The sequence below is a fragment of the Bradyrhizobium sp. AZCC 1721 genome (assembly GCF_036924715.1).
Taxonomy (GTDB): Bacteria; Pseudomonadota; Alphaproteobacteria; order Rhizobiales; family Xanthobacteraceae; genus Bradyrhizobium.
Window position 1 is genome coordinate 2237405 of record NZ_JAZHSB010000001.1, and the last position, 57671, is coordinate 2295075.

Consider the following 57671-nt stretch of genomic DNA (forward strand, 5'->3'; position numbering starts at 1 on the left):
CTGATTGGGTGGGCGCAGAGCGCCGTGTCCGAAATCGCCGCGGCGAACGTCAACTTCGGCACCAATGGTCCCGGTACGGTGGCCTATGTGCTGACTACGTCGGCCGGCGCCGCATTTGCCGGAGTCGATACCGGATTGAAAGCGACCGCAACCGGGAATGAGATCTTCCTGTTCACGGAAGGAAATCTCATTGTTGCGCGTGAAGGGAACGGCACGACCCCCAACGCCGGCGGCGCAATCGCTTTTGCGCTCTATCTGGATCCCGTCTCCCTCAAGCTGAGCGTCGCACAATATGAGGCCGTTCAGCACAGCAACACGCTCGATCCGAATGATCGGATCGAACTCGCGGACGTTGTTTTCGTTCAGCAAGTCGTCACCGATGCGCTCGGCGTGGTCGTTACGCACGTATCGACAGATTCCATCGGCGTCGCATTCGACGATGACGGTCCGGCCATTTCCGTATCGGTGGTCGAGCCGGTAGAAGGTTCTGCGCAACTGGCGACTTTATCGCTCGATGAATCGATCGGCTTTGATCCCAATCCCGACGGCTTCGCGGGACCGCTTGATGATACCGGCTCGACAATGCCGGATCCGACCGGCTCCGTTCCGATCGGCGAAGTGAAGACGGCCGTTGGCGGCGAAGAGCAGGGACAGGGCGCCCTGCAGGCGCTGTTCAACGTGGTCAAGGATCCCGGAACTGACGGCGAGAAGTCGACCACCTATCAGTACAGCTTCTCGCTAACGGGGGGCTCCGGTCCGTCTGGCAGCGTCGCCAGCACACTGAAGGTGACCGATCCCAGCGGCCTGTACGGTGACGACACCATCTATCTGTTCAAGGTCAGTGACACAGAGATCGTGGGTCGTGTCGGCAACGATCCCAATGGTCCGATCGCGATCCGCATCACGCTCGTCGACGCAGGCAGCCTGTCGGGCGGTCAACTCGTGATCGACCAATACATGGCAATCGACCATGGCCAGGACGGCAACAATTTCGATTCCAGCAAGGCGCTCACGCTGCTCAGTTCCAACCAGGATGAGGGCGAGGTTGTATTTGCAAGCCTTGGCATTACGCTGACGGCGACTATCACCGACGTCGACAACGACACCGCGACATCTTCCGCGACGATCCAGATCGCCGGCGGTGAAACGTCCAGCATCGTCTTCCAGGACGATGGTCCGGTGCTGATCGGCGAGGACGCAGTAATTGCACGTGTCGACGAGGACGGGTTGGTCGGTCACAATGCCGACGCTGCCCGCACGGGCGAGGTCACCGGAACGGGCTCTGCCGTTGCCACCGGTTCGCTCACCTCCCTGGTCGATTTCGGAACCGATGGCGCTGGTGCGAACGCATTCCATCTGGCCACGCAGGCTACGCCGGTCAACTCGGGTCTAACGTCGCAAGGCGCCCAGGTCCTGATCGTGTCTGACGGGACCGCGCTGCATGGCTATGTCGAGACCGGCGCTGCCGGATCGGGCTTTGGGAACGGCGACCGCGAAGTCTTTACCCTGACGGTCGGGGCAGATGGCTCCTACACGTTCACGCTGAAGGATCAAATCGATCATCCATCGCTGAATGGCACGGCCGGTGACAATAGCGAAAACGCGCTGACGACAGCGCTGGACCTATCGGCCTTTGTCATTGCCACCGACGGTGACGGCGACAGCATCACGCTTGGTGCTGGAACGTTCAAGATGGAGGTGCAGGATGACATTCCCGTTCTGACGGGCGCCTCCATTGCCCGCACGGTCGATGAGGACGACATCCTGACGCCGTGGTCGCAGGGCACCAGCCCGTATGACGGCGGCAATGTCGACGGCTCGACCACCGAGATCTTTACCGGTGCCGCGTTCGTGTCGGGCACGCTGGCTGGCCTGGTTTCGGTCGGTGCTGACGAGACGGGGACATTCGGCTTCTCGTCGGACGCCATTGCGAAACTGAGCGCGCTTGGCTTGTACTCAAAGCAATCCGCCCAGGGCGACGGCGAGAACGGCAAGCTGCTGACCTATGTGATTTCGAACGGCCCCGTTGGCTCCCACGAAATCATCATCACGGGCAACGAGCCCAATCCCAATGGCAACCCGGTTTTCTCGCTCACCCTGAACACCGAGACCGGCGCGTACGAATTCCGCCTCTATGACGAACTGATTCATACGGAGGGTAGCGGCCAGAACAGCGATCTGCGCTCCGGCCCGCTCGACAATGGCGTCCAGCATTCGATTCCCAACATCGACCTTGGCTCCATCGTCACCTTCACTGACAAGGATGGCGATACCATCTCCTTGACCGGCAAGTTCACGATCAACGTGACCGATGACGTTCCGCATGCCGATATCGATCTCGGTTGGGGTTCGGTCACCGTCGACGAAACTCCAGGCAACCAGGCGGACGATACGACGGCAAGCAGCGTCAGGAATCTGTTCGCCAAGCTCGAAGCGACGGGTGTCGTCGGCGATGATCCGGACGTGCCGGGCGACAACAATGGTGGCAATTCGGGCAACGGCGCAATCGCCTACGCGCGGTCGGATTTCGCTGTTGTTATTGACGATTCGACTATCGGCGCGGACTATCCGCCTTATCCGCACAGGTTCTCATTGAGTGTGGCAGGCGGCAACGGAACGGATTCCGGCCTGTTCGTGACCGACGGTGGCAAGATCGTCCTTTCCGTCAATGCCGACGGCCTGATCCTCGGTACTGTTTCCGACGTCAACAGCGCCTTCAACGGCAATGTCGCGTTCGCGATTGCCATCGATTCAGACGGCAAGGTCAGCGTCGCTCAATATCTCTCGATCAAGCATGACGACCGCGGCGATTTCAACGAAACCAACGACAACGGCACCAACGCCAATGACGCGTCGCCCGACGACCCGCTGACGGTCCAGCAGAATCTCGACGGCAAGATCATTGCCACGCTTACCGTCACCGATTCCGACGGCGACAAGTCGTCCGACTCGGTCAATATCGGCAAGCTGATCACCTTCCTCGATGACGGTCCGTCGGTCGAAGCAAATGCCGCGAGCGGCTTCTCCGTTGTTCATGACGAGACGCCGGACGTTCAGTCATCCGACGACGATACGACGGTGCAGGCGGTCAGGGATTTGTTCGCCAATGTTCACCACAAGGGCTCGGATCCGCATCTTACGAGCGCCCAAAAGGTCGATGGCGCGATCGGATTTGCGCAGAGTGAGGGCGCGGCGCTGACGGTTTCGACCAATTTCGGCGCCGACGGTGCGGCGAGCTCCAATTCCAAGGTGTTTTCGCTCACCTTAAACGGCGGAAACGGCACCAATTCCGGCCTCGAAACGGCCGATGGCAAGGACATCTACCTGTTCAAGGAAGGCGATCTGATCGTCGGCCGCTATGACGGTCTAGACTCTGGATCGAGCACGACCAATACCGGAAGCGACTCGGCGGCGTTTGCGATCGCGATCGATCCGGTCACCGGCAAGGTTTCAGTAGTCCAGTACGTCTCGCTGGAACACAATAATACGGGCGACGCGGACGAGTATGTTGCGATCGCAAGCAATAAGGTTTTTGCCACGGTTACGGTCACCGATGGTGACGGCGACCCCGCGAGGGCTTCGGCGGATATTTCCGGCAAGATCCGTTTTGAGGATGACGGCCCGACGATCACCGGGGCCACGATCTCGGTTGCCGTGGATGAAGACGGATTGCCCGCGGGCAATCTCGATGCAAATCGTACTGGCGAAACCACCGGCACGGGTTCGGCCATTGCCGTGGGCGCGCTGAATGCGCTGGTCAATTTCGGTGCGGATGGTCCGGCTTCAACGGCATTCGATCTCGTCGTTCAGAACAGCCCGATCAACACCGGCCTGGAGTCCAAGGGCGGCGACATATTGATCGTATCCGACGGCAATACGCTGCGCGGTTACGTCAATCAGGGCGGGAATTCCGGTTACCAGGCCGGCACCGATCGCGAGGTCTTCACGCTCACGGTCGGGTCCAACGGTTCCTATGTCTTCACGCTCAAGGACCAGATCGATCATCCGTCGCTGAACGGCCAAAACGGTGACAACACCGAAAACCTGCTGACGACAGCGCTTGATCTGTCCGAATACATCATCGTTACCGACGGCGATGGCGACACGGTCAAGCTGCCGACCGGTGCGTTTACGATCCAGATCCGGGACGATATTCCCGTTGCGAAATCGAACGCGATAGTATCGGTCGACGAAGACGACCTGACCGCGGGTAACCACGATACGATTGCTGCGGGCGATGATGCCGCATCGCTCTCCCCCGTTACCGGTACCTTGAATTTCTCGGTCGGGGCGGATGAGCCAGCCTCGGTTGGATTCGCTTCGCTGCATGGAGCTGCGGTGGTCGATACGGCTGCCAACGCCGTCACGGCTGGCAATGCGGCGCTTCACTATTATTGGGATAGCGCCTCCAACACGCTCTATGCATCGACGTTGGCAGATACGCTCGCGCACGCGACCGCTACGGCAGCGTTCAAGATCCAGGTTACCAATGCCGCCACTGGCGCCTATAGCTTCTCGCTGCTTGGCCAGGTCGATCATCCCGTCCACGATGATCCCAACGTTGCCGGATCGCAGACGGCTTATGAAGATAACATAAACATCGATCTGACCTACACGGTCACCGATCGGGACGGGGACTCGGCGACAGGCACGCTGGCGATCTCGATCGACGACGATATGCCGATCATCGAGTCGGCGGTCGCGCCAAACAACCTGGTAGTCAACGGGAGCTTCGAGCATGGCCACGATCTCGGCAATAATCAATGGTCGATCTACCATAGTGTTGACGGCTGGAAGTCCGTGGACATCGGCACCTCGGGCCCACACGGTGATGTGCCGTTCGAAGTGCAGACCGGCAATGTCGGCGGCGTGTTCGCACAGGACGGCAACGCGCTGATCGAGCTCGATTCCGATCTCGGCAGCGGGAATCTGTCCGGTGGCGACCACTACAACGACTCCGGCCACACCAACACGATCATTCAGCAAGTGATTGCCGGTACGCATGCCGGCGAGGCCTATGAACTGACGTTCTACTATTCGCCGCGTCCCAACGAGGGTAACGCCGACAGCGGTAGCCTGAACGTGTTGTGGAACGGGCAGGTGGTGAAATCCATCGACTCGACGGGCATGACGGCGGGTGTCTGGCAACTGATCACCGTCAGCGTGATCGGGACCGGCGCGGGCGATGTGCTCGGCTTCCAAGGGGCCGGGCAGGAGAATTCGCTCGGCGCCTATATCGACAATGTCAGCCTCGTTCCCGTGACCTTCGTCGACGAGGACGGTCTGACTGGACCGCTCGCGTTCGGTAGCCACGACACTCAAGCGGGCGACAACTACGTTGCCGACACGGATGGCGACGCCAATGAGACGACGTCAACAGGCTACCTCAACATCAAGTGGGGTGCCGATAACCTCGATAGCGGCGTGGACATCACTTCGGGTTCGTTCGGCACGCTGACCCAGGATCATCCGGATGGTGTCGGCGATCGCAGCCTGACGTTCGCCAATGCGAGCGTCGGCGTGTCGGGCGTGTCCGCGCTCACCTCGAAGGGCGAGGCGGTGGTGTTCTCGACCAATGCCGATGGCACCATCCTGACTGGCGTCGCCGGTGGACGCACCGTCATTGAAGTATCGTTGTCCGATGAAGGCGCCGGCGCATTCCGCGTCGTGCTGAAGGATCAACTCGACCACGCTGCGGGCAACAACGAGAACGACATCCGCCTGACGTTCAACTATACCGCCACCGATTCCGACGGTGACGCGGTGAACGGTAGCTTCACGATCGGCGTCGACGACGACATGCCGGTGGCGAATGCGGATACCGACTCCGTTTCAAGTGCCGTGCAAACCCTGAATTTCGATGACGTCGTGCTTGCCGAGAATGGCGAGACGCCGATTGCGTCGCCCTATCACGGTTTCAATTTCATTCAGGCGGGTATTTACAATCCTCCGGGCTCCGGACCTTTCGCGAACTATGCGCCTCACTCGGGCAGCAACCTTGTCTTCATTGGGGAAAGGGATGGCTTGGAGAGAGAGGGCTACGCCGGAACGGCGGGCGACCCGATTACCATCACGCATACCGATGGCAGCAAGTTCACGGCGCTTGGAGCATGGTTCTCCGCGAACGGTTCCGAACCGATGACCATTACGGTCTATGGTTATGTGAATGGCGTTCAAGTCAGCAGCTTTTCGCAGGAGATCCATCAGGGCGCAGCCGGTGGGCCGACATATGTGAGTCTCTCCGTTCTGGGCAGCGTCGACAAGATCGTTGTCGACGGCCCCGGTTACTTTGGCTTCGACGATTTTGCATTCGCCGACAATTCAAGTGCTACGGGCAACGTCATAACCGGGGTAGGCACGACCAATTTCGGCGCAGACGTGCTTGGCGCAGACGGCGCGAAAGTTACGGGCGTCGTCGGCGTCACCACTGTCACGACGCCGGACGGCTCGCAAAACTTCCAGGTCATCGGCCAGTACGGCACGCTCGTTCTCAACGAGAACGGCGACTACACCTATACCCGTTTCGACGGGTCGCCGGTTGTTGCGAACGACGTCTTTACGTATGCGCTGACCGACGGCGACGGGGATGTCTCGACCGCGACGTTGACGATCGGCATTTCCGATCACGGCGTCACGATTTCGGGGATCAACAGCGAAGACGGCGATATCACCGTCCAAGAAAACGATCTGCTGGCGAGCCGTGGCGTAGGCGAGTCGGCCGGCTCGAGCCCGGACACCGGAAACCTCTCGCAGAACGGAACATTTACTATTGCGGCGGCCGACGGGCTCAACAGCCTGATGATTGACGGTCACGCCATCGTCACGAACGGAGTTTTTACCGCCACTTCGTTTGCGACGGCAACCGGGAATATTTTTGCAGTAACCGCGTTCAACGGCACCACCGTAAGCTACAGCTACACGCTCGTTGACAACGAGCAGCATGCTTCGCTGCAGGGTAACAACGGCCTGCCCGAAAACCTGAGCGTCGTAGCTACGGACAACGACGGCGAAACTGCTACGTCGACGATCAAAATCAATATCGTCGACGACGCCCCAACAGCGGTGAACGACATCTGGGCAGCGACCATCACCGATGCGACGCTTTTGACCGGCTTGTTGGCCAACGACAAGTTCGGCGCCGATGGTGTCGATACGGATAATTCGCCGCTCATCGGCCAAGTTAGCGTCACCAACGGCGCGCACGGCACCGTCGTGTACAACAACAACGGCACCTTCACCTATACGCCGGACGCTGGCTACACGGGTGCTGACAGCTTCACCTACACGATCAAGGACGGCGACGGCGATACTTCAACGGCAACCGTCACGCTTAGCAGCGTCCAGACGAACTCGTTGCCGACCGCAGGAAACATCTCGGCTTCGGTGGACGACGAAGGTCTTCCGAACGGTATTGCGGGCAGTGCCTTCGCTGACGACCTGTCCGGGCAGGCCATCAGCGCCAGCGGCACCTTGCCGCACAACTACAACACGGACGGCAAAGCGGCCTCGGATCCGATCAACTTCGCGCCGATGGACGGCACGACAGGTCTGGTTGGTTCCGAGAGCGTTACGTATAGCTGGAACGCCACCAACAATACCCTGATCGCATCGTCCGCCGCGCGCGGCGCGATCTTCACGGTCGTCGTGGATGGCGGGTCGGACAATGGCAACGGCAACTATGTGTTCACGCTGCTGAAGCCGGTTCTCCATGATGCGGGCAACAACGAGAACGACGCGACCGTCAACCTGACCTACCAGGTCAAGGACGCCACGCTGCCTATCGCCGACAAGGCTACCGGCACGTTGGCCATCACCATCGATGACGACATTCCGGTCGCCGCGCCGATCGTCAAGACCGTGACCGAGGGATCCTCGGACACCAACATCCTGCTGATCCTCGATCGTTCCGGAAGTATGGACTTCAGTTCAGGCGTCTCCGGTTACGCAACGCGCCTCGACCTGCTCAAGGCGGCTGCCAAGGAATTGCTCGATCAGTATGACGCCGTTGGCGACGTCAAGGTCCAGATCATCAAGTTCAACGACTCCGCGCAGAAGCAGGGCAGCGTGTGGCTGTCGGTCGCGGATGCAAAGACCTACATTGATGGCCTGACGGCGAATGATGGCACCGACTACGACGATGCCACGTCGCTTGCGCCTGACGCCTTCGATGATGCGGGCAAGCTGACGACGGCCGGTGTGCGCAATGTTTCCTACTTCATTTCGGACGGGCAACCAGATCCGACCAGCGAACAAGTGTCCGGCGACGAACTCACGGATTGGGTCAACTTCGTCAACGCCAACGACGTCGTATCTTATGCAATCGGACTGGGCTCCTCGGCGCCCAGCACCTACCTCGATCCGCTGGCCTATGACGGCACCGGCGCCGGCACCGATACGGATGCCCTGATCGTCACCGACCTCAACCAGCTCCAGTCGAGCCTGGCGGGGACGATAAGTCCGTCGATTTCGGGCTCGGTGATCGACGGCAGCATTCCGACTTCGTTCGGTGCTGACGGCGGATATGTGAAGTCGATCGAAATCGGCGGCAAGACCTACACTTACAACCCTGCGACTGACGCGATCACCACGTCGGGTTCGGGGTCGAACACCGCCACTTTCAATGCTACCACCAACCAGTTGACGATCACGTTCACCGGCAGCGCCGGCGAGAGTTTCGTCATTGATCTGGATGACGGCGCCTATGCCTACACGCCGCCGTCCACGATCACGTCCAATTTCGGCCGTCCCTTCACCTACACTTTGACGGACAATGACGGCGATACCGGCAGCTCGACGCTGACGATCAACGTCAACAATGTAAACGAAGCGCCGGTTCTCGACGCCACGGATTCACCGGTCATTGCGGCCGTCAATGAAGATGCGCCTGCGCCGTCCGGCGCCGTAGGCACGCTTGTCTCCGCACTGGTCGATACGGCCGGCGGCGGCTTTGATAACGTGACGGATGCAGATGGTCCTGGCCTGGGCATTGCCATCACGGCTACCAACAGCGCGAACGGCACCTGGCACTACTCGACCAACAATGGAGTCACTTGGGCTGCGGTGGGAGCGGTCAGCAGCACCGGCGCGCTGCTGCTTGCAGCAGATGCCGGTACCCGGCTGTATTTCAAGCCGTCAGCCGATTACAACGGCACGGTGACAGACGGCATCACGTTCCGCGCTTGGGATGAGAGCACCGGCACCGCCGGCACCAAGGTGGACGCCTCGTCCAACGGCGGCAGCTCTGCGTTCTCGAGCGCCACCGATACGGCATCGGTCACTGTCAATTCGGTGAACGACGCGCCGACGGCGACGATTACGCTGGCTTCCTACAGCGCAACAGAGCAAACGAACCTGAACCTCCACAACACCGGCCTTTCGGTGGGCGACATCGATGCGGGCAGCAATGTCATCTCCATGACTTTGTCGGTCGGAACTGGAGTCCTGACCGTGGGGGCCGGTAACAGTGGCGTCGACAGCATCACCGGCAATGGGACTTCCTCAGTCACGATCACCGGCACACTCGCGGAGCTCAACAATCTGCTGGCCGGCACCGACACAAATGGGGGAGGGGTCGGAAGTGGCGGCACGATCGTCTACAACGCCAATGTGAATGCGCCGCCGGCGAATACGACGCTAACTCTGCTGGTCAATGACACAGGCGACACCGGCAGCGGTGGCTCGCTGAACGCCGCCGATACCGCGACGATCAACGTCACCGCGGTGAACGATGCGCCGGTCAATGTTCTGCCTGATTTGATTGCGATCGCCGAGGATACGGCTGCGCGGCTTACTACCATCCAGATTTCCGATGCTGATGCGGGCACTGGTAACGTCACCGTTACGCTTTCGATCGGCAGCGGTGCGCTATCGGCGATCTCTGCCGGCGGCGTTACGGTCGGCGGCTCGGCCACGGCGCTGACCCTCACGGGAACGGTGGATAATATCAACGCGTTCTTGTCGAACGCGGCGCAGAGCGTAACCTACACTCCGGTTGCCAATTCCAGCACCGACGTGACGCTTACCGTTACAACTAACGACGGTGGTAATCTCGGTACCGGCGGTGCAAAATCCGATACGGATACGCTTACGCTCGATCTACAGGCGGCGAACGACGCGCCGACGGCGACGATTACGCCGGCGTCCTACAGCGCAACCGAGCAGACGAACCTGAACCTCCACAACACCGGTATGTCGATTGCCGACATCGATGCGGGCAGCAACGTCATCTCCATGACATTGTCGGTCGGAACTGGAACGCTGACCGTTACGGCCGGCAACAGCGGTATCAATAGTATCACCGGCAGCGGGACCTCCTCTGTCACGGTCACCGGGACGCTCGAGGAGCTCAACAATCTGCTGGCCGGCACCGATACCAATGGGGGTTGGTTCGGAAGTGGCGGTACGATCGTCTATAACGCCAATGTGGATGCACCGCCGGCGAATACGACGCTGACGCTGCTGGTCAACGACACCGGCGACACCGGCAGCGGTGGCTCGCTGACCGCCACCGATACCGCGACGATCAACATCACCGCGGTGAACGATGCGCCGACTGCTGCCGCAGATACGGTCATTACCAATATCGGCAACAATGCAGCCGTTGTGATCCCGGAATGGGCGCTGGTAGGCAACGATACCGACCTGGACAACGTACTGGATGTCACTGCGGTCAGCGCAGGCACCAGCGGTATGACCTCGCATGCGGCCGGGACAGGCAACGGCGGGTCCGTCACGTTTACGGATGACGGGAGCAACTTGAACGGCGGTAACAACGGCTCGTTCACCTATAAGGCCACTGATGGATCTGCCACGGCGGCGGCTGTCACAGTGACGATCGACAACAGATCGACGAGCACAACGACCCTGACCGGTGGTAGCTCCAACGAAATTCTGATCGGTAGGTCTGGGGCTTCCAACGCGCTTAACGGCGATAATGGAAATGACGTTCTGATCGGCAACGATCTCGCCGATACACTTAACGGTGGCGACGGGCGCGACATCATGTTTGGTGGTGCTAGCGGGGATACGTTTAGCATCTTTAGTGGCGAATCTGCAGTTACTATCGGAGGCAGCGGAGACGGCGGAACGATTGCCGGCTACGATATTATCAAGGACTTCAATGTTACTGCTGACAAGCTAACGCTCAGTGGCACGCCTTTTGCTGCGTCGAATACGGTGGGTACGAACGGATCCAACTCGGACCTGACGATCGGTGGAAATCAGGTAAGATCGCACGCCATTTCGAACGGCATTATCACGTTTGATGATGCGGACACCTTCAGTAGCGCGCTCACGCTTGATTCAATCCAGGATGTCGCTGCTGTAGTCGATTATCTACAGCAAAACGATTTGGGCAGCGGCGGCGCTACGGTAGCTTTCACGGCCACGATCGACGGTGTCAACCACACCTATGTTTACGAGCAGGTGGCCAATAGCCAGAGCGACAATAACGATATCCTTGTCGATCTGGAGAATGTTACCCTGACGAGTGGCGGGACCAGCCTCGCGACGTTGGTCGGGAACGGGCGCGTCGATCCTATCGTTCTTGATCTCGGAGCTCACGGCATTTCGTTCAGCTCCATCAGCGACGGGGTCCAGTTCGACATCAATGGCGATGGTGCACAAGACCAGACTGCCTGGACCGCCGATGGCCAGGACGGCATTCTTGCGCTGGATCTCGACGGCTCCGGCAAGATCGAAAGTGGCAACGAGCTGTTCACGCCGAACTTTAATGGCGGCCACTTCGCCGACGGTATCGCCGCGCTGGCGAGCCTCGACGGCAACGATGATGGCGTGATCGACGCTAAGGATCAGGCGTTTGGCGATCTCGTGATGTGGCAGGACGCCAATCACAACGGCGTCAGCGAGGACGGCGAACTGATCAAGCTCAGCGATCTCGGCATCAAGAGCATCGATCTTGCGACGACGGCTGGTACTCCCATCGACGGACAGACGATTGCGGGGGTCGGTTCGTTTACTTATGCCGACGGCACCATCGGCACCTTCGTCGAGGTCGATCTCGATGCGTCGCTCGGGGCATCTGCTCCGGCCGATACGGCCTACCACGAGCTGCCGCATGGGTTCGACCAGATCCTCGACTTCGGACCGGGCCATGGCGAGCTGAGCTTCCCGCCGGGGGGACTGGGCTCCCAAGGCGAAGGCGAGCTGACGCATTTCGCTACCGCCGACCAGCCGCTCACGCACGACGCCTTCGGCGACACCTCGGCAGCGGCTGCGAAGATGGCTCTTGCCGTCATCCAGGCCGGCGGTACGGTGGATACGGCTCATCTGCAGCCGGGTCTCTGAGCTGACGCACCGAATTGAAGAAGCCCGCCGGATCGGTCCGGCGGGCTTTTGTCTTGCCGCTCCGATGGGCGCGGAGCGTATGCGCTACATCAGCAGGGGCAGGGTGTTCAGCCCGGATGCGCTATCTGCTGGCGCACCGACGCCAATAGCCTTGCCGCTGACGTCCGCAGCCGGCGCCGCCTCGAGTTCACCGCCTACAAGCGGGCGGTTCGCATAGGGCGTGGCGAAGAGGTGAACGCCCTGATGATCGATCGCGAACAGCGGCGTGAAGCGCGTGGCTTCGGAATCCGCTATCAACGTCGAGAACCGGTTGTCCAGCAACAGCCAGTGGCCGTCCACACGCGCCGCCAATACCGCGTGGTCCTGACGGACCATACGGTCGCGGACCAGCACGAGCTGCAGGTCGTTGCGGGGAAAGCCCGCGGCGCTCAGCGCGACATATTTGGCGACCGCATAATCTTCGCAGTCGCCTTTCGCCGACGCGAACGTCGCAAGCGGCGTGCTCCATCGATCGGGCTCGCCGTGCTGGGAGAGGTCGCTGACGTAGCGGACGGCCGCGTTGACGCCCCGGTTGGCCTCATCAAGCTTGTCGCGTCCCAACTTCGCCCCGACCGCGTTGACGAGCCGCAGGAATTGGGCGGCGTGGGCGGGACAATTGTCGGCGTCCGCCCGGCAATGATCGAGGATAGCCTGCTCCTTCACCAAGGCGGCTTCGACACCGCGCCATTTGCGCCAGAGGAGGCCGTCGGGCGCGCGGAATGTGAACAATCCGAACGGTTCGGCACCTACCGCGGGCGCTTCCCTAAGCGCAGGCGGCGCATCCGTTGCCGTGTTCGAAGGGGTGAGGGCGGCGAGGCGGACCGCATCGGTGATGCTCCGATCACGCTGACGATCATGCTTGGCAAGGACGGCATTGATGCTGAAGAATTTCGCCGGCGACGCCTGGTCGCCGCCCGGCGCGAGATCTGCCCTGGCCTCTTCCAGCGACGCATCCTCGGCAGCCAATGCTTCGGATGCAGCGCCAACACAGAGCGCGAGAATGATCCCCGCGGCCAACGTATGCAAGCGTGGGCTCCGCAGTTTTACGCGCGGCGTCATGACGTCCCCTTTGTCAGGAGCGTCAGTCAACGTCTTTGCGTCGATCGGCCGCCCCAATCTGTTATCGGGACGGAAACTGCGGCCTTCGCCGCTTATGGTGAGTTAAGGGGAGGCAGGGGTAGAGGAAATGTCGGAAAAGGCTGTCAATTGCCGGTTTTCCGGATGCCTCAAAATCACTTCAAAGTTGAACGGGTCACAGCAACGTTCCGTTAAGCAACATGCTCACCGCTCGCGCATGGCCTCGTCCCGCAGGGTACGGGCCGGCTTGAGAAGGTAATCGAGCACGGATTTCTCGCCTGTCAGGATCTCGACCGTCGCGACCATGCCGGGAATGATCGGCAAAGAGTTTTCGGTCGTGCCGAGATGGTTTTTATCGGTACGAACCATCACGCGATAAAAGGTTTCCTGGCGCTCCGACCGGTCGGCCGCCTTATCATCGACGATAGTATCGGCACTTATCCGCTCCACCTTGCCCTTTAGCGAGCCGTACACCGACGAGTCATAGGCCGAGAGCTTTACCACCGCGTCCTGATTGGGGCGGATGAAGGCGATATCCTGGGGCCGTATGCGGCCTTCCACCAGCAGCGTGTCATCCAGTGGGATGATATCCATCACATTGGCGCCGGGCTGAACCACCGCACCGATCGTCGTCACGTTCAATTTATTAACGATGCCATGCACCGGCGCCTTCAGGTCAGTGCGTCGCACACGATCTTGCGCGGATTTGATGTTTTCATCGAGCACCGCAAGATCTCCCTTTGATTTGGCCAGATCTTCGTCTGCCTGCGATCGAAAGGACGCAAGGGTATTGGCGATCTTCGATTGTGCCTCGGCGAGCTGCCCGCGCATTTCGGTGGCCTGGCGGTCGAGCCGCAGCATCTCGATCTCGGGTACGACCTTCTGCTCATAGAGCCTGCGGGTGAGTTCGAGTTCGCGTTCCAGAAGCTTGAGCGTGCCCGTCAGTCTGGTTACCTGTTGCTTTAGGACGTCCACATCCTGCGCCAACTTTTGTCCACGCATCTTGAAAACGCTGGTCTCGGTAGCGACTGCCGCCGGAACCACTTGGTCGAGTTGTTCGGGGAACGTGATCTCGCTTCGTCCGCGCGCCTCTGCCTCTAGTCGTGCAACGCGCGCCGCCATCGCACCGCGTCGTTCCCTGATCTCACCAAACTCGGACGCGAATTTGGTGTCGTCGATTCGCATCAGCGACTGGCCCTGATTAACGATGGCGCCCTCCTGAACGAGGATGTCACCGACGATACCGCCTTCAAGGGTCTGGACGACCTGGGTCTGGCGGGAAGGCACGACGCGGCCATTGCCCCGTTTGACTTCCTCGAGGACCGCGAAATGCGCCCAGACCAGAAACGTCACGAGCAGGGCGAGGAAAGCCTGCAAGAGCATGCGCGAGGTTCGTGGCGTGCGCATTGCTGCTGCCGCACGGATGTCATTGGCGAAGGCAAAATCAGATGCCGGCATTGGGATTTTGCACCAGGGCTGCTGCGCGAGGCGCGACAGTGGGTTGCGCCACGGTTTCGGGCGGAGCTGCCGCAGGCTTGCCTTGCAGCAGAGCGAGGACCTTGTCCCGTGGTCCGTCTGCAACCAGCCGACCATTGTCAAACAGCAGCAGACGATCGACCATTCCGAGAAGCGAAAGGCGATGGGTGGAGATGATGATGGTCATCTGTTCTCCGCGCATGCCCTTGAGCCGTTCCAGGAATTCAGTTTCGCTGCGCACATCAAAATGCGCGGTGGGTTCGTCCAGGAACAGCACGCGAGGCTTCCTGATGAGCACGCGCGCCAGCCCGATCGCCTGTTTCTGCCCGCCCGAAAGACTGCGGCCACCTTCGGCGATGGGCATGTCGTATCCCATGGGATGGCCGGCGATAAAGCTCTCGACGCCGGACAAACGTGCCGCAGCAAGCACCTCTTCGTCCGTCGCCTCGGGCTTGCCCAGCGCAATGTTGTCGCGCAGCTTCCCGAAGAAGAGGTCGGTGTCCTGCATCGCAAATCCGATGCCGGCGCGCAGGTCCGACGGGTCATATTGCCGGGAGTCCACGCCGTCGATCAGGATGCGTCCTTCTTCCGCCTCGTAGAAACTGAGCAGGAGACGTCCGACCGTTGTCTTGCCGGAGCCGACACGGCCGATAATTCCAATTCGTTCGCCGGCCTCGATCTTGAAGGAAACCTTGTCGAGCGCTTTGCCGGGCGCGTTCGGATACGAGAAGCTGACGTTTTCGAAGCTGATGCGGCCCTGCTCGATTGTGCGGGCGACATAGGCGCGCTGCGGAGACCGCTCGCGTTCCAGCGACATGATACGGTCGATCGACTTGAGCGCAGACAATGTCTGGGTGCCGCGTGTGATGACGGACGCGATCCCGGCAATCGGCGCCAAAACCCTGCCAGCCAGCATATTGGCAGCAACGAGGGCGCCAACGCTGAGCTTGCCGTCGAGAATGAGAAACACGCCGACGATGAGCAGAAGGAGGCTGGTAAGCTGTTGCGCCGCATTCGCGCTCGTCAACGTCAGCGACGACCAGAAATGGACGTCTTCTCCCGACCGCGCGGTTGCTGCGACCGACCGTTCCCAGGCCGTTTGCATTCGGGCCTCGGCGCCTGTTGCACGGACCGTTTCCATCCCCGCGAGGGACTCCACCAGCACGCCATGGCGTGCCGCGGACTCGGCCTGCATTCGTTTTATGGCGCGGTCGAGCGGACGCTGCATGGTAAATCCGAGCGCGATCATGATTGGCAGCATCACGAGCGGAATCCACGCCAGCGGACCGGCAATCGTGAACAGGATGGCGATGAAGAGCACGGCGAAAACGAGGTCCGTTGCAGAGACCACGCTGCCGGACGTGAAGAACTCGCGAACCGAATCGAAGTCACGAAGCTGATTGGCGATGATGCCGACTGAGGTTGGACGCTGCGCCATCTTCACCGCCATCACGTGTTCGAAGATGTTGGCGGCGAGAACGACGTCTGCGGTCTTTCCGGTCATGTCGATGATGCGGCTCCGCACGGTGCGCAGCACGAAGTCGAAAACGATCGCGATACCCATTCCGATCGCCAGCGCGACCAGAGAAGGGAGCGCGCCGTTCGGAATGACTCTATCGTACACGCTCATGGTGAACAGCGGCGTCGCCAGCGCGAGCATGTTTATCAGAAAGGCTGCGAGAGCGACGTGCCCGTAGCTGCGCCAATGCACCTTGACGACCGACCAGAACCAGTGGCTCCGGGGAAGATCTCCTGCGGCAACCGCTCGCGCATTGGCTTCGGCCGCAGCTCTCACCAGGAAGGTGTAGCCCGTGTAATCCGCATGAAGCGCTTTGATGCTCTGAACCTGCGGCGCGGCAGGCTGGTTCGTCGGGTCTAGGATCTTGGCGCTTTGGCTGGCCTGATCGATTCCCAGAAGGATCAGCGCCTTGCCGGTCTTCATGATCAGGACCGCAGGGAGAACGATGGCGGGAATGTCGAGGATGTCCCGCTTGATCGCCTCCGTTTCCAGTCCGGCCCGCCTCGCGGCACGGTCATAGAGGGCGACCGACAGCCGTCCATCAAGGATGGGCAACCCGCCCAGCAACGCCTCGCGACTTACCGCTCGGCCATGATGGGCAGCCAGATAGGTCAGAGATGCTGCGAGGGGGTCCCGACCTGGCCGATGGACGTCGGCGGCGCTAACGACCCCGTCCGCCTCGTCTTTGGCCGGCCGGGCTTGCGCCTGTTTGGAGGTCCGGGAGAACAACCTAGTGCCTCTGATCATCAGTAAAGTAAATAAGACCCGCGCAACCGACGCGGCTAATAAGCCGTCAGAATATAATAAATCGCCGTCCGAAGCATGGGCTGGATTCGGCTATTCTTTCAGACAGTTAATTAGCAGACACTTCCGGCGCCATTAACCGCGCCCTTATATTAACTGCTCACCTCAGATAAACTGTCGTTTACTTCTTCTCGGAGGGGAAGGCCGACAGCAGCCAATACGGCTTGCCCTCATGCGCCGAAGCATATGACATCGATAGCTGCGCCGTCGGGTCGACGTGAGTGACGACCGCTTGGCTTGGGCTACGGCCCTGCTTCTGGGCGAACCATTCCGGCGCTCCGAGCATCCTTGCGGCGACGGCCCCACGCGGCCAGCGATCGGTAAAGCCTTCCCGCGGTTCCGCGGTGGCAAAGGCCAAGGGAGCTGCGGAAGCGTCGATGGCCGCATTTGCGACGCGCAGCGGCTCCGATCCGGATTGCGGCAAGGTCACGCGTGGCGTCGAAAACTTGTAGACGGGCAGGCCAAGCGGCGCCAGATCGACCGGTGCTGCATCTACGGGGGGAGGAGCCTTGAGATATTCAAGCAGAGTCCCCATAGCCGCCAGCATCTGATAGTCGGCGAAGACAATGACGCCACGCGAAGAGGTCAGCGAGACGGCGGCATTGAAGTACTGGTTTTGCGCATTCAGCAAATCGATCAGCGAGCGTTGACCGAGTTCGTATTCCTTGTCGAACGCTGCGATCGTCTTGCGGTCCGCCTGTAATTGACGGGTCAGGGCCGCGACACGTGTCGCTGTTACCGTTCGCGCAGCCCAAGCCTTGTCGATGGATTCCAGCGCATCTCGCTGCAACCGCGCGTGACGCATGGTCGCTTCGGTGTGACGCTCGGCCATCTCGGTACGGCGCCAAGAATCCTGGCCGCCGCGGAAGACGTCCCAGGACATCACGACCTTGCCGCTGTAGTCGTCATGGGTGACGCCCAGATACGGATAGGTATTGTCGCTGTGGGTCGCGCGGCCCTCGAGCGAGAGGTTTGGCACGAAAGCGCCGTCCGTGACCCGGAAAGCGTGCTTGGCCGCGTCCACATCTGCCTGCGCGGCCCTGATGGTTGGATTGAAGCGAACCGCGATCGCCAGCGCTTCATCCCTGGTTGCCGGCAACCCAGCCAGCGGGGCGGGGAAGCGCAGATTATACGCCTCGAGTCCCACGACCTTGCGGTACTTGGCCCGGGCCTCCTCCAGATTCCTTCGAAACTCCGCGAGCGTCGCCCTCGCGTTTTCCACGCGCTCCCGCGCCTGTTCCAAGTCGCCTTCGCCGGCCCGGCCGCCCGAGAAGCGGGATTGCACGTTGGAGAATATCCGCTCGTGGTTGGCAATGTTTTGCTGCCCGAGATCAACCAGCCTCATATACCGGACGACATCGACATAGGCTTCCGCTGCATCCAGCGCGATGAGTTCTGTCCGTTCCCGGACCCGGAAGGCGGCCGCGTTAACCCTGGCGGTTTGCCGCCAGATGTCATGAATGGAAGCAAATCCGTCGAACAGTACCTGTCGTACGACAACCGACCCCTGGGTTCCATTTCGCCAAGTGCCAGTTCCGGGCGCGGGAACCGGCAACGCCGAACCGCTCACGACTGCAGCGCTCTGGTCGAATTTTTCAGGACCGTACCGGGCCTCCACCCGAACCTGTGGCAGCAATGTGCTCTGTGTCTGGCGGAGTTCTGACTCTGTTGCGCGCCGATTTGCAGATGCCTCGCCGACGCCTGGATTGGTCAGGGTAGCCTGCTTCAATGCATCGTTAATGGAAAAGGGTTCCGCTGAAACAGGCGCGGTCGTCGCCAAAAGCACACTGGCGACCGCACAAAACCACGATTTCATTGCCCCCGTCCCCACCAACTAAAAAAACTTGCCGTCAAATGACGCTTCAATTGCGTTAAATTAGACACAAGCTAGCAAACGGAACCGGATTCCCCTATGACATTTCAGCCACAGGTTCGCCCAACTTAAGGCATCCTTAAATAACTGTGAGTTCCGTTAATTAGTAGCTTTTAATTCCGACGAGCCCACGGGTTCGGCGGGAACGGCTCGCAGGCATCTAGCGAAACGGCCCCTGGAAAGAAACTGGGGCCGCCTTCTTCCGGGTTGGGCTTGGGGGTTGGTCCCCGGAAGCTATGCTGGCTCAAAGAGCGGGCTAATAGGCGGTCGATGACCGCGCAGCTTCGTTAGCGGTTTTGGTCATCCTTGCCGTTTGGGCTGTTGTCACCACCACCATTGCCGTGGCCGTTGTTACCCTTCCACAGGCCGTTGCCCGAACCCGCGATTGCGTCGGATGTCAAAGAAGTAGACAGCAATAAGGTAATGGCTGGAGGAGTTACGGCTGCAAACCTGCCTGCCTGCCGAAATGAGAAAGTTCCGGCGGTCGTTGAGCTCTTCTTGTTCGGGGGTATCCATGACGGCCTCCGACCGGTTATTTTGACAAGGATTATCTCATTTAAATTCCGCCAAGTAGCAGTATTTAATTCGTTTTAATCACCATCTGTTGACACGTCTGCCCGGCAGGTGACGCACGCTGCGAAGGGCCTCGGTGTAGGCGTTGTCGTGTACGTGCGCCGCGCTGAATTTTTGAAGGCGCCTTCAGAGATACCAGGCGAGCACGGCCTTGAGCAGGGCGTTTTCGATCACTGGCAGCACAACGATCTGGTTCATGCCGGCTGCGCGCGCCTGCTGCGCCGCGATCGATTCGTCGACCTTCAGATGTTCGTTGATCGCGGGCATGCCTGTCGCCCAAGCGCCGCCGATACTGCCTTCGCCCTTGCGTATCGTCTTTTCGGCATAAAGCGAGGCCAGATCGGCATTCCTGCTACAATCGCCGGACTGAAACACCAATTCCGTTCGCGACGGATCCGGCACCCAGATCTCGAAACGTCTGGCGATCGGCGTTGCCTGCGCGGACAGGAAGGTCATGACCCAGGTTTGATCCGGCGACGTCGTGTAGGGAATGCCGACGCCGCAATTGATTCCGATTTCGCTCGCTTCCTCCCAACGGAGGAAACTCCTGGCATTGTGCAGGTCCTTGATAATGAGCGGCATGCACGCCTTCCACGCACGGCCGGGCAGGCCAAACCCGCGCGGGAACTTTGTGTGCCGTGAATTGAACTCGAACATGTCGGCGGTGCCGTAATAGCCGTCGACCAGTCCCATTTCGTGGGACTTCTCGGGATCGTTGTGCCAGAGCTCGATCGCGCCGACGTGCTTGTCGTCGTCGCCGCAGAACAGCACCATCACAGCCATGAGGAATTCGCCGGCAAAAACCGGCAGCGCCACGCCGCAGGTCAATCCGGCTTCGATCGCCTCATCCGTGCGCTTGAAATAGGAGTTTGCAAATTTCGTGAGGATGACGGGATGGCCGCAAGCCCAGGCCTTGCCAGGCAGCCCTTCGTCATAGGCAAACAGCGCGTTCTCGCTGACAGCCTTGAACTCCGAATACTCGTCGCTGCAAAGACAGCCTCCGAATTCTAGGCGCGTGCGGGTTCGGTCGGGCACCCACAATTCAACGACGCGAATGAATGTCTTCATCGGACGCACCTGTCGCTACGCCTGACGTCAGCATCGGCGATCTGGCGACGATATGTGCGATCAAATTACAGGCAGGCGCCGCCCAAAGATCGTGCGGGGGTCTCGGCCCCTTGTCTGCGATCTCACGTCCGGTGACGACTGCCGAGCGCCGTCGCGATCGATTCCGGATTCCGGATGCGCTCGATCAGCATGTCGATGCGATCGCCGCCCCAGAACAATTCGCCATTGAAGACCATGGTTGGCACGCCGAACACACCGAGCGCTTCCGCCTCGTCGATGATGCGATCGTGTTCTGCCCGCGCGGGGCCGTGGACGTAAGCTTCGAATTCTTCTGACGAGCCGCCGAGCGAGGCGATCACGCCGGAAATATCGGAGAGCTCGTCGATTTCGAGATCATGACTCCAGAACCGGCGAAACACCGTGTCGTGATAGGGGCGGAACAAGCCATGGCGCTGGGCGAACAGCATGCCGGCGCTGGCATAGAAGGCATCATAGATGCGCCGTGGACCCTTCATGACGAGGCCTTGCGCATTGGCGTAGCGGCGCGCGTCCATATAGGCGTAGCGCACCTTGCGCCAGAAATGCGGCGTGCGCTCTTCCACGGTGCCCATGAATTCCGGGATGCGCAGCGTGTAGGGCAGCCATTCGAGTTCGACGCCGTAAATCTCCTCAAGCTCGAACAGCCGCTTGTTGGCGACGAACGCGTAGGGGCTTTTGTAGTCGGTGTAGATGCGGACGCGCGGTCTATTCATGGCGTTTTCCTGTTCCATCGGATCAGTATCTCCGATCCGAACAGAGCATGGAACCATGCGGCGCGGTTTTGAAACGAATAGGCCCGCCAAAACGAATGGGCCCCGGTGCATAAGAGCATCGCGGGGCCCTACATCTTCGTTATAAGCGAAGGATTTCTGGTAGACACCAGTATGTTCTCGGGATCCGGCTTGCGCGTGGCCTTTGCGCTCCAGTCCCGCGGATAGGTTTGGATTGTTGAAGGCGCGATGAGGCTGGCAGCTGCTTATGACCTCAACCGCACCTGGACCTTGCGCTGAGCAAGGTCACCGGTCTGATCCGGTGGCGTCATGCTCCTCTCCAAGAGTTGGCCAACGGACGATACGTCCGCTTCCGCTGCGTGTCGTCTCGATCACCTAACCGAGCCGCCAATGCCTGCGAAACGGGGAGCCCAACGCTCCGCGACTCCTGCAGGTGCAGCGTACGAAATGCTGCGGCAGTTAGAGTCAGGTGTCAAGTAACACATCCATCGGGTTCCCGCGGGCATTGGTAGGTTAGCCCTTCGTGTGGCGGTAATCCTGTAAATCAGGATCGTGAGTCATCGCCCAGTAGTCCACGAAACGCCATGGCATTGCCGAGAAAACCCGACCTTGCTTGTTGCGGTAATAGGTCGTCATTCCGGGATGCGTCCAGATCAGTTGCTCGTGCTCGGCATCAACTTTCTTGATGTACGCATCGTGTGCCTCCGGATGAACGTCGATCGCAGCGATGTCTTGCTCGATCATCTCGACGAGGCAAGCCGAGATGTAGCGGCTCTGGCACTCCGACTGGAAGATCACGCTGCCGCCATGCGCCGGACCTGAATTGGGGCCGAGCATCACGAAAAGATTTGGAAAATCCGGCACGGTGAGCCCGAGATAGGCGGTCGGGTTGTCGTTGGCCCAGGCTGCCTTCAGATTTTTTCCATCGCGCCCCGTGATGTTGAGGCGAGCCGCCATTTCGGTGACCCTGAAGCCGGTGGAGATGACGATGATGTCTGCGGGCCGCAACTTGCCGTTAGAGGCGACGATGCCGTCGCGCGCGAAATGGTCGATCCTGTCGGTGACCAGTTCGACATTCGGCTTCGTCAGCGTCTTGAACCAGTTATTGTCGAGCAGGATGCGCTTGCCATAAGGCGGATAGGTCGGCACGCATTTCTCGATCAGATCGGGGCGGTCCTTCAACTCCGAGAGAATGAAATTGGTCAGCTCTTCGCGATGCCGGTCATTGCCTTTGTTGACGGCGCGCTCGGGATGCGGCCATTCGGGGTCCTTGCGCAGGAACGGCAAGAGGCCGTCGCCGTATCGCCAGAACATGTTGAAGCGATACCACTGCACATAAAACGGCAGGTGCGCGAGCAGCCATCGCGCGCCCTCGGTGATGGGATCGGAATAGCCCGCCACCGGGCGCGCCCATTGCGCGGTACGCTGATAAACGGTGACCGACGCCACACGGTCGGCGATCGACGGCACCAGTTGCATGGCGGTAGCGCCGGTGCCGATGACGGCGACACGCTTGCCGTCGAGCTTGATGTCGTCGGACCACAGGGCGGAGTGCAGCATCACGCCCTTGAAATCTTCCTCGCCCTTGAAGTGCGCCGGGTGGGGGTCGTTGAGTTGACCGATCGCACTGACCAGCGTGGTCGACTCAAATATCTCTTCGCCGTTGGCCGTCTTCAACGTCGATATCCAGCGTCGCTTGCGCTCGTCCCAGCGCGACGATATCAGCTCCGTGTTGAGCCGGAGATGCTTTCGGATGTCGTGTTCCAGCGCCACCTTCCTGAGGTAATCGAGCAGTTCCCGGCGCTGGGCGAAATAGCGCGTCCACGGATTACGCCGGCCGAATGAGAACGAGTACGAGTGGTTGGGCGTATCGACGCCGCAGCCGGGATAGCGATTGACATACCAGGTGCCGCCGAGTTCGTCGTTCTTCTCGACGATGGTGTAGGGGATGCCGAGGCGGCCAAGGGCGACGCCGAGCGCGATGGCGCAGACACCGGCGCCGACGATCAGCACGTGCTGCTGCGCCAGCTTTTCATCCGACCGCGGTTTGGTCCAGCGCGCTTCCCGGGGAATGAAGCCCATTTCCTCGCGCATCAGCGGCGCATATTCAGGTGCCACGTCTTCGCCGAGCGTCGCCCGCATCATCTTCAGCATCAATTCGTTGCCGGGATCGGTGATGACGGGCTTCGGTTCACCATTTGCGAACAGCTTCAAGACGGCCGTGCGGATCTTGGCTTGGATTTCCGGGGGCAGACCGGCTTGCGGATCCGGAATCAGGCGGACGTCACGCTTGGGCCTGCAAGGCGGTTCCAGCCAACGCTCATCGCCGGTCATGTGGACCAGCACCATCAGCAGGACGCGGATATCTCCTTCGGCGATGGCCGATGACAGATCGAGTTTCTTGCGCGGCAGCTCGACATTCATGCTGGAGTCCTCGTTTACGCGCCTGGTGCTTCCGGCAAGCCGCCATAGGCGGCCCAAGTGGTGCCGGCGATATAACCGGCATCGACAGGAAGGTTGATTCCGGTGACGCCGCTGCTCATTGGTGAAAGCAGCCACGCGATTGCCTGCGCGACCTCGACTGGCTCGACCAGCCGGTTCATCGCGGTCGGACTTTCGAGCCACTTTTTGTTCAGCGCGCCCGAAGCGATGCCGGCTTCCAGCGCCGCCGTGCGGGTGAAGCCGGGCGAGACCGCATTGACGCGGACGCCACTGCGTCCCCATTCGGCCGCCAGCGTCTGCGTGATCTGGATGACACCGGCCTTCGCCGCGGTATAGGCGTGGATCGGGCCTGAGGTCATGCCGGCAACGGAGGCGACATTGACGATCGCGCCGCGCCGGCGCTCAGCCATCTTCAAGCCGACGCTGCGGGCCACCAGAAACGTGCCGCGCAGATCGATATTAACCTCGCGGTCCCATTGTTCCATTCGCACGCGTTCGATTTTGTGCATCTTGCCGAACACGCCGGCGGCGTTGACCAGCCCGATGATTGGGCCGTGGGCGGTCTCGATGTCGGCGATGCCGCTGACAACGGCGCTTTCGCTCGCGACATCGAAGGGCGCGGGCCACAGGATGCTTTGCGTGTCCACGAGCGGTTCGGGCGCAATATCGACAATAACGACCTGCTGGCCTTGTCCGGCGAGAAGCGTTGCGGTCGCGGCGCCAATGCCGCGGCTGCCGCCGGTGACGAGAACGATGCCGTCAGCGGTCATGGCTGTTGCCTTTATCCGGCGTGAACAGCCCGCGCGTGACCAGCTTTCGGTAGGCGGAGATGACATGGTCGGGCGCGGCCGTTACCGCGCCGCCGGTGTATGAGTATCGCCGGCTCAGGTAGCCGCGTGCGCCCATGAACATGTGAACGATGGCTTCGAACTCATCGTCGCTGAAGTCAACGATGGCGCCGGCCGTGCGGGCGCGCTTGAGAATGCGTACATAGGCGGTCGCGATATTATCGAGATGCTTCTGGTACCCGACCGGTGCGAAATACTCGGCCTCGTTGAGGATGCGCAGGAACTCCGGCACCTCGCGGATGAAATCGAAGAAGGCGCTGAAGCGCTCGATCTCCTGCCTCGCGGCATCTGCGGTGCCCGTGCGTTCGCGGATGAAGTGAACCATGTCGATGCCGATCTTCGGCAGCAATTGATCGAGCAGTTCCTGGCGGTTTTCGAAATGATTGTAGAACGTGCCTTGGGCCACGCCGGCTGCCTCGGTGATACGGGCGACGGAGGCTTCGGCGTAACCGTACTTGCCGACGATCTTGGTGGCGGCGTCGAATAATCTGCGCTTGGTCCAAGCGTTGCGCTCGACGCGATTCAACTTCGTGACCTTACCGGATGCAGCTTGCGATGATTGCGTCATGCGTGAGGTTCCAGTTCGGCGCGCAGTACGCGCTTGAGCACCTTGCCCGATGGATTGCGCGGTAGATGATCGCGGATGATGAGTTGCTTCGGTACCTTGAAGCTGGCGAGGCGCGTGCGGCAATGTTCGATGAGATCAGGCAATTCCAGCGTGGCGCCATCCGTGAGCACCGCGACCGCAACCGGCTTCTCGCCCCAGCGCTCGTCCGGCATGCCAATCACGGCGACTTCGCGCACCTGCGGCAGATCGTAGATGACGCGCTCCACCTCGGAGGAGGCGATGTTCTCGCCGCCGGAGATGATCATGTCCTTCTTGCGGTCGGTCAGGTAAAGGAAGCCGTCTTCGTCGAGATAGCCGATGTCGCCGGTGCGAAACCAGTCACCGAAGAACGCGGCCGCGGTTTTCTCGGGATCGTTCCAATAGCCCTGCGTGACCTTGGGGCCGCGGAGGCAGATCTCACCGTTCTGGCCTGATGGCAGCCGGTTGCCGGCGTCATCGCGAATTTCGATTTCGACATGGGCAATGGCGCGGCCCGTCGAGCCGATCTTTTCGATCTCGCGGCCGGCTTCCATGAAAGTGTCGCCGCCGCAGGTTTCCGTCAGCCCATAGGCGTCGATGTAGCGGGCATTCTTGAAATAATCGGAGAAGGCGCGAATGCGTGCTTCCGGGGTTTTCTCGCCGCCGCCGATCGCCCATCGCAGGCTGGAGACATCGTAGCGGTCGCGGGTCGGGCAGGTGAGGATCGCCGTCGTCATGACCGGTGCAAACCAGGCGGCGTTGAGCTTCTCAGCTTCGATCGCGGCGAGCGCCTGCTCGGGCTCGAAGTTGCGGTGGATGGAAAGCAGGCCGCCATGCCAGAGCACGGCAATACCCGGCAGGTCGAGCGCGCCGACGTGATAGAGCGGACCGACCACCAGCAGTCGCGTCTCCGCGCTTAATCCCAAGACAAGCGTCTGATCGGCCGATTTCCAATACAGGTTCTCGTAAGTGAGCATCACGCCTTTGGGGCGGTCGGTGGTGCCTGACGTGTACATCAGCCGCATCAGATCGCGCGGCCGCCGGACCTGCATCGGGGCGGGCGCGATGTCGGGCGCAAGCCGTGTGACCGTGGATTGCGCTGACGCATCGAGCAGCACCACCGGTGCGCCGCCAGCGGCAAACCTTGCGAGTTCTTCGTCCGCAATCAGGATGCGCGCACCGGAATTGAGGACGATGTAACCGACTTCATCTGCGGACAGGCGATAGTTGATCGGCAGAAACACCGCGCCGATGTGGCTGGTCGCAAATGCCAGTTCGAGAAAGGCCGTGCTGTTCTGCATCAGCACCGCGACGACGTCGCCGGGGCCGATGCCGCGCGCAGCGAGCCAGCCGCCGACCCGTCGGATGCGGTCATCGAACGCGGCGTAGGAGACATCCTCCCCGCGGTATTTCAGCGCACAGCGTTCCGGCGTCCGCCTGGCGTGAAAAGCGATGAAGCTCGAAAGGTTGATCATTTGCCGCTCGAAACGCCGCTTTCGGTCTGGCTTTCCTGATATATGAATTCTGACTCGTAATTCATCTTTGGCTTGACGTCACCCCCCTTGCTCTGAAATCCTCTGGGCATACGGAGGCGTCACGATCTCCGGCAGGGATTGGGAACGCCAATCCACAGGGAGGAAGCAATGACGAGAACCCGCAAACCGGGCGTGAGCCGACGTGCGACGTTGGCGATGATGGGCGCCGGTGCCGTATCATTCGCGACGCCCTGGGTGGCGCGCGCGCAAGCCAAGTCCATTAAGGTCGGGATGCCGACCATTCTCTCCGGCCGCGTGGCGCAGCTTGGCACCTCATCGCGCAATGGCGTGATGCTGGAAGTCGAGAAGGTCAATGCTGCCGGCGGTCTCGCTGGACGCCAGATCGAGATGGTGATCCGCGATTCAAAGGGGCAGCCGCAGGAAGCCGCCCGCGTCGCACGCGAACTCGTCAACACCGACGGATGCGAAATCCTGATCGACGCGGAAGCGTCATCGGGCGCGTTCGCCGTGCACGAGGTGGCGCGCGATCTGGGCGTGCTCTGCCTTCACACCAATTCGGAAACTTCCGCGCTGACCGCCGATCCCAAGCAGCACATTCCGAACGCCTTCCGTACTGCGCGCCAGGGCGTGCATGACTCGATTGTCGGCGGCAGCTATGCGGCGGCGATTGCGAAAGCCAAGGGCTTGAAGAAATGGGCGACCTGCTCGCCCGATTACGCCTATGGTCGCGACACTACCGGCGAATACGTGACATATCTGAAGCGCTTCGCGCCCGACATCGAGATCATCAGCGAGTCCTGGCCAAAGCTATTCCAGCCCGATTACACCGAGGTCGTGACAAAGATCCTGCAGGCCAAGCCGCAGGCGCTGTATTCCTGCCTGTGGGGCGGCGACCTCACGTCCTACATCGACCAGGCCAACATCTACGCGCTGTTCAGCCAGATGGAAGTGTTCGCAGTCAACATGGCCGACTACACCGCGCTGACTGTCGTGAAGAACCTGCCGAAGGGCATTCACTCCGGTAACCGTTACATCAAGACATATCCTGCAACGGCGGAGAACGCCGCGTGGGGCGACGCCTATAAGGCGAAATACAACGAATATCCGACCAACTGGTCGTGGGAGAATGCGACGGCGATCATGCTGCTCGCGGAAGCGTCCAAGAAGGCGAATTCGGCCGATGGCAAGAAGATCGCGGAGGCGCTCCGCGGCCTGAAGATCAAGTCGCCGTTCGGCGCCGACGGCACCGTCACCATGCGCGCCGAGGACCAGACGCTGGTGGGCTATGCGATCGGTTGGGGAACCACGATTCCGCAGGAGCCCTACGTGCCGCAAGTTCAGGCGGGCGACTGGAAGACGATCTTCGAACTCGAAGCCGAGTGGAAGAAGAGCAAGGGCTACACCTGATTGACCGCGACGGCGGAGGTGGCGCAAGCTGCCGCCCGTCCGCCGCCGAATGACCTTCGCGTGCTGTTCCGGCGCGCTGGAATGGATGTGTTCCCTTGGACCTCGACGCGCTTACCGGCTGTCTCGCCAGCTCCGCCTGTCTGGTGACGCAAACCACCAGCGGCTTCATCATCGGCATGTTGCTGTTTCTCGTCGCCGTCGGGCTGACGCTGATCTTCGGCGTACTCAAGGTCGTCAACTTCAGCCACGGCGCGTTTTATATGTTCGGCGCCTATTTCGCGATGACGGCCTATCAGTTCTCCGGCAGTTTTGCGCTGGCGATGCTGTGTGGTGCGGCGGGTACCGCCATCCTCGGTCTGATCTTCGAACGCGTCTTCATGAGCCGGGTCTACGGCGCTGACGTGTTGATGCAGCTTCTCGTCTGCTATGCCTTCGTGCTGATCTTTGATGACGTGGTGCGGATGATCTGGGGGCCCGAGTTCAAATCGATGGGCATGCCGGCGGCGTTCCAGGTGGTGCCGCTGTTCATCGCCGGCGGCGTGGTGCCACCATATTATCTGCTCCTGATCGGTGTTGCGCTCGCGGCCGCCATGATCCTCGGGCTCGGCCTTGCCCGCACCAGGATCGGCAAGGTAATCCGGGCGGCCGCCCATAACCCTGGCATGGTATCCGCCCTCGGCATCAATACTGGCCTGATCTATGGCGGAGTATTCGCGCTCGGCGGCATGCTGGCCGGCCTTGCCGGCGCACTTGCAGCGCCGGTGCGTTCGCTGACGCCGGGCATGGGATTTTCGGTCCTGATCGAGTCCTTCATCGTCACCGTGATCGGCGGCATGGGCTCGATCCTCGGTGCACTGATCGGTGCGCTCCTGATCGGCATGATCCGCTCGTTCGGCTCGCTCGGCTTTCCGCTGTTTACCGAAGGGCTGATGTACCTGTTCATGGTGATCGTGCTGGTGTCGCGGCCGACCGGCTTGTTCGGCAAGGAGGTCGCATGACCGAATTGCAGGCCGAGCAGGGCGCGCAGGCACTCGACGTTCCCCATGAAGCAAAGACGCGGCGCAATCGGGATGCCCTGATTGCGCTTGCGGTCTTTGTCGTGCTGGCGCTGTTGCCGGCGGTCTTCAGCAGCAAATTGCTGCTCGACTTCGTGATCCGCTGCGCCGCCTACGGGCTGTTCGCGACATCGCTCAACCTTCTGGTCGGTTACACCGGCCTGATTTCGTTTGGCCACGGCATGTTCTTCGGCCTCGGCGCCTACGGCTTCGGGTTGATGATGCAGAAGACCGGCGTTCCCGTCCCCGTGGCTTTCGTTGCAACGCTGGCGATCACGCTTGTCGTCGCCCTCGTCATTGGTGCCATCTGCGTGCGGCTGAAGGAAATCTATTTCGCCTTCGTAACACTGGCGTTCCAGATGCTGATCCACTCGACGATCCTGTCCTGGGTATCGCTGACCGGCGGCGATCAGGGATTGCGCGGCGGCATTCCGCGGCCGCCATTTTTGGGCATTGATCTGTCGAACCAATTGCATCTCTATGTCGCGAGTTGCGCGTTGCTGGTGATCGGGCTGTTCTTGATGCATCGGATCGCGCAGTCGCCGTTCGGCTACACGCTGCGCATGATCCGCGACAATGCAACGCGTGCGAGCTTCATCGGCATCGACGTCTGGCGTGCCAAACTGACGATCTTTGTGCTCGCGGCGCTGTTCGCCTCGACCGGCGGAATCATCATGGCGCTATTCGTCTCCGGGGCCTATCCGGAATTCGCCTATTGGACCATTTCGGGCGAGGGCATCTTCATCAACATGCTCGGCGGCGTGACCACATTCCTCGGGCCCATGGTCGGCACCGTGCTGCTCCTGATCCTCAACGACACCGTCACCCGCCTGACCGATTATCACGGCCTCGTGCTGGGGATCGTGATCCTGTTCTTTGCGATCGGCCTGCGGAAGGGCCTGATGGATTTCGTCGTCGAATGGTACGCGCAACGCCGTAATGGTGCTGGGGAGCGCGGCTAGCCATGCTGGAGATACGTTCGCTTTCGAAGTCGTTCGGCGGCGTCAAGGCGACCGACAATGTCACGCTGGATTTCGCGGACGGTTCGCTCAGCGCCGTGATCGGCCCCAACGGAGCCGGCAAGAGCACGTTCTTCAACCTGATCACCGGCGCGTTGAAGCCGGACGCTGGCCAGATATTGCTCAGCGGCCTCGACTTGGCCGGGCGCACGCCGCCTGAGATCGTTCGCCACGGCATCGGCCGCGCGTTTCAGGTTGCGAGCATCTTCCCATCGCTGACGGTGCAGGAGACGATGCTGGCAGCGGTCTGTGCCGATCAGCGCAAAGCCGGCGTCCTGCACCGTCGCTTCCCGCTGGCGGAGACCCGCGACCGCGCCGAGCATGCGATGGAATTGCTGGGACTGGCCAGCAAGCGAAACCGTACCGCGGCGACGCTGTCGCATGGCGACCAGAAGCTGCTCGATATCGCACTCGCGCTGGTACTCGATCCGAAGGTGCTGCTGCTCGACGAGCCAACCGCCGGCATGGGCACCGAAGAACGCTGGCGCATGATCGAGAAGGTGAGGGAGCTCTGGGAGACGCAGAAGATCACGGTGGTGTTCATCGAGCACGACATGGATATCGTGTTCAAGATCGCGCCCGAGATCGTCGTGCTCTGCTACGGCCGCATTCTTGCAACCGGCAAACCGGATGCGATCCGCCGGAATGAGGCGGTGATCGAGGCCTATCTCGGCACCGAACATCATGCGGGGATCACTGTATGAGGGCGCAGCCGGTCGTGCAGGTCGAGGACCTCGACGTCTATTACGGCACCAGCCAGATATTGTTCGGCGTCGGCCTGTCGGTGCGGCAGGGCGAGACGATGGCGCTGCTCGGCCGCAACGGCGCCGGCAAATCGACCACCATGAAGGCCATCATGGGGCTCGCGCCGGCCCGCCGCGGCACGGTCACCTTGCAAGGCAGGATTGTCTCCGGGTTGAAGCCGCATCACATCGCGCGCGCCGGCCTCGGCTTCGTGCCGGAGGATCGCCAGATCTTTCCCGAACACACGGTCGAGGACAATCTGGTCATCGGGGCCAAGAAGGGTCCCAATGGCGAGGACGAATGGCCGATCCGGCGCATCTATGACGTGTTTCCGCTGCTGGAGCCGCTGCGGCATCGGATCGCGGGAAGGCTGTCCGGTGGCGAGCAGCAGATGCTGGCGATCGCGCGCACGCTGATGGGCAATCCCGCATTGCTGCTGCTGGACGAGCCGAGCGAGGGGCTGGCGCCGATCATCGTGCAGCGGATCGGCGAACTCTTGCGGCAGCTCCGCGGCACCGGAGCCACCGTGCTGATCGCCGAGCAGAACATGCATTTTTGCCTTGGCCTTGCGAGCCACGCGACGGTTATCGACAAGGGCCAGATCGTCTACACATCCGGGATCGAAGAGCTGAAAGCCAACGAAAATATTCGGCAGCGCTATCTCGCGCTGTAGCTTTCGGCCCAGCACTATCGACGATCTGGTCGAGGCCGGCGCGGTGCGCCAGGTCAGGGGAGGCACGGCATGAGTACCGATCTGGTTCGTTATTCCGTATCCAGCAATATTGCCGAGATCATGCTGGATCGCCCGCCGGTCAATGCGCTCAGCATGGACCTGATCGATGCGCTGCTGGCGGCGCTTTCGAAGGCGAGGGACGACGAAGCGGTGCGCGCCGTCATCATCGGCAGTGCGCACAAGGTGTTTTGCGCCGGGCTCGATCTGGATATTGTTCGCGGCAAGCCCGGAATCGAGACCAAGAAGTTTCTCGAACGGCTGTATTTTGCGCTCAACGATATCCAGTATCGCATGGGCAAGCCGACGATTGCTGCAGTCGACGGCGCGGTTCGCGCCGGCGGCATGACGATTGCGATCTCCTGCGACATGATCATCGCCGGCGAAGGCTGTACCTTCGGCTATCCCGAGATCGATGTCGGGCTGATCCCGGCCATTCACTTCGTGCAATTGCCGCGCCTGGTTGGCAAGCACCAGGCTTTTGGGCCGCTGTTCCTCGGCGAGCCTTTCGATGCCGCAACTGCCTTTCGCATGGGGTTGTTGAGTGAGGTCGTTCCGAAGGGAACCGCGCTGGATCGGGCGCGGGGGATCGCGCGCAAGCTTGCTGCCAAATCCCCCATCGTCGTGAAGATCGGGCGCGATGCTTTCATGCGGGCGGTCGACGCCGATTTCCGCCGCTCGGTCGAAAATGCCGCCGAGAGCTTTGCACTCGTTGCAACGACGGAGGACTGCCAGGAAGGCTTGAACGCGTTCGTCGAGAAGCGAACGCCGAACTACAGGGGGCGCTGATGGCTGGATTGTATTTCGAGGAGTTCGAGGTCGGCCGCGAATTTCATCATGAGTTCAGCCGCACGGTGACCGAGATGGACAACACGCTGTTCAGTCTCCTGACCATGAATCCGCAGCCGCTGCACATCGACGCGCATTTCGCCGAGAATACCGAATTCGGCCAGCGGCTGTTCAACAGCCTCTATACGCTCGGCATCATGATCGGCATGAGCGTCTACGATACCACGCTCGGCACCACGATCGGCAATCTCGGCATGACCGACGTCAAATTCCCGAAACCGGTATTCCACGGTGATACGCTCAGGGCGCACACCAAGATCATTTCCAAGCGTGAGAGCAAGTCGCGGCCGAACCAGGGCATTGTGGAATTCGAGCATACCATGACCAATCAGCGCGGCGAGGTGGTGGCGAGCTGTCGCCGGACCGGCCTGATGCATTGCAAACCGAAGGCGTAAACCGATGCGATCGTTCCTGTTCGTTCCTGGTGACAGCCTGCGCAAGTTCGAGAGCGCTAAGAAGACGGCGGCTGACGCGCTGATCCTCGACCTCGAGGATTCGATTGCGCCGGATGAGAAAGTCGGCGCGCGGCGGATCGTGCGTGAGATGCTCGATGCCCGGAATCCGGACCAGAAGATGTATGTCCGCGTCAACGCGCTCGATACCGGCTTGACGCTTGGCGATCTTGCGGCCGTCATGCCGAGCCGACCTGACGGCATCGTGCTGCCGAAATGCGCCGGCGCTGCCGACGTGAACCGTCTGTCGCTGTATCTCGATGCCTTCGAGGCGGCCGCCGGGATTGAACAGGGATCGACGAGGATTGTCACCGTAGCGACGGAGACGGCGAGGGCGGTGCTCAAGTTGCTCGACTTTGAGAACATGAGCCCGCGGCTGTGGGGCATGATGTGGGGCGCCGAGGACCTCGCCGCGTCGCTCGGCGCGTCGCGCAACCGGACCGCCGGCCGCTTTCATGGTCCGTTCCTGCTGGCGCGCGATCTCTGCCTGATCAGCGCGGCTGCGGCCGGTGTCGTCGCCATCGATACCATCGCCACCGACATCAACGATCTCGACGCGCTCCGGGAAGAATCCATTGCCGCGCGACAGGATGGGTTCCTTGCCAAGGCGGTGATCCATCCCAAGCACGTCGATGTCGTCAATGCCGCCTTCATGCCGACGGATGAGGAAATCGCCTGGTCGGAGAAGGTCGTCAAAGCGTTCAACGACAATCCGACGTCAGGTGTCGTGAAGATCGACGGCAAGATGATCGACAAGCCGCATCTGCGCGCCGCGGAGAAGATTTTGGCGTTGCGAGGACGGTAGCGCGCTCATCTGCACCGTCCTTAACAAAGTGTTGCCATCGCGCCCTCAACGCATATCGGCATCCTGTTTTCGGACCTAGTCGCATTGGGCGAATTGGTGTTTTTTACAACCTCGCCCGATTCGAAAAATTGTTGCCTTCGAGATTGCCGTGACACCGCCCCCCGCCGCAGCCGCCAGGCTGGACAGCGCTCCATTACCTTTGCCATCGAAGGAAACCGCCACCGTCCGCAAAGCGCCCGCGCGCGCTGATCGGCCGTTCAAGGGCATCGCGCTGGTGCTGGCCTCGACGGTGTTTCTCGGCGCCTCCGACGTGACGGCGAAATATCTGTCCGCGACCCTGCCTTCGATCGAGATCGCCTGGATCCGCTTCCTGGTGTTCGCGATGATCATGACGCCGGCGATGCTGCCGGGTTCCCCGCTCTATGCGCTGCAGACCAAACGCCGCGGCCTGCATCTGTTGCGCGGCGCGGCGCTGTTGGGCTCGTCACTGTTCTTCATCTCCGGCCTGCGGTTCCTTCCCATTGCGGAGGCCTCCGCCACGGGTTTCGTCGCGCCGCTGTTCGTCACCGCGCTGTCGATCATCTTTCTCGGCGAGAAGGTCGGCCTGCGCCGCTGGATCGCGACCGGCGTCGGCCTCGTCGGCGTGTTGATCATCCTGCGTCCCGGCACCGGCGCGTTTCACCCAGCGGCGTTCTTTCCGCTGGTCTCGGCGCTGGCCTGGGCCTGCACGCTGATCATGACGCGAATGATGAGCGGCACTGAGCGCGCCATCACCACCATGACCTATTCGTCGATCGCGGGCCTGTTCATTCTCTCCGCGCTGGTGCCGTTCGTCTGGGTGACGCCCACTTGGCACGATATCGCCTTCGGCATCCTGATCGGTGTCGCATCGACCGCGGGGCAGTGGATCGTGGTGCTGGCGTTCCGCTATGCCGACGCCTCCGTGCTGGCGCCGTTTTCCTACACGCAATTGCTGTGGGTCAGCGTGCTCGGCTTCCTGATCTTCGGCGAAGTCCCGGATGCCTACACGATCACCGGCGCCGCCTTCATCGTCGCCTCAGGCCTCTACACCGCCCATCGCGAACGGGTCCGCCGCTCGCAGCTTCTGACGGTCTCGGGCGAGTCGTCGCCGAACGCTTGATCCGGGTCACCCGCAAGAAGGCACCAGTTCCTGCGCCGGCAAGGCCGTTGTACGCTATTCGTGGTGATCCTCCTGCTAGCGTTTTCGAGCGAAAGCCTGCCCCGGACTTGATCCGGGGTGGCTCCCGGTTCGCGTGAAGAAAACGCGTCAAACAAAAAACCTAGCGCATCGGTTCTGATTTCAATCAGAACCGATAGTGCTCTAAGGTGAAAGAAAACCACGGGAGAATCCTTCGTGCGCGCAGCCATTTTCCGCAACGGGGAAATTGTCGTCGACGAGATGCCGGAGCCGAAACCCGGTGCCGGGCAGGTGCTGGTGAAGTCTTTGGCCTGCGGCATCTGCGGCTCCGACCTGCATGCGCGCAAGCACGCGCACCGCATGGTGGAGCTCGCCAAGCATTTTCCTGGCCGCAAGCCGATGGACCTTTCGCGCGACGTCGTGTTCGGCCATGAATTCTGCTGCGAGGTGCTGGACTATGGTCCTGGCACCACGGGCAAGTTCAAGGCGGGCACCAGGGTTTGCTCGCTGCCGGCGCTGCTGACCCCGGAAGGCCCGACGGGCATCGGCTATTCCAACGACAATGTCGGCGCTTACGCCGAGCGCCTGCTGCTCAGCGAAGCCTTGCTGCTCGAAGTTCCGAACGGCCTCGCCGCCGAGCACGCCGCGCTCACCGAGCCGCTCGCGGTCGGCGTTCACGCCGTGGCAAAAGCCACCATCAGGGGAGGCGAGGTGCCCTTGGTGATCGGTTGCGGTCCGGTCGGGCTCGCCGTCATCGCGGCGCTGAAGATCAGGGGATTGCACCCGATCGTGGCCGCCGATTATTCGCCGGCACGCCGCGCGCTCGCCGAAAAGCTCGGCGCCGATGTCGTCGTTGATCCCGCACGCTCGCAGCCCTACGCGACCTGGGCCGAGCACGCCCAGATGTCGCCGGAGGAAAAAGCTGCGCGCCCGCCGCTGCAGGCGCTGTTGCCGGCGCTGAAACCCGCGCTGATCTTCGAATGCGTCGGCGTGCCCGGCCTGATCCAGCAGGTGTTCGAGGGCGCGCCGCGCGATGCCCGCATCGTCGTGGTCGGCGTCTGCATGGAGACCGACCGCTCCGAGCCGATGCTCGGCATCATGAAGGAACTCAACGTTCAATACGTGCTCGGCTACACGCCCGAGGAATTCGCCTATTCGCTCCGCCTGATCGCGGAAGGGCAGGTGGACGCCGCCTCGATGGTGACCTCCACCGTCGGCATCGACGGCTCGCCAAGGCGTTCGCCGATCTCGCCAACCCGGAAGTGCATACCAAGATCATAGTCGAGCCGTGGCGGTAAGTGAGACTGAATGTGGGTGATCTACAATGGCGATTGGTTTCAGTGATGAATTTGACTTCCGTCCGATCATTGGATGGGAACTCTATCAGGTAACGATAGATAAATATCACGTGATGTTTTGGTTCGAAGACGAGCATGCGTTGCTGAATATCGCGGACAAGTTCTCGTTCAAATCTTTCGACGGAGCTGTCAATTTTACCTATGAAATCTATGGAAACCAAAAGTCCCTCAATCTTGATCGCATTCTCCGCGTCAAAGTAGCCGCCACCAAAATCGTCGCAATTGATCAACTCGATCTGATCTTTGAGAACGGGGACATTCTGTCAATCCACGATAACCCCGAACTCAGGTCCTGGTGGTTCCTCGGTGGCCGTCAGTCAGACCCTTTAACTCGAAGAACGAACTGGTCGTTCACGATCGGAGATTGTGAGCCGGACGAACTCACCGAAGATGCGTGGCAGAGGCGGCGTACCCAGCTCTCGTAGCAGCGTAGGGTGGGCAAAGGCGCGCGAGCGCCGTGCCCACCATTCATCCGCAATCTCCTTTGATGGTGGGCACGCCATCGGGTGCGCATTCGCGCGACCCGTTGGCTTTGCCCACCCTACGGCATTTGATGCTTCGGATACTCCAACTGCATGGCGACGAAGTCGGCGGTATCTGTTCCGTAGCGCGCGGCAATGCCCGCAAGCGCGTGGTCCAGCGCTTCCGCCGGTTTCGTGCCATCGTTCGCCGGCAGTAATCGCGCGGCGGGCCAGTTCGCCGCGACCTGGTCGGGAAGTATCCGCAAGCCGCCGCGACTCTGCTGCGCGCCGGCAGAGCTGGCGAACGTCACCGCCTGTGAGCGATAGGTCCGCGACCAGGCATCGGTGACGAGCGCCAGCGAGACCTCGTCGACGCCGCCCTTGAGTTCGATGCCGAGCTGCTCGTGCGCCCAGAACGCGGCCGTGTTGCGGATAGCCGTCAGCGCAAATGGGCGCGTGAACTTGAATGCGTCGCTATTGTGGCGCACATCCCACTCGGCGAGGCCGATCTCGCGGCCGACGTCGCGCGCCTTGTCGGGGCCGGCAATCGCCTCGATCAAGGTGAGCGACATCGGCATCGACGCCGTGATTCCGGTGGTCGTCGCCACGCCCTTGTCGACCACCAGCCGCCGGTCCCTGACATAGTGCATGGTGGGATGCTTGCCGCGCAACTCCTTGACGGAATACCAGTGCGTCGTGGCCTGCTTGTCGTGCAGCAGCCCGGCATCGCCGACCACTTTGGCGCCGACGCAGACGCCGATCACGATTGCACCCTTGGCCGACTGGCTTCGGATCCATTGCAGCGCTTCGGGATCGTCGTCGCGGCTCATGGCGGGGACGATGACATAGTCGGCGCCGTCGGAATGCTGCGCATCGAATTCCGCGATGGTCGCCTGCGGTTCGACCTTGAGCGTCGGATAGAGCGTCACCGGCCCCGGTTTCGTCGCCAGCGTGACGACATCGGCGACGTCGGCGCGCTTGAGAATGCCATAGGGCATGAGATAGTCGGTGGTCTCGGTGGCGTCGTTGATCCCGATGATGGCGATCAACGGCCGCTGCCGCTTCGGCGGCTTCAGCGCCGCGACCGTCGCATCGCGCTCGTCTGGCGCAATCGCCGGCGGGGCTGCGGCCGAAGGCGCCGGTGGTAACGAGAAAATCCAGGCTCCGCCGACCACGGCGACAAGCGCGACTGCGCCGAGCGCGCTCCACAATACACGTCGCGAATTCATCGGTTTGCCGGCACGCGCCTCACTCATATCGACCAACCGCACTCTACAGCCGCCGCGATCCGCCTGAAATGACGCAAATCCGGCGAAAACGGCCATGCGGAGAGATGTACAATTTCGTGTCCCGGACGCGGTGCAGCGTGAAACGCTGCTCCGCAGAGCTGGGACCCATTGTGCCCGTGAGATGGACCCCGGACGCTGCGCAGCGCTGACGCGCTGCGCAGCGTCCGGGGAACGAGTTGTTGCCGGGATCCTCCCGGTTTTCGGGAATGTCCATCCGGAGTGGCAGTCATTGTCTCATGCCGTGCGACGCCGCAGCTTTGCGAGTAAGCATCACGGCCTCTGGACAAGGAGGGCTTCATGCCGTCGGACAGACGTATGTTCTTGGGCGCGGGCCTCGGCGTCACCGCCGCGCTCGCTTCGCACGCCAGCGGGTTGGCAGCATCGGCACAGGCGGTGTCGGCAGACGGTCCGCATCTGCCTGCCAACATCCGCCTTGAGCCGGAGGTTCGCGCCGCCGCAGCCCATGATTTTGGCCGCCTCATTCACAAGCAACCGCGCGGCGTGCTCAAGCCCGCATCGAGCGCTGACATTGCGGGCCTGATGCGCTGGGCCGGAGGCGCTGATGTCAAGGTGGCGGCGCGCGGGCAGGGCCACTCGATCTTTGGCCGCTCGCTGTCCGAGGACGGCGTCGTGGTCGATATGAGCGCGATGAATGCAATTCGCGAGATCCAGCACGATCGCGTCGTGGTCGATGCCGGAGCGACGTGGAAAGATCTGCTCGACGCGACCCTGGCGCAGGGACTCACGCCGCCAGTGCTGACCAACTATCTCGGTCTATCGGTCGGAGGAACGATCGCGGTGGGCGGCATCGGCGCGACGTCATCCCGGCATGGCATGCAAACTGATAACGTCATCGCGCTGGACGTGGTGACGGGCGATGGCAATGAGCTGAGTTGCTCGGCGGACACTAACGCCGATCTCTTCGACGGCGTCCGCGCCGGCCTGGGCCAATGCGGCATTGTTACGCGGGCAACGCTGCGCCTGGTGCGCGCTCCCGAGCGTATCAGGCGCTTTCAGCTCTTCTACCGCGATTTGTCATCGCTAATGGCGGACCAGCGGCGCGTGCTGACGGAAGGGCGCTTCGACCAGTTGCAGGGGGCCATTCTTCCCGATGGCAGCGGCGGTTGGCGGTACCAGCTCGACGGCGCGATACCCTATAACAGCGGCTCGGCTCCCGATGACAAGGCGGTACTTTCCGGATTGTCGGATGAGCGCGGCGCCGCCGTCATCGCCGACCTGAGTTATCGCGAGGATGCCCTGGCGTTTGGAAAATTCGAAAGTCTGCTGCGCTCCAAAGGCCAGTGGTCCAATCCGCAGCCCTGGTTTTTGACGTTCCTGCGCGGCAGCAACGCCGAACGGGTCGCCGGCGATATTCTGGCTGGCCTGAAGGGCGATGCTGTTGGTCCGTTCGGGCGGATAACTCTCTACCCTTTGCTCACGCGGGCGTTTCATACGCCGCTGGTTCGCCTGCCGAAGGAAGATATGGTCTTCGTCTTCAATCTCATTCGCATCCCCGCATCAAACGATGCGGCGGCGGCGGAACGGATGGTTGCGGCAAATCGTACGCTCTACGATCGCATTCGCGAAGCCGGCGGCGTTCAGTATCCGGTCGGTGCCTTCGCCATGTCGCCTGGCGATTGGGAGGTTCACTTTGGATCAAGCTGGCCGCAGCTTCGCGAAGCCAAGCGGCGCTACGATCCAAAACATCTGCTGGCGCCCGGATATAATGTATTCTGACGTGCGGATTAGTCCCTCATGGTGAGGAGCGCCAACGGGTCGCGCGAATGCGCGCCCGATGACAGGCTCCGCGCGTCTCGAACCATGAGGCCCGGCTGGTGGCCTACATCCTTCGAGACGCCGCTTCGCGGCTCCTCAGGATGAGGGATTGAGAGCTAAAGCAGATCGGTCTTCAGGCTGCTCGCTAGAAAATCCGAGAAACGCCGGACGCGCTCCAGCGGCGCCCGTGTCGGCGGCCAGACCAACTGGATCTGCATTCCCTCGGTTTCGAATTCCGGCAGTACGATCGTGAGCGCGCCCTGCGCGACGAGATCGCTGATCTGCCACAGCGGCAGCCGGGCGAGGCCGGTGCCTTCGCGCGCGGCAGCGCGGATCGAAGCGGCGCTGTTCGAACGAAGGCGGCCGTGCACCCTGATCGACTGCAGCCGGCCGTCGATCCGAAACGGCCATTTGTCGATCACCTCGGCGCCGGCCCGCAAAATGCACGCGTGCCGCTCGAGATCGACTGGATGCTGCGGCCGGCCATGTTCGGCGAAATAGGACGGCGCGCCGACAACGACCACGCGCAGCGTATGCAATCGGCGGGCGATCAGGGATTCGTCGGCGGAATCGCCGATCCGGACGGCAATATCGAGGCCATCAGCAACGAGATCGACCTGCTCGTCGGAGGCGCGAAGCTCGACATCCACGTTGGGATAGAGTTTCAGAAAACGGCTGACGATCGGCGCCACGTAGGATGACGCAAACAGAATGGGCGCACCGATTTTCAACGGCCCCAGAATTTCGCCGCGCAGGTTGGCTGCCTCGGCCCGCGCCTCGATGATTTCTGCAACCGCCGGCTTGATGCGTTCGTAAAATACCCGCCCCGCCTCGGTCGGCTCCGACCGCCGTGTGGTGCGTTTCACGAGCTCGACGCCGAGCGCGCGTTCGAGCGCCATCAGCGACCGATTGAGCGATTGCAACGGGCGCCGAAGATGACGTGAGGCCGCCGCCTGGCTGCCCTTCTCGATGACTGCGAGGAAGGCCTCGAGATCGTCCAACCGTTCCAATTCGATATACCGCGTCTGATATACCGCCCCTTCTGATGCTGCATCGAACATCCAGCGATTGCAAGGTCGACAGGGTCGACTAGGCAAATCACTTCTGATTTTCAGAAATCGTGTCAAGCCCAAAGAATCAGAAAGAATCAAAATATTCCGCTTCACGCGAGAGGCAAATCAGCCGCATATTTCCGCCCGTCTCACCCATTGAGGGGCGCTCGCGATCGTCACGAACGTGCGGTGAGATGCGATGGACGCGGAAGGCGCGCCGGAAGCGTACGGCGAAGTCGTGTGGTTCGGGCGCCGCGGTGCTGGCGTTAAGTCGGCGGGAAGTGTCCCGCTGACGACGAAGGCAAAAGAGCCGTTCTCCGGGAGCACGAAGTAAGCCGTAAAGCCATTGCGCAGGGAAGGCCGGGATGCTCCCGCTGTACCTGTATGCTCGTGTGCGTTTTTCATGCGCAAGCAGCACACGAGACCGCGGGTGCAGCCAGCACCCGGTCTTCCCTGCGCCCTCTGAATGAGAGGGCGGGAAATGAAAAGCAAATCTCGGGCGCGTCGTGCCGCGAGAACGCGGAGTCATATTTTGTATCGCGACTATCTCCATCTCCGTCGTCCCTGCGAACGCAGGGACCCATACGCCCCGGCGGGTGTTGTCTTGGGACGATGATCGACGGCTTTGCTTCAACAATGCAGATCTGTGGTTATGGGTCCCTGCGTTCGCAGGGACGACAGCTACACCGGCAGCGCAATCGAATACTTCACCTGGCTCAGTGCAAAACTCGACTCGATCGAAGCGATGCCGTCGAGCCGCGTCAGCTTGGTCTTCAGGAACGCTTCATAGGAGGAGAGGTCGGCCGCCACGACGCGCAGGAGGTAGTCGCGATTGCCGGTCATCAGATAGCACTCCAGCACTTCGTCCCACTTCGAGATCGCTTTGGCAAAGCGGTTGAGGTCTTCCTCCTTCTGCCGCGCCAGCTTGATCGAGATGAAGACGCTGACATGGAGCCCCAACGATTTCTGGTCGACGGTCGCGATGTAGCGGGTGATGACGCCGCGCTCTTCCAGAAGCTTGACGCGGCGATGGCAGGGCGACACGGACAGGCCGACCTTGTCGGCGAGCTCCTGCATGGTCATGCGGCTGTCGGATTGCAGCAGGGCAAGAATCTTGCGGTCGATGGCGTCGAGGGAGGGCATTGGGATGAACTCAGGGTTTGGAGGCGGATTGTGGGAAACTATCCCAATATCGGGCGGTATGTCGCAGGAAATTGAGAATTTTGGTAGCCCACCGCCCGCTAAAATCGGCGCATACTGAACGCCTCCGGAGCATGGCCATGCCGATCGAGCCCGCACGCCTGGAAATGCTGACCGCGCTGGCGCGCAAGGTTTTGTGGTTGTCGTCATGGACCATCCATCACGCCAATCACGTCAGGCCTAACGTCGATGGTTTGAAGGTCGGTGGACATCAGGCGTCATCCGCCTCGCTCGCCAACATCATGTCGGCGCTGTATTTCTCAGCGCTACGGCCGCAGGACCGCGTCGCGGTGAAGCCGCATGCGAGCCCGGTGTTTCACGCCATCCAATATCTGTTCGGCCACCAGACCCGCGACAAGCTGGAAAATTTCCGCGGCTTCAAGGGCGCGCAATCCTATCCGTCGCGCACCAAGGACGCCGACGACGTCGATTTCTCCACCGGCTCGGTCGGCCTCGGCGTCGCGCAAACCCTGTTCTCCTCGCTGGTGCAGGATTACGTCACTGCCCACGGCTGGATGAAGGTGCGCCCCGAGGGGCGGATGATTGCGCTCGTTGGTGACGCCGAGATGGACGAGGGCAATATTTTCGAGGCGCTGCTCGAGGGCTGGAAGCATGCGCTGCGCAACACCTGGTGGGTGGTCGACTACAACCGCCAGAGCCTCGATGCGGTCGTCCGTGAAGGGCTGTGGTCGAAGTTCGAGACGATGTTTCGCAATTTCGGCTGGGAGGTCGTGATTGTGAAATACGGCCGCCTGATGCAGGCGGCATTCGCCGAACCCGGCGGCGAGGCCTTGCGGCGCTGGATCGACAATTGCCCGAACCAGATGTACGCCGCGCTATGCTTCCAGGGCGGCGCGGCGTTTCGCAAGCACTTGCAGGACGACATCGGCGATCAGGGGCAGGTCTCGCAACTGATCGACCGCCGCAGCGACGACGAATTGCTGGCGCTGATGTCCAATCTCGGCGGACACGACATGGCCAGCATGATCGAGGCGTTTGAATCGATCGATCACGATCGGCCCGTCTGCTTCATCGCCTACACCATCAAGGGCGTCGGCCTGCCAATGCAGGGCCACAAGGACAACCACGCCGGCCTGATGACGGTGGCGCAGATGGAGAAGTGGCGCGCCGCGCAGAACATCCGATCCGGCCATGAATGGGACAAGTTCGAAGGCCTGTCACAGACGCCGGCCGAGCTCGAAGCATTTTTGGCGGCAGCGCCCTTCAACCAGGAAGGCCGCCGCCGGCTGACCGCGCCAGTGATCGAAGTGCCCGAGCGGCTTACTTTCAAGCCGGCGGCGCAGATGTCGACGCAGCAGGGTTTTGGGCTGGTGCTCAATGAGCTCGCGCGCGGTGATACCGAACTGGCCGCGCGCATCGTAACCGCATCGCCTGATGTCACGGTCTCGACCAATCTCGGCGCCTGGGTCAACCGCCGCGGGCTGTTCGCCAAAGCCGAAAACCACGACCTGTTCCGGCAGGAGAAGATCCCGTCCGCCTATAGTTGGGAGTTCTCGCCGAAGGGGCAGCACCTCGAGCTCGGCATCGCCGAGATGAACCTGTTCATCATGCTGTCGGCGCTCGGGCTGTCGCATCAGATTAACGGCGAGCGGCTGCTGCCGGTCGGCACGTTGTACGATCCTTTTATCGAGCGCGGCCTCGATGCGCTGAACTACGCCTGTTACCAGGACGCGCGCTTCATGGTGGTGGCGACGCCATCCGGCATCACGCTGGCGCCGGAAGGCGGCGCGCATCAGTCGATCGCCACGCCCTTGATCGGAATGGCGCAGGACGGGCTGGCTTCGTTCGAGCCGGCGTTCGTCGATGAACTTGCCGTGATCATGGGGTGGGGCTTCCGCCACATGCAGCGCGAAGACGGTGAGGGCGGTTCGGTCTATCTGCGGCTGTCGACCCGCACGGTCGACCAGCCGCAGCGCATCATGACGCCGGCCCTGCAGAGCGACATCACCGCGGGCGCTTACTGGCTGCGCGAACCAGGCGCCAATTGCGATATCGTGATCGCCTATACCGGCGCGGTCGCGCCCGAGGCGATCGAGGCGGTGGGCTTGATCGGCGAAAGCCACCGCGATGTCGGTTTACTGGCGGTAACCTCCGCGGACCGGCTGCATGCGGGTTGGTCCGCCGCGCGGAACTTGCGCCGTGACCGCCGTGGCATCCAGCATCTTAGTCATATCGAAAAGCTGCTGGCGCCGCTGTCGCGCGATGGCGGCCTCGTCACCGTGATCGACGGCCATCCGGCCGCGCTCGGCTGGCTCGGCAGCGTCCGCGGCCACCGCACTGAAGCGCTCGGCGTCGAGCAGTTCGGCCAGACCGGCACGATTGGCGACCTCTACCGCCACTACGGCATCGACGCCAACGCCATCATCGACGCCGCCGAAGGCCTCACGGTAGGTGCGCCGGTGCGGCATCGGAAGATGGCGGTGTAGCCGTCGTCCCTGCGAACGCAGGGACCCATAACCACAGGGAGTGGTTGCGTCAGGAGGTATCTGCCAGCGTGCCCAGAGATAGGCCGCGGCGTATGGGTCCCTGCGTTCGCAGGGACGACGGTGAGGTACGCACCCTGCCACCCTCACACCTCCGTCCTTGTATCCAGCGCCTGCCGCATTGCGGCACCCCGCATATGGCGGGTTCAACTGCCCTGGCTTTCGTGCAAGGATGGCTGCTGAACGCTTCCGTTCCTCCCTCCATTGCTCCGAGATTAAAGAGGTTTCCGATGGTCAATCGCATGCAGTTCTACATCGATGGCGCCTGGGTCGATCCTGTCGTCAAGAAGTCCACACCCGTCGTCAATCCGGCGACCGAAGAAGCGATGTATGAAGTTGCGCTCGGCTCCAAGGCCGACCTCGACAAGGCCGTTGCCGCCGCCAAGCGCGCCTTCGTGACCTATTCGCAGACCAGCCGCGAAGAGCGCATTGCGCTCTTCGAAAAGATCATCGAGATCTACAAGGGCCGCATGAAGGAGATCGGCGCCGCCGTGTCCGACGAGATGGGCGCGCCGCTGCCGATGGCCGAGCGGCTGCAGGCCGGTGCCGGCCTTGGCCACATTGCCTCCACGCTGGAAGTGCTGAAGAACTACCACTTCGAAGAGACGCTCCCTTCTGCTGTCGTGGTGCGCGAGCCTGTCGGCGTCGTCGGCATGATTACGCCGTGGAACTGGCCGCTCAACCAGATCGCCTGCAAGGTCGCGCCCGCGCTCGCCGCCGGCTGCACCATGATCCTCAAGCCGTCGGAATTCACGCCGACCTCGGCCCTGATCTTCGCGGAAATCCTCCATGAAGCGGGCGTGCCGAAGGGCGTGTTCAACCTGCTCAACGGCCTTGGCCCCGAAGTCGGCGCCGCGATGGCCGAGCATCCGGATATCGACATGATCTCGTTCACGGGCTCGACCCGCGCCGGCGTCGACGTCGCCAAGCGCGCTGCGCCCACCGTGAAGCGCGTCAGCCAGGAACTCGGCGGCAAGTCGCCGAACGTCATCCTCGAAGGCGCCGACCTCACCAAGGCCGTCACCGGCGGCGTGATGCACATGTTCAACAACTCCGGACAGTCGTGCAACGCGCCATCGCGGATGATCGTGCCGCTGTCGAAGATGAAGGAAGTCGCCGCCATCGCCAAGGGTGTCGCCGACAAGACCAAGGCAGGTGATCCGCGTGCTGAGGGCACCACCATCGGCCCCGTCGTCAATCGCGGCCAGTGGGACAAGATCCAGGCGCTGATTAAGAAGGGCATCGACGAAGGCGCAACGCTGGTGGCCGGCGGTCCCGGTCTCCCCGAGGGCGTCAACAAGGGCTTCTATGTCCGCCCGACCATCTTCGCCGACGTCACCAACGAGATGACGATTGCGCGCGAGGAAATCTTCGGACCGGTGCTGACGATCATCGGCGCCAAGGATGAAGCCGATGCGGTGCGCATCGCCAACGACACGCCCTATGGTCTCGCCGGTTATGTCACGGGCGATACGGTGGAAAGCGCGCGTCGCGTCGCCCGCCAGATCCGCGCCGGCAACGTCAACCTGCAGGGCGTGCCGAACGACCGCACCGCGCCGTTCGGCGGCTACAAGCAGTCCGGCAACGGCCGCGAATGGGGCAAGTACGGCCTCGAAGAATATCTCGAGGTCAAGGCGGTCGCCGGCTACAACGCGGCGTAAATTGATGCGGCGCTCGCGCCGATCGTGAAAGATGCCGGCTGCGGAACCGCGGTCGGCATTTTTTTGACCAGAATCATCGTCAGGCTGAAGCCAACGTCAATGCGCGCCGATACTGCGACGATCTAACAAGAAAAGTGTGGAGGATGCCCGTGAAGAAAATTGCCGTTGCGCTCGTCGCGCTGATGCCGCTGACTGTCGCCGCGGAGGCGCAGACGCCGAAGGACCTGATCGCGGCCCTCAAGGTAAGGTGGAACACGCCGACCGAGCCGTTCAAGATGATCGGCAACGTCTATTATGTCGGAACCGACGGCCTGGCCTCCTATCTGATCACATCGCCGCAGGGCCATATCCTGATCGATACGGTAATGCCGGAATCAACGACGCAGATCAAAGCGAACATCGAGAAACTCGGATTCAAGATCACCGACGTCAAATATCTGCTCAATACTCACGCGCACATCGATCACACCGGCGGCCTCGCCGAAATGAAGCAGGCCAGCGGCGGCCAGATGGTCGCCGGCGAAGCTGACAAGCCGCTGCTTGAAGGCGGCTACTATCCGGGCGCGCAGGAAGATGCCGCACTGGCGTTCCCGCCCGTGAAGGTCGATCGCACGGTTCGCGAAGGCGACACGGTCACCGTAGGTGACGTCACGTTGACCGCCCGCGAAACCCCCGGCCATTCGCCGGGCTGCACGAGTTGGTCGTTCTCGGTGAAGGACGGTGACGCCACGCGCTCGGTCCTCATCTTCTGTAGCGGCACGGTGGCGCTGAACCGCCTCGCCGGCAACCCGACCTATTCCGGAATCGTTACCGATTACCGGAAGACGTTCGTGCGGGCAAAAGACATCAAGCCGGACGTGCTGCTCGCGCCGCATCCGGAAATGTACAAGATGGCGGAGAAGCGCGCCAAGCTCGCTGAAGGTGGACCCAATCCGTTCGTCAGCCCCGGCGAGTTCAACGCCTATGCGGCGACGCTGGAGAAGGCGTTTGAAGACGCGCTTGCCAAGCAAACCGCCGCCGCGCAGGAAAAGAAGGGGTGAACGGGCGAGTTCTAACTTCCCGTCGTCCCGGACAAGCGAGCATCGCGAGCGCCGATCCGGGACCCATAACCACAGGAAGTCGTTTTGCGAAGGCTGGTGCTCCAGCCTGCTCCAACAACTCGATCCTGTGGTTATGGATCCCGGCTTTCGCCGGGACGACAGCGGTGTGCGCGGAAACCTATCCGCCCGGCGCGCCCTGCGTGTTCACATAGAGCGCGTAGATCGACTGGCTTGCGGCCATGAACAGTCGGTTGCGCTTGACCCCGCCGAAGCAGAGGTTGGCGCAGCGTTCGGGCAGTGCGATGCGGCCGATCATGACGCCGTCGGGAGCGAACACGACCACGCCGTCGAGTTCGGGATCGCCCATGCCCCAGCCGCACCACAGATTGCCGTCGATGTCTATTCGGAAGCCGTCCGGCGTGCCTGGTCCCGCATCGACAAACACGCGCTTGTTGGACAGCTTGTCACCGGAAGGCGAGACGTCATAAGCGAGGATCTTGCGGTTGGGTGCGCCGCGGGACTCGATGATATAGAGGATTTTTTCGTCCGGCGAGAAAGCGAGCCCGTTCGGTCCCAGCACGCCCTCGGCGACGATGGTGGCCTTGCCGGTCGCGATATCCAGCCGATAGACATTGGCGTCGATCTCGGGTTCGGCCTTGTAGCCCTCATAGTTGCCGAGGAGGCCGAACACCGGATCAGTGAACCAGATCGAGCCGTCGGACTTCACCACGACGTCGTTCGGAGAGTTCAGCCGCTTACCGTCGAAGGAATCGATCAGCACCGTGATCGAACCGTCATATTCGGTGCGCGTCACCCGCCGCCCGCCGTGCTCGCAGGTGACCAGGCGTCCCTGCCGATCGCGGGTGTTGCCGTTGGCGAAATTCGACGGCTTGCGGAAGATGCTGACCGCGCCGGTCTCCTCCTCCCACTTGATGATGCGCTGGTTCGGAATGTCGCTGCACAACAGATACCGCCCGTCGCCGAACCACACCGGCCCTTCGGCCCAGCGCAACCCTGTGGTCAGCCGCTCCACCGCCGACAGCTTGAGCCAGTATTTTTCGAACCGCGGATCGAGCGCACGGATGGCCGGATCGGGATAAGAGGTGGCCGGGCGCCAGCCGGCTGAATGCGATGCTGCATCGGACATTTGCTGTTCTCGTTGGTGCGTTCCCAGAGCGTTTGGGTTAGCTATCATTACCTGCTAATGACCGCAAATCGATCGCGAGACTAAGAGGAAACAAATGCCACGCATATTGATGACCGGCGCGGCCGGGGGGATCGGCACATCCTTGCGCAAGCTGTTGCCGCCGATCTATCCGGACCTGTTGCTGAGCGACTTGAAGCCACCGGCTGATCTCGGCAAGGACGAGAAGTTCAAGGCGGCCGATCTCGCCGACATGGCGCAGGTTGAGGCGATCTGTGAAGGCATCGACGGCATCCTGCATTTCGGCGGCTACTCGGTGGAAGGTCCGTGGGACTCGATCCTGCAATCCAACATTATCGGCGGCTACAATCTGTTCGAAGCGGCGCGGAAAAAAGGCGTCAAGCGCGTGGTGTTCGCCTCGTCGAACCACGCGGTCGGCTTCTATCCGCGCCATCACCGGATCGGCACCGACGTAACCGCACGGCCCGACAGCCGCTACGGCGTCAGCAAGGTGTTCGGCGAGGCCGTGGGCGCGCTCTATGCCGACAAGCACGGGCTTGGCGTCACTTGTATCCGGATCGGAAATTTCGGCGAGATGCCACTCGACCACCGCCGCCTGTCAATCTGGCTGAAGCCGGAGGACCTGGTGCAGCTCTGCCGCATCGGGCTCGACCACCCCGACATTCACTTCGAAATCTTCTACGGCGCCTCCTACAACGAGCGCGCCTGGTGGGACAACCATCGCGCCTACGAGCTCGGCTATCGGCCGACCGGCCGGGCTGAGGATTTCCGCGAGCACGCGATGGCCGAGCAGGCCAAGTTAAAAGCGGATCCGGTCGGCGATTACTACCAGGGCGGCACGTTCTGCAGCATGGAGTTCGACGGCGACGAGAGCCGGATCGTGGATTGGAGCAAGCGCTAGCGCTTGCCCTCATCCTCGGCGATCCGCCCGAGATAATCCGACTTGCTGAACTGCATATGATCGACGCAGAGCTGCGCCAGCGCCCAGCTATCGCGGCCCTTCAAGAGTTCAATCATGAGTTCATGCTGCCGACGCGATAGTGCCAGTCCCTCCCTGTCGGCGAGATTCTTGGCGCGCATCGGCAGCGTCAGGTTCATGTAATCCTGCAGCGAGCGCACCAGATAGGGGTTGCCGCAGGCGGAGAACAGCGCGACGTGAAACGCGTCGTTAGCCTCATGAATGCCGCGCAAATCCTGCGCGTCGGCCCTGGCGCAATATTGCCGCTGCAGCTCGTTCAACTGCTCGATCAGGCTGGCCGGGGCGGGCAGCGCAATCATCAGCGCCGCCTGCCGCGTCAGCATTTCCCGGACCTCGTAGATCTGGCGCATCTCCGCGGCCGAATAGAAACGCACCGTGGCGCCGATGTTTTTTTCGCGCCGCACGATGCCTTGGCGTTCGAGTTGGAATAGCGCCTGGCGGACGAAATGCCGGCTGGCGCCGTAGCGCTGCATCAGCGTGTCCTCGACCAGCCGCGAGCCCGGCGCAAAGCGGCCGAAGATGATGTCCTCTTCCAGCCGGCGGATGACTTCCGCCTGTTCCTCCTCGCGCGTCGGCGCGGAAGTTTCCGTCAATGATTCCTGCGGCTTCATCGCAAGGCCTCCCAGCCCGACGGCCGATAGCAATCCTCGACGCGGGCCTGATCTGATATGCTCGCCCAGGCAATGAGATGATGGCGGCTCACCATGCCGGCGCCGACGATGCCAATGCGCAACGGTTGGTTCATGAGCGCGTTTCCAGTTTGGACGGAAAGTCAGCACGCAAGCACATTATTGTCAATAATGCCGCAGTATGTTTGGCGATAGACCCCGCTCACGGCACCAAATGATCAAACATTGACAATAATCTGCCGGGCTCCTTAAGTGCCCATCCACGACGACAGGAAGAAAAAATGGCCGACGGACTTCGCAAGGGACTGACGAGTTATGGCGATGCTGGCTTCTCGCTATTCCTGCGCAAGGCCTTCATCAAGGCCATGGGCTACTCGGATGATGCGCTGAACAGGCCGATCGTCGGCATCACCAATACTTACAGCGACTACAATCCCTGTCACGGCAACGTTCCGCAGATCATCGAAGCGGTGAAGCGCGGCGTGATGCTGTCGGGCGCGATGCCGATGGTGTTCCCGACGATTTCGATCGCCGAGAGCTTTGCCTATCCGACCTCGATGTACCTGCGCAATCTGATGGCGATGGACACCGAGGAGATGATCCGCGCGCAGCCGATGGACGCCGTGGTCGTGATCGGGGGATGCGACAAGACATTACCAGCGCAGATCATGGCCGCAGTCTCAGCCGATCTGCCGACCGTCGTCATTCCGGTGGGCCCGATGGTGGTCGGGCATCATAGGGGCGAGGTGCTCGGTGCCTGTACCGATTGCCGCCGACTCTGGGCAAAATATCGCGCGGGCGAAATCGATGACAACGAGATCGAAGCCGTCAACGGCCGGCTGGCGCCGTCGGTCGGCACCTGCATGGTGATGGGCACCGCCAGCACCATGGCGTGCATCACCGAGGCACTCGGGCTATCGCTGCCGATGAGTGCGACGATCCCGGCGCCGCATGCCGAACGTTTTCGTTCGGCCGAGGCCAGCGGCAGGGTGGCGGCTGAAATGGCGAAGGCCAAGGGACCGAGGCCGAGCGAGATTCTGACGCCGGCATCGTTCCGCAACGCGCAGGTCGTGATGCAGGCGATCGGGGGCTCGACCAATGGCCTGATCCATCTCACCGCGATCGCCCATCGCTCGCCGCACAAGATCGACCTCGAAACATTCGACAGGCTCGGCCGCGAGGTGCCGGTGCTCGTCGATCTGAAACCATCGGGCGAGCATTACATGGAGCATTTCCATCATGCCGGCGGCGTGCCGAAGTTGATGGCGCAACTTGGCGATCTCATCGATCTCGACGCCAAGACCATCACCGGCCAAACGCTGCGCGACGTTGTCGCTTGCGCGGAAGATGTTCCGGGACAAGACGCCATCCGTCCGCGCGACAATCCGATCAAGGCCGAAGGCGCAATGGCGGTACTGCATGGCAACCTCGCGCCGCGTGGCGCCGTCATCAAGCAATCGGCGGCGAGCCCAAAACTGCTGCAGCACACCGGGCGCGCCGTGGTATTCGAATCGGTCGAAGACATGACGCTGCGGGTCGACGATCCCGATCTCGACGTCAACGCCGACGACGTGCTGGTGCTGCGCAACGCCGGCCCCAAAGGCGCGCCGGGCATGCCGGAAGCGGGCTATCTGCCGATCCCGAAGAAGCTTGCGCGTGGCGGCACCAAGGACATGGTGCGGATATCGGACGCGCGGATGAGCGGAACGGCGTTCGGCACCATCGTGCTGCACATCACGCCGGAGTCGGCCGTGGGCGGGCCGCTGGCGCTGGTCAAGAATGGCGACATGATCCGGCTCGACGTCGCCAAGCGTAGCATCGACCTGCTCGTCGACGAGGCGGAGCTGGAAAAGCGGCGCGCGGCGCTGGCACCGGCCGTGACGCCCGATTGGGCCAAGCGCGGCTACGCGCATCTGTTCAACGAGACGATCCTGCAGGCCGACGAGGGCTGCGATTTCGATTTCATGCGCGGAAAGGGGAAGGACTAGCTTGTCGAACTAAGCCGTCGTCCCTGCGAACGCAGGGACCCATACGCGTTGCTCTCGCGGTTAGAACAAGACGGCTGACGCCTTCGAAAACAACGAACGCTTGTGGTTATGGGTCCCTGCGTTCGCAGGGACGACAGCTAGTTTACTTGCTCGGCGCTCTCATTTCGATTTGCTGGTGAACTTCTTCACGGCAACACGGAACTCATCGGTTTGCATGGCGTCGATGATCTTCGCCTCCTCGGCATCGAGCTGCTGCTTCGTCGGGGTGACCGCGGCCTGATAGACTAGCGACTTGGTGCCGCTGATCGCCGCTGGCGGGTTCTGTGCTAGCCGCTCGGCGAATTTGCGCGTCTCAGCCTTCAACTCTGCCGCCGGAACGACGCGGGCGACCAGGCCCCACTCATAGGCCTGCTGCGCGGTAAAACTGTCTTCGGCCAGAAAGATCTGCAGCGCGCGGCGGGTGCCGACGGTGCCGACCATGCCGACCGTGCTGCCGCCATCCGGCGAGACGCCAATCTTGGCATAGGCCGGCGTGAAACGGGCGTCATCGGCTGCGATGCAGAGGTCGGTGACGAATGCCAAGCCCATGCCGGCGCCGGCGGCGGAACCGTGGACGCTGGAGAGAACGATCTTGGGCATCCGCCGCATCGTCTCGATAAAGGCGTGGTAGTGCTTCAACAGTTCCCCGACCACGGGCGCGATTGTATCGTTGGCGGCGGCGGCGCCGATGGTCTGCAGGTCGCCGCCGGCCGAGAAGGCGCGGCCTTCGCCCTCGATCACCAGCACCCTTACGTCGTCGTTGCCTTCGACCTCCGCGCCGAGTTGCTCGAGCTTTTGCGCGATCGACAGATTGATCGAGTTGAAAGCGGCGGGGCGATTGAGCGTGATCGTGGCAATCGGGCCCTCGATCCTGAGCAGGGCAGGGGCGGCGGTATCATCGGAAGTCGACATGGCAAGGCCTCCGGGGCGCGCGGATGGGCCGGGCATTTAAATAGAGAAGGCAACCTGTGACAATCCCCGGCCAGGCCCGCAAAATGCGGCAAAGGCCGCCCTCAAGGCCGCCACCGCCCTTGCGTCTGTTCGTATCATGAGGTCAGATAGCGCCCGTCATCGTTCGGGACGGACACGAGCGCCGCTCCCAAGGGACGAGGCAGGCAAGCCAAAATCACTGGAGAGGAAACGACATGGGTCATTCCCGTGCGCTCGAACGTAGGATGTCCCTATGACGGCAGGAGCGGTTGTCATCATCGGCGCGGGCCACGCCGGCTATCAGCTTGCGGCCTCGCTGCGCCAGCACGGCTTTTCGGAACGCATCGTGTTGTTGAACGATGAAGGCCATCTGCCCTACCAGCGGCCGCCGCTGTCCAAGGCCTACCTGAAAGGAACCGGCGGGCCCGACAGCCTGATGTTCCGGCCGGAAAAATTCTATCCCGACCAGAAGATCGACCTGATCTACGATCGCGCGGTGTCCATCGACCGCGCCGCCCGCAAGGTGGCGCTCGCCTCCGGCGCTTCGCTCGATTACGGCCATCTGGTGCTGGCGACCGGCGCGCGCAACCGCCTGCTCGACATTCCCAACGCCAATCTCGACAGCGTGCGTTACTTGCGCACGCTCGACGAAAGCCAGTCGCTGCGCGACTACATCACCGAAGGCCAGCGCGTCGTCGTCATCGGCGCCGGATTTATCGGGCTGGAGTTCGCAGCGACGGCCCGGGCCAAGGGCCTCGAAGTCGACGTCGTCGAACTCGCCACGCGCGTGATGGCGCGCGCGGTGACGGCAGAGATTTCGGAATTCTTCCAGGCGCGCCATACCGCGGCGGGCATTCGTATTCATCTGGGCGTGCAAGTCACCAGCATCGAGAGCGACGGCCACAAGGTCACGGGCGTCAGCCTCAGCGATGGCCGGCACTTGAAAGCCGACCTGATTGTGGTCGGCGTTGGCGTGTTGCCGAATGTGGAACTGGCGGCGGACGCCGGCCTTCCGGTCGCGTCGGGCATCATCGTCGATGAGCACCTGCTGACCGCCGATCCCAATATCTCGGCGATCGGCGACTGCGCGCTGTTTGCGAGCCCGCGTTTCGGCGGCTCACTGCGGCTGGAGTCGGTGCAAAACGCTACCGACCACGCGCGCTGCGTCGCGGCCCGGCTGACCGGCGATGCCAAGCCGTATGACGGCCTGCCCTGGTTCTGGAGCGATCAGGGGCCCGACAAGCTCCAGATTGCGGGACTAACCACCGGCTACGACCGCGTGGTGGTCCGCGGCGATCAAGCCAAAGCGGCATTCTCTGCTTTTTGCTACAGGGGCGGGCAACTCGTCGGCATCGAATCCGTCAATCGCGCGGGCGATCACATGTTCGGACGGCGCTTGCTTGCCGCCCATGGCTCGATCACGCCCGAGCAGGCTGCCGACGCGAGCTTCGACCTGAAGAGCGCGTTGACTTAGCCCACCCTGCGAAGTCAGGCTACGAGCGCAAAACCGCCGCCACCTCCGCCGCCGTCGGCATCGACGGCGCGGCGCCCATTCGCTGCACGCAGATCGATGCGGCGGCATTGGCGTATTCGAGCGCGTCGTGGATTGCCTCGCCGTTGGCAAGCTGCGCGGCGAGGGCGCCGACGAAGCAATCGCCGGCGCCGGTGGTGTCCACGGCCTTTACGGCCCGTCCCGCAGTCAGCGAGGGCTCGCCGCCGACAAGCGCGAGCACGCCGCGTTTGCCGAGTGTAACGCAGAGGATTTTCTCGGAGCCCGTCGGCAGGCGCCGCGCCGCTTCGACGAATCGGGAAGGGTCGTCGGTGTCGTGAAGCTCGGTCTGCGCGAGAAGCCCGAGCTCGGTTTCGTTGAGAACAAGGATATCGACGAGATCAAGCAGCTCGTGGCTGCAGGCGGTCGCCGGCGCCGGATTGAGGATGGTGGTCGCGCCGGCCGCGCGTGCCCGTTTGAAGAAGGCGATGATCGTGGCTTGCGGAATTTCGAACTGACTCACGGCAACGTCGCCTTTGGCAAGCACGGGGGCTGTGACATCCCCGGCGCTGACCAGCGCGTTGGCGCCGGGTACGACGACGATGGTGTTGTCGGCGTCGGCGATGGTGATCACGGCCGTTCCGGTATGGACGTCCGCGGTGTCCTTGACCAGGGCGAGGTCGACGCCTTGGGTGGTGAGAAACTGCCGCAATTGCTGGCCGAACGCATCGGCGCCCAGCCGGCCGATCAGCGTTGACGGTGCGCCGAGTTTTGCGGCGGCCACGGCCTGGTTGGCGCCCTTGCCGCCTGGAAAATAATGCACCGCTTGGCCTGCGACGGTTTCGCCGACCTTCGGATGGCGGTCGGCCGTCGCCACCACATCCATGTTGATGCTGCCGGCGACGAACACGCGCCCCATGCGTACTGACCCTCGTTCGCTTGCTCAGGCGTTGACCTGAAACTCCCGCGTGATCGCCTCGATGTCGGCGAGCGTCGGCAGGCCGGCCTCGTTGCCGAGACGCTGGACCTTGAAGGTCGAGGCGGCGCGCGCAAGCTCGAAATGCTCCTGCCAGCTTTTAGCGGGATTGGCGAGATAGGAATAGACATAGGCGCCGTGGAAGACGTCGCCCGCGCCGTTGGTATCGATAACGCGTTCGGGTGTGACCGGAAGCGCGGGAAGGCGGCGGACGGCGCCGGTCTCGTCATACCAGAGCAGGCCCTTCTCGCCCATGGTGACGCCGCCGATCCGGCATCCGCGGCTCTTCAGATAATCCAGCATGGCCTCCGGCGTCTTGTCCATCTGTTCGCACAGCCGTTCGGCCACGATCGCGACGTCGATGAACTCCAGCAGCTCATGGGTGTTGGTGCGCAGGCCGCCGCCGTCGAGCGATGTCAGAATGCCGTCCTCGCGGCAGAGTTTGGCATAATGGATTGCAGCGTCCGGCTGATGGCCGTCGACATGCAGCGCGCGGCAGCCCTTCAAGTTCAGCATCGGGAAGGGATGAATGTGCTCGTCGTCGCGGCAGCGTACGATGGCGCGTTTGCCGTCTTTCGGCATGATGAACGACAGCGACGAGGAGTTGACCTTGCGCGGATGGATCGAGATTCCGTATTTCGCGGCCATGTCCTGAAACATGCGCCCGAGCCAGTCGTTGGCCATGGTCGCAATCAGGTCCGGCACGATCCCGAGCTTGGCGCAGCAGAACGCCGCCGTCACGGCGTTGCCGCCAAACGATACCGCGTAGGCCGAGGCCACATGTTTTTCGTCGCCGGTCGGCATGTGGTCGGTGATGAAGGTAACGTCGATATAGGTCTGTCCGATGAAGAGGGCCTGCATGCGTTTTCCGTCATGTCCTGCAGAGTGTTGGGCGAAGATGGTCCCGGCGCGGCGCACACACATTAGCACTGGTTATCGGATGCATTCGCTGAAATTATTCGCAACCGTGCCGTCTTTGCTGCTTGAGATCGGAGTATAGAGGAGACTGCGACCGTCCTTAAGGGGGGCTTGGGCATACCGTCGTATAACGGCTGACGGCTGCCCGGGTTTCCCCACCGGCGCGACAAAAGTGGAGAAAATGATGACGGTTTATTCCGGTCCCGTGTTCGACATGGCGGTTAATCAGTTTGGCGTCATAGCCAACCATCTGGAAATCCCGATGGATGAGCGCGGCCGCATCCTGATGCCGAAGCGGGCGGTTACTGTCTCTTGCCCGATCCACCGCGACGACGGCACGGTCGCAGTATTTGAAGGCTATCGTGTCCAGCACCATCTCACCCTCGGTCCGACCAAAGGCGGCACGCGGTTTGCACCCTCTGTCGACATCGGTGAGGTCGCAGCGCTCGCGATCTGGATGAGCTGGAAATGTGCCCTTGTCGGTTTGCCCTATGGCGGCGCCAAAGGCGGCGTCAATGTCGATCTCTCCACCATCTCCAAGCGCGAATTGGAAGGGCTGTCGCGCCGCTACATGCAAGAGATGATCCCGTTCGTCGGTCCGCATACCGATGTGATGGCGCCGGACATGGGCACCAACGAACAGGTGATGGCCTGGTTCATGGACACCTATTCGATGTACCAGGGCCAAACCGTGACCGAGATCGTGACCGGCAAGCCGGTCTCATCGGGCGGTACGCTCGGCCGGCGCGAAGCAACCGGGCGCGGCGTCGCCTATCTCGCCAAGCGGGTGCTCAAGGAGCTATCGATCAATCCGGGCAGTGCTACCGCCGTGATCCAGGGCTTTGGCAATGTCGGCTCCTACGCCGCGCTGGAACTACAACAATATGGCCTGAAGATCATCGCGGTCAGCGATCACACCGGCGCGCTGCATGATCCGAAGGGACTGGATATTCCAGCATTGATGCGACATGCGGGCGCGCATGGAAGTATCGCCGGGTTCTCCAACGAGTTGACTTTCGATCCCGAGCAAATCCTCACGCTGCCCTGCGATGTGCTGGTGCCGGCGGCGATGGAGCGGGTGATCGATGCAAGGGTCGCCGAAAACCTGAAGTGCCGCGTG

General features: G+C 61.8%; 39 protein-coding genes (2 of these 39 running past the window's edge). 20 read left to right on the forward strand and 19 right to left on the reverse strand.

All coding sequences use genetic code 11. The features are described from left to right. A protein-coding gene (locus V1273_RS10755; protein WP_334409564.1) for a DUF5801 repeats-in-toxin domain-containing protein crosses the window boundary here: on the forward strand, nucleotides 1-12306 show its 3' portion. It extends 651 nt beyond the left edge of the window; 12306 of the gene's 12957 nt are visible here — the last part of the coding sequence; its start codon lies off the left edge, out of view; the stop codon is at nucleotides 12304-12306. 84 nt (nucleotides 12307-12390) lie between these two features. Here the strand turns inward: V1273_RS10755 and V1273_RS10760 are convergent, their stop codons facing one another. The 10 genes from V1273_RS10760 to V1273_RS10810 form a co-directional block, all read right to left on the reverse strand. Continuing rightward, a complete protein-coding gene (locus V1273_RS10760) occupies nucleotides 12391-13371 on the reverse strand; it encodes a transglutaminase-like cysteine peptidase (protein ID WP_334367667.1) in 981 nt (326 codons plus the stop codon). A 255-nt stretch (nucleotides 13372-13626) separates the two neighbouring features. Further along, complete coding sequence (locus tag V1273_RS10765; RefSeq protein WP_334367668.1) at nucleotides 13627-14880, reverse strand: HlyD family type I secretion periplasmic adaptor subunit; 1254 nt, start codon at nucleotides 14878-14880, stop codon at nucleotides 13627-13629. Continuing rightward, entirely contained in the window at nucleotides 14867-17164 is a 2298-nt protein-coding gene (locus V1273_RS10770) for a type I secretion system permease/ATPase (RefSeq protein WP_334409566.1), read from the reverse strand. The genes V1273_RS10765 and V1273_RS10770 overlap by 14 nt, the downstream gene beginning before the upstream one ends. Nucleotides 17165-17342: 178 nt before the next feature. Next, nucleotides 17343-19037: a TolC family outer membrane protein gene (locus V1273_RS10775; RefSeq protein ID WP_334409567.1), complete on the reverse strand. Its 1695-nt coding sequence runs from the start codon at nucleotides 19035-19037 to the stop codon at nucleotides 17343-17345. A gap of 756 nt (nucleotides 19038-19793) precedes the next feature. Then, on the reverse strand, nucleotides 19794-20735 hold the full coding sequence (locus V1273_RS10785; RefSeq protein WP_334409568.1) for a GAF domain-containing protein: 942 nt from the start codon (nucleotides 20733-20735) through the stop codon (nucleotides 19794-19796). Between the two features lie 122 nt (nucleotides 20736-20857). Continuing rightward, the gene (locus V1273_RS10790; protein WP_334409569.1) at nucleotides 20858-21487 is read right to left on the reverse strand and encodes a 2-hydroxychromene-2-carboxylate isomerase; all 630 of its coding nucleotides are present in this window, start codon (nucleotides 21485-21487) and stop codon (nucleotides 20858-20860) included. A 531-nt stretch (nucleotides 21488-22018) separates the two neighbouring features. After that, complete coding sequence (locus V1273_RS10795; RefSeq protein WP_334409571.1) at nucleotides 22019-23929, reverse strand: flavin-containing monooxygenase; 1911 nt, start codon at nucleotides 23927-23929, stop codon at nucleotides 22019-22021. 14 nt (nucleotides 23930-23943) lie between these two features. Continuing rightward, nucleotides 23944-24717 (reverse strand): SDR family NAD(P)-dependent oxidoreductase, encoded by a 774-nt coding sequence (locus V1273_RS10800; RefSeq protein WP_334409572.1) that lies wholly within the window; start codon nucleotides 24715-24717, stop codon nucleotides 23944-23946. Beyond that, a complete protein-coding gene (locus tag V1273_RS10805; RefSeq protein ID WP_334383124.1) occupies nucleotides 24707-25363 on the reverse strand; it encodes a TetR/AcrR family transcriptional regulator in 657 nt (218 codons plus the stop codon). The genes V1273_RS10800 and V1273_RS10805 overlap by 11 nt, the downstream gene beginning before the upstream one ends. Then, nucleotides 25360-26856 (reverse strand): AMP-binding protein, encoded by a 1497-nt coding sequence (locus tag V1273_RS10810; RefSeq protein WP_334383123.1) that lies wholly within the window; start codon nucleotides 26854-26856, stop codon nucleotides 25360-25362. The genes V1273_RS10805 and V1273_RS10810 overlap by 4 nt, the downstream gene beginning before the upstream one ends. Before the next feature lie 168 nt (nucleotides 26857-27024). Here V1273_RS10810 and V1273_RS10815 point away from each other — a divergent pair, with 168 nt between their 5' ends. The 11 genes from V1273_RS10815 (at nucleotide 27025) to V1273_RS10865 (ending at nucleotide 36880) form a co-directional block, all read left to right on the forward strand. Continuing rightward, the gene (locus tag V1273_RS10815) at nucleotides 27025-28284 is read left to right on the forward strand and encodes an ABC transporter substrate-binding protein (protein ID WP_334409573.1); all 1260 of its coding nucleotides are present in this window, start codon (nucleotides 27025-27027) and stop codon (nucleotides 28282-28284) included. A gap of 95 nt (nucleotides 28285-28379) precedes the next feature. After that, entirely contained in the window at nucleotides 28380-29282 is a 903-nt protein-coding gene (locus V1273_RS10820) for a branched-chain amino acid ABC transporter permease (protein WP_028350130.1), read from the forward strand. Beyond that, nucleotides 29279-30301 carry a branched-chain amino acid ABC transporter permease gene (locus V1273_RS10825; protein WP_334409574.1) on the forward strand — a complete coding sequence of 341 codons (1023 nt, stop codon included), beginning with the start codon at nucleotides 29279-29281 and terminating at the stop codon, nucleotides 30299-30301. The genes V1273_RS10820 and V1273_RS10825 overlap by 4 nt, the downstream gene beginning before the upstream one ends. A 2-nt stretch (nucleotides 30302-30303) precedes the next feature. Next, nucleotides 30304-31062 carry an ABC transporter ATP-binding protein gene (locus tag V1273_RS10830; RefSeq protein WP_334409575.1) on the forward strand — a complete coding sequence of 253 codons (759 nt, stop codon included), beginning with the start codon at nucleotides 30304-30306 and terminating at the stop codon, nucleotides 31060-31062. Next, nucleotides 31059-31775: an ABC transporter ATP-binding protein gene (locus V1273_RS10835; protein ID WP_334383118.1), complete on the forward strand. Its 717-nt coding sequence runs from the start codon at nucleotides 31059-31061 to the stop codon at nucleotides 31773-31775. Before V1273_RS10830 ends, V1273_RS10835 begins: the two co-directional genes overlap by 4 nt. Before the next feature lie 69 nt (nucleotides 31776-31844). After that, entirely contained in the window at nucleotides 31845-32621 is a 777-nt protein-coding gene (locus V1273_RS10840; RefSeq protein ID WP_334409577.1) for an enoyl-CoA hydratase/isomerase family protein, read from the forward strand. Further along, nucleotides 32621-33076: a MaoC family dehydratase gene (locus V1273_RS10845; protein WP_028350125.1), complete on the forward strand. Its 456-nt coding sequence runs from the start codon at nucleotides 32621-32623 to the stop codon at nucleotides 33074-33076. Before V1273_RS10840 ends, V1273_RS10845 begins: the two co-directional genes overlap by 1 nt. 4 nt (nucleotides 33077-33080) lie before the next feature. Then, nucleotides 33081-33938, forward strand: coding sequence for an HpcH/HpaI aldolase/citrate lyase family protein (locus V1273_RS10850; RefSeq protein WP_334409579.1), 858 nt, complete (start codon nucleotides 33081-33083; stop codon nucleotides 33936-33938). A 199-nt stretch (nucleotides 33939-34137) separates the two neighbouring features. Continuing rightward, nucleotides 34138-35079 (forward strand): DMT family transporter, encoded by a 942-nt coding sequence (locus V1273_RS10855; RefSeq protein WP_442894146.1) that lies wholly within the window; start codon nucleotides 34138-34140, stop codon nucleotides 35077-35079. A 234-nt stretch (nucleotides 35080-35313) separates the two neighbouring features. After that, a complete protein-coding gene (locus V1273_RS10860) occupies nucleotides 35314-36378 on the forward strand; it encodes a zinc-binding dehydrogenase (RefSeq protein WP_334409582.1) in 1065 nt (354 codons plus the stop codon). A 43-nt stretch (nucleotides 36379-36421) separates the two neighbouring features. Beyond that, on the forward strand, nucleotides 36422-36880 hold the full coding sequence (locus tag V1273_RS10865) for a hypothetical protein (protein ID WP_334409583.1): 459 nt from the start codon (nucleotides 36422-36424) through the stop codon (nucleotides 36878-36880). A gap of 116 nt (nucleotides 36881-36996) precedes the next feature. Here the strand turns inward: V1273_RS10865 and V1273_RS10870 are convergent, their stop codons facing one another. Beyond that, entirely contained in the window at nucleotides 36997-38145 is a 1149-nt protein-coding gene (locus tag V1273_RS10870) for a DJ-1/PfpI family protein (RefSeq protein WP_334409584.1), read from the reverse strand. Nucleotides 38146-38502: 357 nt separating this feature from the next. Here V1273_RS10870 and V1273_RS10875 point away from each other — a divergent pair, with 357 nt between their 5' ends. Continuing rightward, nucleotides 38503-39942 (forward strand): FAD-binding protein, encoded by a 1440-nt coding sequence (locus V1273_RS10875; protein ID WP_334409585.1) that lies wholly within the window; start codon nucleotides 38503-38505, stop codon nucleotides 39940-39942. A gap of 155 nt (nucleotides 39943-40097) precedes the next feature. Here V1273_RS10875 and V1273_RS10880 read toward each other — a convergent pair whose 3' ends face one another. After that, entirely contained in the window at nucleotides 40098-40982 is an 885-nt protein-coding gene (locus tag V1273_RS10880) for a LysR family transcriptional regulator (protein ID WP_334409586.1), read from the reverse strand. Between the two features lie 732 nt (nucleotides 40983-41714). Then, the gene (locus tag V1273_RS10885; RefSeq protein WP_057844495.1) at nucleotides 41715-42176 is read right to left on the reverse strand and encodes an Lrp/AsnC family transcriptional regulator; all 462 of its coding nucleotides are present in this window, start codon (nucleotides 42174-42176) and stop codon (nucleotides 41715-41717) included. 137 nt (nucleotides 42177-42313) lie between these two features. Here V1273_RS10885 and V1273_RS10890 point away from each other — a divergent pair, with 137 nt between their 5' ends. The 3 genes from V1273_RS10890 to bla all read left to right on the forward strand — a co-directional run bounded on the left by V1273_RS10890 (nucleotide 42314) and on the right by bla (nucleotide 47438). Then, nucleotides 42314-44680: a transketolase gene (locus V1273_RS10890; RefSeq protein ID WP_334409587.1), complete on the forward strand. Its 2367-nt coding sequence runs from the start codon at nucleotides 42314-42316 to the stop codon at nucleotides 44678-44680. Between the two features lie 287 nt (nucleotides 44681-44967). Continuing rightward, nucleotides 44968-46398, forward strand: a complete 1431-nt coding sequence (locus V1273_RS10895) for an aldehyde dehydrogenase family protein (protein WP_334367692.1) — start codon at nucleotides 44968-44970, stop codon at nucleotides 46396-46398. A gap of 149 nt (nucleotides 46399-46547) precedes the next feature. After that, nucleotides 46548-47438: a subclass B3 metallo-beta-lactamase gene (gene bla / locus V1273_RS10900; protein WP_334409588.1), complete on the forward strand. Its 891-nt coding sequence runs from the start codon at nucleotides 46548-46550 to the stop codon at nucleotides 47436-47438. Nucleotides 47439-47616: 178 nt separating this feature from the next. Here the strand turns inward: bla and V1273_RS10905 are convergent, their stop codons facing one another. Then, nucleotides 47617-48585 carry an SMP-30/gluconolactonase/LRE family protein gene (locus tag V1273_RS10905; protein ID WP_334409589.1) on the reverse strand — a complete coding sequence of 323 codons (969 nt, stop codon included), beginning with the start codon at nucleotides 48583-48585 and terminating at the stop codon, nucleotides 47617-47619. A gap of 94 nt (nucleotides 48586-48679) precedes the next feature. Between V1273_RS10905 and V1273_RS10910 the strand changes: the two genes are divergently transcribed. Next, nucleotides 48680-49504 (forward strand): NAD-dependent epimerase/dehydratase family protein, encoded by an 825-nt coding sequence (locus V1273_RS10910; protein ID WP_334409590.1) that lies wholly within the window; start codon nucleotides 48680-48682, stop codon nucleotides 49502-49504. Here the strand turns inward: V1273_RS10910 and V1273_RS10915 are convergent. Together V1273_RS10915 and V1273_RS10920 are read right to left on the reverse strand one after the other, a co-directional pair. After that, nucleotides 49501-50193: a GntR family transcriptional regulator gene (locus V1273_RS10915; protein ID WP_334409591.1), complete on the reverse strand. Its 693-nt coding sequence runs from the start codon at nucleotides 50191-50193 to the stop codon at nucleotides 49501-49503. The two genes, V1273_RS10910 and V1273_RS10915, sit on opposite strands and share 4 nt — an antisense overlap. Further along, on the reverse strand, nucleotides 50190-50327 hold the full coding sequence (locus tag V1273_RS10920) for a hypothetical protein (protein ID WP_334367695.1): 138 nt from the start codon (nucleotides 50325-50327) through the stop codon (nucleotides 50190-50192). Before V1273_RS10920 ends, V1273_RS10915 begins: the two co-directional genes overlap by 4 nt. Before the next feature lie 165 nt (nucleotides 50328-50492). On the opposite strand from V1273_RS10920, the gene V1273_RS10925 reads away from it, so the two are divergent. Further along, complete coding sequence (locus V1273_RS10925; protein ID WP_334409592.1) at nucleotides 50493-52199, forward strand: IlvD/Edd family dehydratase; 1707 nt, start codon at nucleotides 50493-50495, stop codon at nucleotides 52197-52199. A 159-nt stretch (nucleotides 52200-52358) separates the two neighbouring features. On the opposite strand, the gene V1273_RS10930 is transcribed toward V1273_RS10925, so the two are convergent. Next, nucleotides 52359-53150, reverse strand: coding sequence for an enoyl-CoA hydratase/isomerase family protein (locus tag V1273_RS10930; RefSeq protein WP_334409594.1), 792 nt, complete (start codon nucleotides 53148-53150; stop codon nucleotides 52359-52361). 271 nt (nucleotides 53151-53421) lie between these two features. Here V1273_RS10930 and V1273_RS10935 point away from each other — a divergent pair, with 271 nt between their 5' ends. Continuing rightward, nucleotides 53422-54642 (forward strand): NAD(P)/FAD-dependent oxidoreductase, encoded by a 1221-nt coding sequence (locus V1273_RS10935; RefSeq protein WP_334409595.1) that lies wholly within the window; start codon nucleotides 53422-53424, stop codon nucleotides 54640-54642. A gap of 19 nt (nucleotides 54643-54661) precedes the next feature. On the opposite strand, the gene rbsK is transcribed toward V1273_RS10935, so the two are convergent. Continuing rightward, nucleotides 54662-55576 carry a ribokinase gene (rbsK, locus tag V1273_RS10940; protein WP_334409596.1) on the reverse strand — a complete coding sequence of 305 codons (915 nt, stop codon included), beginning with the start codon at nucleotides 55574-55576 and terminating at the stop codon, nucleotides 54662-54664. 24 nt (nucleotides 55577-55600) lie between these two features. Beyond that, entirely contained in the window at nucleotides 55601-56494 is an 894-nt protein-coding gene (locus tag V1273_RS10945; RefSeq protein WP_334367700.1) for a sugar kinase, read from the reverse strand. 241 nt (nucleotides 56495-56735) lie between these two features. On the opposite strand from V1273_RS10945, the gene V1273_RS10950 reads away from it, so the two are divergent. Then, nucleotides 56736-57671, forward strand: the 5' portion of a protein-coding gene (locus tag V1273_RS10950) for a Glu/Leu/Phe/Val family dehydrogenase (protein ID WP_334409597.1). The gene runs 324 nt beyond the window's last position; 936 of the gene's 1260 nt are visible here — the first part of the coding sequence; its start codon is at nucleotides 56736-56738; the stop codon falls past the right edge of the window.

What these genes read in the sequence shown, in the direction of transcription:
- V1273_RS10945 (WP_334367700.1), bottom strand. Translation starts at nt 56,494, where the DNA reads ATGCAGGCCCTCTTCATCGGACAGACCTATATCGACGTTACCTTCATC.
- V1273_RS10910 (WP_334409590.1), top strand. Translation starts at nt 48,680, where the DNA reads ATGCCACGCATATTGATGACCGGCGCGGCCGGGGGGATCGGCACATCC.
- V1273_RS10845 (WP_028350125.1), top strand. Translation starts at nt 32,621, where the DNA reads ATGGCTGGATTGTATTTCGAGGAGTTCGAGGTCGGCCGCGAATTTCAT.
- V1273_RS10810 (WP_334383123.1), bottom strand. Translation starts at nt 26,856, where the DNA reads ATGATCAACCTTTCGAGCTTCATCGCTTTTCACGCCAGGCGGACGCCG.
- V1273_RS10915 (WP_334409591.1), bottom strand. Translation starts at nt 50,193, where the DNA reads ATGAAGCCGCAGGAATCATTGACGGAAACTTCCGCGCCGACGCGCGAG.
- V1273_RS10835 (WP_334383118.1), top strand. Translation starts at nt 31,059, where the DNA reads ATGAGGGCGCAGCCGGTCGTGCAGGTCGAGGACCTCGACGTCTATTAC.
- V1273_RS10905 (WP_334409589.1), bottom strand. Translation starts at nt 48,585, where the DNA reads ATGTCCGATGCAGCATCGCATTCAGCCGGCTGGCGCCCGGCCACCTCT.
- V1273_RS10805 (WP_334383124.1), bottom strand. Translation starts at nt 25,363, where the DNA reads ATGACGCAATCATCGCAAGCTGCATCCGGTAAGGTCACGAAGTTGAAT.
- V1273_RS10925 (WP_334409592.1), top strand. Translation starts at nt 50,493, where the DNA reads ATGGCCGACGGACTTCGCAAGGGACTGACGAGTTATGGCGATGCTGGC.
- V1273_RS10815 (WP_334409573.1), top strand. Translation starts at nt 27,025, where the DNA reads ATGACGAGAACCCGCAAACCGGGCGTGAGCCGACGTGCGACGTTGGCG.
- V1273_RS10930 (WP_334409594.1), bottom strand. Translation starts at nt 53,150, where the DNA reads ATGTCGACTTCCGATGATACCGCCGCCCCTGCCCTGCTCAGGATCGAG.
- V1273_RS10870 (WP_334409584.1), bottom strand. Translation starts at nt 38,145, where the DNA reads ATGAATTCGCGACGTGTATTGTGGAGCGCGCTCGGCGCAGTCGCGCTT.
- V1273_RS10790 (WP_334409569.1), bottom strand. Translation starts at nt 21,487, where the DNA reads ATGAATAGACCGCGCGTCCGCATCTACACCGACTACAAAAGCCCCTAC.
- V1273_RS10850 (WP_334409579.1), top strand. Translation starts at nt 33,081, where the DNA reads ATGCGATCGTTCCTGTTCGTTCCTGGTGACAGCCTGCGCAAGTTCGAG.
- V1273_RS10840 (WP_334409577.1), top strand. Translation starts at nt 31,845, where the DNA reads ATGAGTACCGATCTGGTTCGTTATTCCGTATCCAGCAATATTGCCGAG.
- V1273_RS10895 (WP_334367692.1), top strand. Translation starts at nt 44,968, where the DNA reads ATGGTCAATCGCATGCAGTTCTACATCGATGGCGCCTGGGTCGATCCT.
- V1273_RS10765 (WP_334367668.1), bottom strand. Translation starts at nt 14,880, where the DNA reads ATGCCGGCATCTGATTTTGCCTTCGCCAATGACATCCGTGCGGCAGCA.
- V1273_RS10890 (WP_334409587.1), top strand. Translation starts at nt 42,314, where the DNA reads ATGCCGATCGAGCCCGCACGCCTGGAAATGCTGACCGCGCTGGCGCGC.
- V1273_RS10825 (WP_334409574.1), top strand. Translation starts at nt 29,279, where the DNA reads ATGACCGAATTGCAGGCCGAGCAGGGCGCGCAGGCACTCGACGTTCCC.
- V1273_RS10775 (WP_334409567.1), bottom strand. Translation starts at nt 19,037, where the DNA reads ATGAAATCGTGGTTTTGTGCGGTCGCCAGTGTGCTTTTGGCGACGACC.
- V1273_RS10770 (WP_334409566.1), bottom strand. Translation starts at nt 17,164, where the DNA reads ATGATCAGAGGCACTAGGTTGTTCTCCCGGACCTCCAAACAGGCGCAA.
- V1273_RS10865 (WP_334409583.1), top strand. Translation starts at nt 36,422, where the DNA reads ATGGCGATTGGTTTCAGTGATGAATTTGACTTCCGTCCGATCATTGGA.
- V1273_RS10875 (WP_334409585.1), top strand. Translation starts at nt 38,503, where the DNA reads ATGCCGTCGGACAGACGTATGTTCTTGGGCGCGGGCCTCGGCGTCACC.
- V1273_RS10920 (WP_334367695.1), bottom strand. Translation starts at nt 50,327, where the DNA reads ATGAACCAACCGTTGCGCATTGGCATCGTCGGCGCCGGCATGGTGAGC.
- V1273_RS10935 (WP_334409595.1), top strand. Translation starts at nt 53,422, where the DNA reads ATGACGGCAGGAGCGGTTGTCATCATCGGCGCGGGCCACGCCGGCTAT.
- V1273_RS10830 (WP_334409575.1), top strand. Translation starts at nt 30,304, where the DNA reads ATGCTGGAGATACGTTCGCTTTCGAAGTCGTTCGGCGGCGTCAAGGCG.
- V1273_RS10795 (WP_334409571.1), bottom strand. Translation starts at nt 23,929, where the DNA reads ATGAATGTCGAGCTGCCGCGCAAGAAACTCGATCTGTCATCGGCCATC.
- V1273_RS10800 (WP_334409572.1), bottom strand. Translation starts at nt 24,717, where the DNA reads ATGACCGCTGACGGCATCGTTCTCGTCACCGGCGGCAGCCGCGGCATT.
- rbsK (WP_334409596.1), bottom strand. Translation starts at nt 55,576, where the DNA reads ATGGGGCGCGTGTTCGTCGCCGGCAGCATCAACATGGATGTGGTGGCG.
- V1273_RS10785 (WP_334409568.1), bottom strand. Translation starts at nt 20,735, where the DNA reads ATGAAGACATTCATTCGCGTCGTTGAATTGTGGGTGCCCGACCGAACC.
- V1273_RS10885 (WP_057844495.1), bottom strand. Translation starts at nt 42,176, where the DNA reads ATGCCCTCCCTCGACGCCATCGACCGCAAGATTCTTGCCCTGCTGCAA.